We start from the raw sequence: 48097 nt of genomic DNA, 5'->3' as shown, positions 1-48097 counted from the left end.
CCCTTCCGGGCCGCTCCCTTCCGGGCCGCTCCCTTCCGGGCCGCTCCCTTCCGGGCCGCTCCCTTCCGGGCCGCTCCCTTCCGGGCCGCTCCCTTCCGGGCCGCTCCCTTCCGGGCCGCTCCCTTCTAGCCCCGCTTGAGAGGGCCGTGCCCGGCCCGCTGCCTCGGCGGCCGCTCCAGGGGTTGGTATCCGGCGCGGGTGTCGGCGCCTGAATGAGCTTCCTGGGCGACTTTCGTCGGTCCGCTGCACTGTCGGTCCGCTGCCTCTGTCGGGTCGCCCGCTTCCTTCCGCGCAGGCCGCGGCCGGCGACCGGCGCAGACGACGCCCGTCTGGCGCGTGTCTGTCGTGGCTGACCCGGCCGCGCCCGTCTGGGTGGGCCCCCGTCTAGGCGGGCCTCCACCAGGGCGGGCCTCCACCAGGGCGGGCCTCCACCAGGGCGGAGTCGACCTCCATTCGAGCCGACCCCAGTGCCCGCCGAAGCCACGCCCGTCCAGGCCGACTCGACAGTCGGGTCACGACTTGCGGTATGTCGCGCCTATAGCTCTGGTCTGAGGGCCCGACATGCCGCAAGTCGGAAATCCCCGCGTCGAGCCTCGACCTGGACCACAAAGGCGGCGCCGCGCAGTAGTAGCGACAGCGGCAGCAGCAGAGCGGCGGCGAGAGCGGCACGAACTAACGGCTACGGCAGCGCCAGCGGCCACGGCAAGCACCAAGCACCAAGCACCAAGCACCAAGCACCAAGCACCAAGCACCAAGCACCAAGCACCAAGCACCAGATATCTTGAGCCGGGCACGTCGGGCAAGGCGGCCGTTGGGCGCGTGCGGTAAGCCCCGGTCTAGCCGCGGCTACCCGGATGACGACGAGGCCACCTCGTCGCACTGGGACGAGGTGGCCTTGTCGGTGCGGTTGTTCAGTTCTCCGGGTCTTCGGGCTCTACTCCGATGATGCCCACGATCCGCTCTAGGTCGTCGACGGTCGCGAACTCGATCGTGATCTTGCCCTTGCTCCGCCCAATGTCGACCTTCACCCGGGTGTCGAACCGGTCGGAGAGACGGTCGGCGAGGTCGGTCAGCGCCGGTGCGTGTGGCTTCGGCCGACGCTTCGCCGACTCCTTCTTGGCCGGTCCGTCGTTGAGGGCGAGCGCGACGATCTCCTCGGTCGCCCGGACCGACAGTCCTTCGGCGACGATTCGCAGCGCCAGCTGCTCCTGGGTCTCCGAGTCCTCCAGGCTGAGCAGCGCTCGGGCGTGCCCGGCGGAGAGGACACCGGCCGCCACGCGTCGCTGAACCGGTGCCGGCAGGTTCATCAGCCGGATGGTGTTCGAGATCTGCGGCCGGCTGCGACCGATGCGCCGGGCGAGTTCCTCGTGGGTGGCCCCGAACTCCTCCAGCAACTGCTGATAGGCCGCCGCCTCTTCCAGCGGGTTGAGGTTCGCCCGGTGGATGTTCTCCAGCAGCGCGTCCCGCAGCATGGCGTCGTCTCGGGTGTCGCGCACGATCGCCGGGATGTTCTCCCGACCGACCGCCTGGGCGGCACGCCACCGGCGTTCACCCATGACGAGCTCGAACTTCTCGCCATCGAGTTGCCGCACCACGATCGGCTGGAGAAAACCAACCTCCTGGATGGAGGTCTTCAGCTCCTCCAGGGCCTCCTCGTCGAAGACCTGACGAGGCTGCTTCGGGTTGGGCACGATCGAGTCGACCGGGATCTCCGCGAAGCGCGCGCCGGGCACCGGGCTCAGGGTCTCGTCAGGCTCGATGGCCGGAACGGGCACCGGCATCGGGGCCGGAGTCGCCACGGCCGTCGACCCGCTCACTGCCGGCGTCGGCGTGCCGACCCCAGCGCCAGCGTTGGGCGCCGGCCCGGTCGGAATCAGCGCCCCCAGGCCCCGCCCCAGACCGCCCCGTGGACGGTTCTTCATGCCACGCCTCCCAGCGCCTCGTCCGCACTACGCATTCCGGCTCACCGGCTCCTTGACGCCCCGCTCAGCAATCTCCTGCGCGGCCTCGAAGTAGCTCGTCGCGCCCCGCGAACCGGGATCGTAGGTCATCACCGACTGGCCGTAGCTAGGCGCCTCGGAGACCCGCACGTTACGCGGAATCACCGCCTGGAGCACCTTGTCGCCGAAGTGGTTCCGGACGTCCTGCTCGACCGCGTCGGCGAGCCGGGTACGACGGTCGTACATGGTGAGCAGGATCGTCGAGACCTCGAGCCGCGGGTTGAGGTGCTGACGAACCAGGTTGATGTTGTTGATCAGCTGGTTGAGCCCCTCAAGCGCGTAGTACTCACACTGGATGGGAATGAGCACCTCCTGCGCGGCCACCAACGCGTTGACGGTCAACAGGCCGAGCGAGGGCGGGCAGTCGATGAACACGTAGTCGAAGTGCCCCGGGTAGGCGGTGATGGCACGGTCCAAACGCGACTCGCGGGCCACCACTGACACCAGCTCGATCTCGGCTCCGGCGAGATCGATGGTGGCCGGCACACACCAGAGGTTGGGAATGCCCTCCACCGCCTGGGTCACGCCCTCCAGCGGCACACTGTTGATCAGACAGTCGTAGACGTCCGGTACGCCAGTGTGGTGTGGCACGTTGAGGCCGGTCGAGGCGTTGCCCTGCGGGTCGAGGTCGACCACGAGCACCCGGTTGCCGTGCAGGGCCAGCGCCACCGCGAGGTTTACCGTGGTCGTGGTCTTACCCACACCGCCCTTCTGGTTCGCGACGCACATGACCCGGGTCCGGTCGGGCCGAGGCATGGTCACCTCGCCACTGGGATTCAGGATCTGCACGGCGCGCATCGCCTCCATTGCCAACGGTGGGTCATCCTCTTCGCGCGTCGGGGTTTCACGTGAAACGTACGCGGTCTCGGTCGCGGCTGACGCATAGGACTCGTCCGCGGGTGCGGGCGTGTCGGAAGCCGGTCGAGGATCCGGCACCCCTGCGGATGTCGGGTGGTGCGCTGCCGCCGCCTCGAACCGAGCGGAGGCGGAGGTGTTCCGGCGGATCGGGATCACCCTCGCGTCCGGGGTCACGTTGACCGGGCGGCCACTCGCGTCCGTACCGTCGCGTCCGTCGCCGGCCCCCGACCACGGAACACCCGACGTCGGCGCGTTCCGACCGGGTTCCGGTGGGCTCTGCGGCACCTCGGAGGGCCGCCAGTTCGGATATTCGGTTTCACGTGAAACAGGGTCACCCGCTGCCCCGGTCACGCGCGGATCGTCGTACCTGCCGTCGTCATGCACCTGTCATCCCTACCCGCTTCGGATGGTCGGTCCGCACCCGTCAACCGGGCCACTCGCGTGCTCTCCGCAGAGGTACCGCCCGGTGGGAGCGGCCGAACCCCGGAGGGAGATCCATCGCCGCCCGCTCCACACTATCGACGCGCGGCCAGCCTACGGCGCACGGGCGCGGCCGGTCCACGTCGGGTTTGTAACGCGCCGATCGCGGCGCGCGCAGCGGGACGAGCAACCCGGCTGTTCCCGACGTGCGTGCCCAGGTCAGCCCGGTCGACGACCCGGGCGACCCGGATGTGGGGCGCTCCGGCCTACCGGCGACGGGACCGTGCCTTCCTGGACGACGTCCGGGCCGCCGGAGACGTCCGGGCCGCCGGACCGACCGATCTCTCCCGCACGATCTCGACCACCGTGGTCGGCGGATCCACGACGCCTTCACCACACCGGCGCACCACGGGTCGACCGCCGCCGAGACGGTGCACCGCCTCGGCGTGCTCGGAGATCTCCTCCGCCGCCGAGGCGCCCTTCAGCGCGAGTAGTCGGCCGCCGATCCCGGTGAGAGGCAGACACCAGCCCGCGAGCCGGTCCAGCGGTGCCACCGCCCGCGCGGTGACCACGTCCCCCGGCTCAACCTCCGCGACCGCCTCCTCGGCTCGGCCACGGAACACCCGTACGGAATCGGCCAGGCCGAGCGCCGCCACCGCCTCGTTGAGGAAGAGGGTGCGACGGGCCAACGGCTCGATGAGTGTCATCGCCAGGTCGGGCCGGGCGATGGCGAGCACAAGACCGGGAAGGCCGGCACCCGATCCGACGTCCAGCACGGAGGTGCCCGGTGGGATCAGCTCGGCCACCGCCGCGCAGTTCAGCAGGTGACGGTCCCAGATCCGAGGGGCCTCACGTGGCCCGATCAGCCCTCGGAGCACCCCGTCTGTCGCGAGCAGTTCGGCGTAGGCCGCAGCGACGTCGAGGCGTACGCCGAAGAGCCGGCTCGCCGCTTCGGCCAGTTCGGCCGGCAGCACCGCCGTGGTGGGCCGAGGCGGGACAGCCGCCGGCCCGGGCGGCGTACCACCCGGGCCGGACGCGGCAACACCGCTGGCGTCGTCTTGCCTCACCCGTCAGTCCGCGGGACGGACAACGATGCGCCGGCTGGGCTCGACGCCCTCGGACTCGCTCTCCACCCCGTCGATCGCGTTGACCACGTCGTGGACGCACTTACGCTCAAAGGCGGACATCGGCTCCAGCCGCACCGGCTCACCGTGCTCCTTGACCTTCTCGACCGCGTTGCGGGCGACCGCGGCAAGTTCCTTACGCCGGTTGGCCCGGTACCCGCCGACGTCAAGCAGCAGCCGGCTCGGCGAGCCGGTCTGCCGGAACACCGCGAGCCGGGCCAGTTCCTGAAGTGCTTCGAGGGTCGCACCGCGCTGGCCGACGAGGTTCTGCAGGCGACCACCGACGACCTCGACCACCGGACGGCCACCCGACACCAACTCGTCGATGTCACCGTCGTAATCGAGGATGTCGAGCAGCCCCTCCACGTAGTCGGCCGCGATCTCGCTCTGTCGGAACAGGTCGCTCTCGCCGGGAGCCTTGCTCGGCGCCGCTTCTGCGTCGGTCTCCTCCGGCTCGCTCTCGACCGGAGCCGCCGTGGTCGGCTCCTCGTCGTCCAGGGGCTGTTCGGCGCGGGGGATGCTGGTGTCGGTCACGGTGTCATCTCCGTACTCGCTCGGCCGGACCTCGGGTCCGCTGGTTTCCCGCGGCCGGCGGGAGGTCGCCGGTGCCCACGGGCACGTCTGTAGGGCATGTCTCGCCCGTCCACCACTGCACGCGTGGCGCTTCGCGTCCCGGCGCCGACCAGACGGCGGCAGCGCGGCGCGCAACGGGCCGCCGTCGGTCTTCCGGCGTCGGCCCGGACGATTCAGCCCTGCCGCTTGGCGGGGCGGCCCTTCTTCGGGTTGGCCGGCTTGGCACCCGGCTTCGGACCGGCGATCTTCGGCGCGGCCGGGGGCGGAGGCACGGCAGCCGGCTTGCTCCGGCCGAACAGTCCACCGTTCTTCGCGGGCTGCGCCCCGTTCCGCGCCGAGGTGCCCGGCTTGCCGCTGGTCGCGGTCACCGGCGGCGGGAACTTGCGCAGCACCCACTGTTGCTGCCCGAGGGTGAACAGGTTGTTGGTGACCCAGTAGATGATCACACCGATCGGGAAGATGGCACCGGACACCAGCAGGGACAGCGGGATGCCGTAGAGCATCAGGCGCTGGATCATGCGCTGCTGCGGGTCCTCCGCCCAGCCCGTCTTGAGGATCATCTGGCGGCTGGTGAGGTACGTGGTGCCCATCATCACCAGCACCAGGACACCGGCCATGATCTTCACGACGGTGCCGTTGGCACCGAGCTGCGCCAGCTCCTCCGCGGTCGAGCCGAACTTGCTGGCGATCGGAGCGGTGAAGAGGGTCGCGTCCGAGGCGCTGTTGAACTGGTCGACGGTCCAGCCGTAGATGTCCTTGTTGTTCTTCGCCGGGTCCGGATTCAGGCGGCGCAGGACGTGGAAGAGACCGAGGAAGACCGGGATCTGGAGGAACATCGGAAGGCAGCCCATGAGCGGGTTGGCCTTTTCCTTCCGGTAGAGCTCCATCATCTCCTTCTGGAGCGTCTCCCGGTCACCCTTGTGCTTCTCCTGGAGCGCCTTCACCTGCGGTTGGAGCGCCTGCATCGCCCGCTGCGACTTGATCTGCTTGACGAAGACCGGGAAAAGGATCACCCGGACCGTGACCACCAGGAAGATGACGGCGAGGATCCACGCCCAGTTGGTGCCGAGGACCGCAGTGTCCGGAATGCCGATGGCGTCCCAGGCCGAGTGCCAGGCCAGCAGGATCCACGAGATCGCGTAGTAGATCCAGTCGAGACTCAATTCTCAGGCTCCAGTCACGTCGGCAGGTCGGCGGCCGCCCGGCTCCGGAACCGGGTCGTATCCACCAGGATGGAATGGGTGGCAGCGCGACAGTCGCCGGACCGTCAGGCCGGCTCCCCGGAGCGCGCCGTGCCGGGCCACCGCCTCCAGGGCGTAGGCACTGCACGACGGGTAGAACCGACAGCGGGCCGGCAACGCCGGACTTATCCACCGACGGTACGCGATGATGGGCGCGGTCAGCACCCGGGCACCCGGGGTGGCCGGGCGCGACGACGTCTGCTCACTGCTCATCGCCGCCGCCGCCCCCGGCTTGACCGGGCGGCGACGAGCGCCGCATCCAGGTCGGCGCCGAGCCGCTGGTACGTGGCGTCAGCCGCGGCCGGCAGCGCGCGTACCACGAGGGTGCTTCCGGCCGGCAGGTCGACGAGGCGTTCCCGGGTCAGATGCCGCAGCCGGCGACGCACCCGGTTACGGACCACTGCCGGCCCGACCGCCTTGGAAACCACGAAGCCGGCGCGGGACAACGCGGAGGCAGACTCCCCGTCGGTGTCCCGCGCCGGCTTCGGCGCTGCATTGTCGGATCCGGCTGCGCTCGGCACGGTCAGATGAACGACCAGAGCGCCGCGGCCGGCTCGCCGGCCACCGCGAACCGCTGCGGCGAAGTCGCTACTGCGCCGCAGTCGTTGGGCGGCCGCCAGCACGACTGCCACGTCCTCCGGAGCGGACCTGACCGGCCTCAGGCCGACAGGCGGGCGCGACCCTTGGCGCGACGGGTCGAGATGATGGCGCGGCCGGCCCGGGTGCGCATGCGCAGCCGGAAGCCGTGGGTCTTCGCGCGCCGGCGGTTGTTCGGCTGGTAGGTGCGCTTGCTCACGTCAGGCTCTCCGTTGTCGGACGCCCCGAGCGAGTGGATCGCCGGGTCGTGGTGGTCCGGGCCGCCGCTGCGGTGGCCCCGATCGGTGCTGCCCGGCGGTGCGTGACCCGGTTGCGCGGTGAGCGACCGCGGGCAGCGAGCACCCATCACCCTAGCAGAGGGGGTGAGAGCAGCCCCTCCAGCGTAGGTCGGGGGGCAACCGGCGTCAAACCTGGCCACTCCGACGGTGAGCTGCGACGAAAGACGACCGAAGCGGTGGTTTTCACGAATGCCGGAAGGGGTGACCCGCGTCGGCGGTTGAAGAGCCGACGACAACGCTGTTACCGTGCCCGATTGCGGTCAGCGTCGGAGTTGTGCCGATGTCGCCGGCAGGCAAGACCGGACACGGTAGTGAATCGTTCGGCACGGTGAACCCCGCTTCAGTGCCCGGCCACGGCAGGGGGCAGGTCCGACCCGAGCCCGGCGGGCGGCCACAATCGGTCGGTACACAGGCTGTGGATAACTTGTGGAGAACGACCGGGTGCGGCGACCGGGTGGGTGGCGTGATCTCGCCCGTCGGTACGGGCCACCGGTGGACGGCGGCGTCCGGGAGCAGAGGCGAGGGGGTGGCACGACGGTGGCCGGTACGACCGACCTTGCCGCGGTGTGGACGGCGACGACCGACGAACTCGCTGACGAGATCATTTCCGCGCAGCAGCGGGCGTACCTGCGGCTGACCCGGCTGCGGGCGATCGTCGAGGACACCGTCCTGCTGACCGTGCCGGATGCCTTCACCCGGGACGTGATCGAGTCCCGGCTGCGTCCGGCCATCACCGAGGCGCTCACCCGCCGGCTGGGCCGGCCGATCCAGGTCGCCGTCACCGTCCGGGTACCCGAGGACGGGCGGACCTCCGGCACCGTCTACCGCAGCACCCCCGAGTCGGACCAGGTGGACCACGGCCCCGGCGAGGTCGACGACCGGTCGCCCGGTCTCGACGGTGGGCGGCAGCTACCGCTGATTCCCGAGCAGCCGCACCCCGGCCGTTTCGACCGGCCGCCGCTGCCGGATGCACCACGCGTCGAGGACGATTCCCGCACCGCGGCCCCCGACGGTCAGGAGACCCTCTTCGGTGCCGGATTCGGTGAGCCCGCCCGGCCGGTGGATAGCACCGGACGGCGGGCGGCGGAGCGGTTGGGCTTCACCGAACACGGCAGGCACCTGGACCGGACAGGCACCGGCCCGCGCGGCTTCGCGCCCCGCTACGGCGACGAGCCGGGCATCTCGCCCCGCGACCAACATGTGATCCGGGCGATACCGGCCGACGGAGGTACCGACAGCGGGCCCGGCCGCAGCGGCCCGGATCAGCGGCCGGTCGGTCGCGACGATCGGCGGCTGCCCACCGGCGCGGACAGCGGCGGCAACCGGCTCAACCCGAAGTACATGTTCGAGACGTTCGTCATCGGCTCCTCCAACCGCTTCGCACATGCGGCGTCGGTGGCGGTGGCCGAGTCGCCGGCGAAGGCGTACAACCCGCTGTTCATCTACGGCAGCTCCGGACTGGGCAAGACCCACCTGCTGCACGCCATCGGCCACTACGCCACGACGTTGGGCAACGCCCGCTCGGTCCGGTACGTCTCGACCGAGGAGTTCACCAACGACTTCATCAACTCGCTGCGGGACGACAAGACCAGCGCCTTCCAACGCCGCTACCGCGACGTCGACATCCTGTTGATCGACGACATCCAGTTCCTGGAGAACCGCGAGCGGACCCAGGAGGAGTTCTTCCACACCTTCAACACGCTGCACAACGCCAACAAACAGATCGTGATCACCTCCGACCGCTCGCCGCGTCAGCTCGCCACTCTTGAGGACCGGATGCGGACCCGGTTCGAGTGGGGGCTGCTGGCCGACATCCAGCCGCCGGACCTGGAGACGCGGATCGCGATCCTGCAGAAGAAGGCGGCGCAGGAGCGGATGTACGCCCCGCCGGACGTGCTGGAGTTCATCGCCTCCCGGGTGTCGAACTCGATCCGGGAGTTGGAGGGGGCGCTGATCCGCGTGACCGCGTTCGCGAGTCTCACCCGGTCGACCGTCGAGCTGTCCCTGGCCGAGGAGGTGCTCCGGGACTTCATGCCCGACGGTGCTGGTCCGGAGATCAACGCCGACCAGATCATGGCGTCGACCGCTGACTACTTCGGGGTGAGCCTGGAGGACCTGCGTGGTCAGTCCCGCTCCCGGGTGCTGGTCAACGCCCGGCAGGTGGCCATGTACCTGTGCCGGGAGCTGACCGAGCTGTCACTGCCCCGGATCGGCCAGGCGTTCGGCGGGCGGGACCACACCACCGTCATGCACGCCGACCGCAAGATCCGCCAGCAGATGGCCGAGCGGCGCTCGCTCTACAACCAGATCGCCGAGCTGACCAACCGGATCAAGCAGAACACCTGAGGGGTACGCCCGTCGCACGTGCACGGCGAGGGTCCGGCCGATCCCGGCCGGACCTTTTCGCGCTCAGCGGGTTGACCCTCGACGAGGTTCAGGCCACACCATCGAAGGCGTGTCCACACCGCCTGCCACTCGTTGTCCACAGCTCGTTGTCCACGGACGGTGGATGAACACGCGCCGTCAACAGGCAGTTACCCACAGCCTGTGGAGAAACCCTGGGGACAACGTTGTGGATCGCTGTGGACGCCTGTGGACGACCACCGGCGTTGTCCACCGACGGACGACCGCCTGTGGGGAAGCTGTTGAAGGTTCTGGGGATGACGGCGGACGAGACGCCCGCGACGATCCACAGGTCTGGGGAGAAAGTCGGTGGATTACCGGTGGACAACCGGTGGACGACGGTGGACAACCGTGTGCACGGAGACCACCTGTGGATCGCCGACCGGGTTTTTCCCCCGCCCATCCACAGCGAAACCACCTGTGTATAACCATGCTGACCTGCCCATACTCGGGTTCTCCACAGTTTGCACAGGTGCGATGAAGACGATGAGTTATCTCTTCTGAAAGAACAAAAACCAATCATCACCGTTGGACTTCCTGTGGATCGGTCGACAACTGCCGGGACAGACCCGTCAGCAGCGACACGATCCGTGGGGTCGGGCACACAGCCGATACCCTCGCGCCCTAAGGTGCGAGGGGTACCCGCACGCCAGGCGGGACGGTGGGCAGCGTCCGGCATGAGAGAGTTGACGACGTCGACGTCGACGCGGAGGCATTGATGAAGTTCCGAGTGGAGCGCGACGCGCTCGCCGAGGCCGTGGCCTGGACCGCCAAGAGCCTGCCCAACCGGCCATCCGTACCGGTGCTGGCCGGTGTGCTGCTCCGGGTCACCGACGGCAGCCTGCGGGTCTCCGGCTTCGACTACGAGGTCAGCAGCCAGGTCACCGTGGAGGTGCAGGGCGACGCCGACGGCGCCGCCCTGGTCTCCGGGCGGCTGCTCGCCGAAATCACCAAGGCGTTGCCCGCCAAGCCCGTGGACATCGCCGCCGTCGGGGCGCACCTGGAACTGGTCTGTGGCAGCGCCCGGTTCACCCTGCCCACCATGCCGGTGGAGGACTATCCCACCCTGCCGGAAATGCCGGCCAGCGCCGGCACCATCGACGCGGCGGCGTTCGCCGCCGCGGTGGCGCAGGTGGCGGTCGCCGCCAGCCGGGACGAGACGCTGCCCATGATGACCGGTGTACGCATCGAGATCTCCGGCGGAAACCTGGCCATGCTCGCCACCGACCGGTACCGGCTGGCCCTGCGCGAGATGGAGTGGAACCCGGACGACCCGGAGATCAGCATCAACGCGCTGGTTCCCGCCCGGACGCTCAACGACACCGCCAAGACCCTCGGCCCTCTTGGCGGTCAGGTCGTGCTGGCCCTGTCCCAGGGTGCCGCCGGCGAAGGCATGATCGGTTTCTCCGGTGGCACCCGACGCACGACCAGCCGACTGCTCGACGGCGCCAACTACCCGCCGGTCCGATCGCTCTTCCCGGCCAGCCACAACGCCGAAGCCCAGGTGCCGGTCAGCACCCTCATCGAGGTGGTCAAGCGGGTCGCCCTGGTGGCCGAGCGCGCCACCCCCGTACTGCTCAGCTTCAGCGCCGACGGGCTGGTGGTGGAGGCCGGGGGCACCGAGGAGGCCCGGGCCAGCGAGGCCATGGAGGCCAACTTCAGCGGCGAGCCGTTGACCATCGGTTTCAACCCGCAGTACCTCATCGACGGGTTGTCCAACCTCGGCACCCAGCTAGCCGTGCTGCACTTCGTCGACGCCTTCAAGCCCGCGGTGATTTCCCCCGCAGGCGAGGATGGCAAGCTCATCGGTGGGTACCGGTACCTCATCATGCCGATCCGCGTGTCCCGCTGACCGGCAGAGCCAACCGCACCCACGAAAGGGTCACCACAGATGCAGCTCGGCCTGGTAGGACTCGGCCGGATGGGCGGCAACATGCGCGAACGGTTGCGCACCGCCGGTCACGAGGTGGTCGGTCTCGACCACAACCTGGAGCGCAGCGATGTCGCCGGCATGGCCGAACTGGCCGAGAAGCTGGACGCGCCACGGGCGGTGTGGGTGATGGTGCCCGCCGCCGTCACCGACGCCACCATCGACGAGGTCGCCGCCGTGCTCGACGAGGGCGACCTGATCATCGACGGCGGCAACTCGCGGTTCAGTGAGGACGCCCTCCGGGCGGAGCGGTTGCACGAACGCGGCATCGGCTACGTCGATGTGGGCGTCTCCGGCGGGGTGTGGGGTCGGCAGAACGGCTATGGCCTGATGGTCGGCGGCGCGGAGGAACACGTCGACCGGCTCATGCCGATCTTCGACGCGCTCAAGCCCGACGGCGAGTACGGCTTCGTGCACGCCGGGCCGGTCGGCGCCGGCCACTACGCCAAGATGGTGCACAACGGCATCGAGTACGGCCTGATGCACGCCTACGCCGAGGGTTACGAGCTGATGTCCGCCTCCGAACTGGTGACGAACGTCCCCGGCGTGATCAAGTCTTGGCGGGAGGGCACCGTGGTCCGGTCCTGGCTGCTGGACCTGCTCGACCGGGCCCTCGACGAGGACCCCGAGCTGACCCAGCTCAGCGACTACACCGAGGACACCGGCGAGGGGCGCTGGACGGTGGACGAGGCGGTCCGGCTCGCCGTGCCGCTCAACGTCATCACCGCCTCGCTGTTCGCCCGGTTCGCCTCCCGGCAGGAGGAATCGCCGGCACTCAAGGCCGTCTCCGCCCTGCGACAGCAGTTCGGCGGGCACGCCGTACGCAAGCCCTGACCGGCACCGCGACCCCGTGTACGTCCGCCGGCTCGAACTTGTCGACTTCCGCTCGTACGAGCGGATCGGCGTCGACCTCGAACCGGGCCCGAACGTGCTGATCGGTGCCAACGGCGTCGGCAAGACGAACCTGGTCGAGGCGCTCGGCTACGTCGCGACACTCGACTCTCATCGGGTCGCCACCGATGCCCCGCTGGTGCGGATGGGCGCCACCGCCGCGGTGATCCGCTGCGCGGTGGTGCACGACGGCCGCGAACTCCTGGTGGAGCTGGAGATCGTCCCAGGCAAGGCCAACCGGGCCCGCCTCGGCCGCTCCCCAGCCCGCCGGGCGCGCGACGTGCTGGGCGCGCTGCGGCTGGTGCTCTTCGCCCCGGAAGACCTCGAACTGGTTCGGGGTGACCCGGCCGAACGCCGCCGCTACCTCGACGACCTGCTGGTGCTGCGCCAACCCCGCTACGCCGGGGTACGCGCCGACTACGAGCGGGTGGTCAAGCAACGCAACGCGCTGTTGCGCACCGCGTACCTCGCCCGCAAGACCGGCGGAGCGCGGGGCGGTGACCTCTCCACCCTCGCCGTCTGGGACACCCACCTGGCCCGGCACGGCGCCGAGCTGCTCGCCGGACGGCTGGAACTGGTCGCCGCCCTGGCTCCGCACGTCACCAAGGCGTACGACGCGGTGGCCGCCGGCCGCGGCGCGGCGGGGATCAGCTACCGACCCTCGGTGGACCTCACCGAACCCACCACCGACCGGGAGACCCTCGCGGCGCTGCTCACCTCGGCACTGGAAGAGTCCCGCTCCGCCGAGATCGAACGTGGCACCACCCTGGTCGGCCCGCACCGCGACGAACTCGGCCTCACCCTCGGCCCGCTGCCGGCCAAGGGCTACGCCAGTCACGGCGAATCGTGGTCGTACGCGCTCGCACTGCGGCTGGCCGGCTACGACCTGCTGCGTAACGACGGCATCGAACCGGTGCTGGTCCTCGACGACGTCTTCGCCGAACTGGACACCGGCCGGCGGGACCGGCTATCCGAACTGGTCGGTGGGGCCAGTCAACTGCTGGTGACCTGCGCGGTCGCCGACGACGTGCCAGCCGCCCTGCGTGGCGCCCGGTACGAGGTGACGGAGGGGGCGGTGCGTCGTGCCGACTGAGCCAGCGCACACCGGCGACGGTGGCCGGACCGGCCGGCCCACCGACCACCCGACGGAGCCGGCCGCCGGACCGCCGACGGCGGGCTCCGGGGACACCGCGCCCACGACCGACGGCGAAAGTGTCTCCGGCCCGCAGCTGGCCCGCGCCGTGCTGGACGCGGCGAAGGCACGGCGCGAGGCCGCCGGCCGTCCCCGCCGGCGCACCGCGACCGGCGGTGGCGACGGTGAGCGTCGCCTGCGCGGCTACTCCGGCCCCGGCCCGGACCCACGCGACCCGCAACCCCTCGGTGCGGTGCTCAACCGACTGGTGAAGGCCCGTGGTTGGCAACAGCCGGCCGCTGAGGCCACCGTCTTCGGCACCTGGGAACGGGTGGTCGGGGCGGAGGTCGCCCAGCACAGCCGCCCGGTGAAGCTGGAGAACGGGGAACTGACCGTGGAGGCGCGCTCCACGGCCTGGGCGACGCAGCTGCGGCTGCTTGCCGGCTCGCTGTTGCAGCAGATCGCTCGCGAGGTCGGCCACAACGTGGTCCGCAAACTGCACATCCACGGCCCGGCCGCCCCATCCTGGTCACGCGGCCCACGACGGGTACGCGGCCGGGGCCCCCGCGACACCTACGGCTGAGAGACTGTCGGACGATCGGATGGCTACGTCGTGACAAGAGCGAGCGGCAGTAGGTGTCACTTGAGTCGGCGGGTGGTGGGTCGGCGGGGCAGGCACGGGCTCGTCGCGCCGGGCTGGTTCACGTCTTCTCGGCTTGGGAGTCGGAAGTGCCGTCGGGCTCGCGATCGGGAAACAGAAGCAGGATCGAGAGCACCAGGACGCCCCCAAGGACGAGCACATGGCCGATTTTGTCGATCATGGGGAACATCTCCAGGTGCAACATGTGCCACAGGAAGTGCTCGGCACTGAAGATCAGCCAGGCGCCACCGGCCATGCGCATCGCGGCGACGGTGGGGCGGCGCAACGCATAGACGCTGAGCACCAGCAGGGCGAGGTAGAGGCCGCCGACGTCTCGGATGAGATGTTCGGAGTATGGCCCGAGGGTCGATACCCAACGGCGTCCCGGCAGGGGGAAGTCGTTGTAGAAGGACACCGGAAACACCGCCGCCCAGACGCCCACCAACGCGGCGATAATCGCGAGGACCGCGATGATGAGCTGTTTCGCTTTAAGGGTCATATCTTCAAGACGAGCGAGACCGGAATATGTGACGGTCATGCTCACCGGTGGACGTCACAGGCTGCGGCGTGTGGAAGCCGGCTGTTGACGACGGTGTGCAACGGGTGGGATGCCGCAGCCACGTCGACCTCCGGCGACGGGGGCGATTTCGGTCAACTCTTTCGGCAGGTGTCCTGCATCCGCGTACGATTTGCGTCTTACTGGTGGCAGTACGACTCGACCAGTGCGGACAGGGAGTGGTTCGATCATGAAGATCGTCGTCATCGGTGGCAGCGGCCTCATCGGCTCCAAGCTCGTGAAGAACCTCGATGCCCAGGGGCACGAGGCGGTGTCGGCTGCGCTGGAGACCGGCGTGAACACACTGACCGGCGAGGGAGTGGCGGAGGTGCTCGTCGACGCCGACGCCGTCGTCGACGTGTCGAACTCGCCGTCGATCGAGGGCAGCGCCGCACTGAAGTTCTTCGAGACGTCCACCCGGAACCTGATTGCCGCCGCCACGGACGCCGGGGTGGGTCACTACGTGGCGCTCTCCGTCGTGGGCTCCGAACGGCTTCCGGACAGCGGCTACATGCGGGCGAAGGTCGCCCAGGAGAGGCTCATCACCGCGTCCGGGATCCCGTACTCGCTGGTGCACGCCACACAGTTCTTCGAGTTCGTCCAGGGCATCATCGACGCCGCCACGGAGGGCGACACCGTGTACCTCGCGCCGGTGCTCATCCAGCCGATGGCAGCGGACGACGTCGCGGCCGCGGTGGCCGAGGTCGTGGTCGACGCGCCGACGAACGCCGTGGTCGAGGTCGGCGGCCCGGAGCAGTTCCACCTCGACGAACTGGGACGATCCGTCCTCGCGGCCCAGCAGGATCCTCGTTCGGTGGTGGCTAGCTCCGGCGCCCGGTATTTCGGTGCAACGCTGGGTGAACGCTCGCTCGTCCCCGCCGACGGCGCCCGCATCGCCGGTACGCGCCTCGACGACTGGCGAACGCGGACGAACCACCGAAAGTGAGCCGGCGCGCCAACCCGACCATCGCAGCACGTGAGCAACGCGGGGGTCGAACGACAAGCTGGGAGTCGGAAGGTTCCCGAGAACGGGATCGGGCCGTCAGCCGGTCACGTCTGGGCCGCCCGGCGAGGTGCCGCCGACTCGGCGTAGACGGCGAAGCCGTTGTCGGCGCAGCGCCGGTAGAAGGCGGCGAGCACGCTCAGCTCCGCGCAGGTGAAGGTCCACTGCGGCGCGGCGCCGCTGTCGTCACGCAGGGCGTCCAACCGGCTGTCCAGCCACCGTAGTTGCTGCTCGGCCAGGCGGCCGTCGGCCAGCAGCGACCGCAGCACCGTACCCACCGATTCGAAGGTGACCGCCTCACCGTGCGGACGGTGCGCGGCGACGAAGCGCTCGATGCCGCCGGCGATCCAGCCGCACCCGTCCGGGTCGATCACCGGATCCTCGTCCTCGGCGGCGGCGTCTGTGGCGTAGAGCACACCGTCGAGTCCGAGGACCAGATCCACCACTTCGGTGTACGCGGTGGCCCGGACCGTGCCGGTTTTCGCGATCAGCTCAGCGAGCGCGGCGGTCGGCGCCGAGATCCCCGGCACGTCGACGATGTCGCCGAAATCGACGAACTCGGCCGGTGCGACCGGGTCGTAGAAGCGGCCGGTCCGCGGCCACTGAACCGCGACGTTGTCCAGCCCCATCGGGTGTCACCTCTCAAGGCACGGGCGAGTGGATCGGGTCGATCGTCCGGTTCCAACGTTGAAAGATCAAGGCTCCTCCGGCAACCCGAGGGTCACGGATCGCCCGTGCCGGGTCGTACCGCCCGGTACCGCCCACCCCTCATCGTCGTGTCCGGCCGCGCCGTCACGCGACAGATCCGTTGGTCATGCCATCGCGTGTAGGGGGAGTCGCGGACAGCGCGATTCGGCCCGCTACGGAGATCTGAGCCGCTGCGAAGGGGTGCCGAGTGGTGGTTCTATCGCCCGCGCACAGTAAGATTGGCGTGAGACGAAGACCCGGTGCGGAGTGACGGGTCACGGGTCCGGTGCGGGCCCGCGATCATCCGTCCGACTCGGGTCGAGCCGATCGCGATCCGCGGGCAACCGTGGCGACCGGCGCGTTCGACCCGTACCCCGGAATTGTCCCCGGTGCCGGTCCGCGTGCCGGCGTCGCGCCTGTCCGCCGAACCCGCGTACGACGTGCCCCACGGCGCGCCGGGCGCGAGAAAGTGGCCGAGGGTGGCAGCGCAGGAGAATCAGCAGTACGGCGCGGAGTCGATCACCGTTCTCGAAGGGCTGGAGGCGGTCCGCAAGCGGCCCGGCATGTACATCGGGTCCACCGGCGAACGCGGTCTGCACCACCTCGTGTGGGAGGTCGTCGACAACGCGGTGGACGAGGCGCTGGCCGGCCACTGCGACACCATCGACGTGGTGCTGCTCGCCGACGGCGGCGTCCGGGTCACCGACAACGGCCGGGGTTTCCCGGTCGACCTGCACCCCAAGCTCAAGAAGCCGGGCGTCGAGGTGGCCCTGACCGTCCTGCACGCGGGCGGCAAGTTCGACGGTAAGGCGTACGCGGTCTCCGGCGGCCTGCACGGCGTCGGCGTCAGCGTGGTCAACGCCCTCTCCACCAGGATGGCCGTGGAGATCCACAAGGACGGCTTCGTCTGGCGACAGCAGTACCACCACTCCAAGCCGACCGCCCTGGAGAAGGGCGAGCCGACCGACCGCACCGGCTCGGCGGTCTCCTTCTGGCCGGACCCGGACGTCTTCGAGACCGTCGAATTCGACCTCCAGACGATCTACCGCCGGCTCCAGGAGATGGCGTTCCTGACCCGTGGCCTCACCATCCACCTGCTGGACGAGCGGGTCGCGGAGAGTGAGGAGGGCAAGCTCCGCGAGGTCACCTTCAAGTACGACGGTGGTATCGCCGACTTCGTCCGTCACCTCAACGCCTCGAAGACCCCGATCCACAAGACGGTGATCGAGTACGGCGCCGAAGAGGAGGGCATGTCGCTGGAGATCGCCATGCAGTGGAACGAGTCGTACGGCGAGTCGGTCTACACCTTCGCCAACAACATCAACACGCACGAGGGCGGCACCCACGAGGAGGGCTTCCGGGCCGCGTTGACAAGCGTCGTCAACCGGTACGGCACGGACAAGAAGCTACTCAAGGGTGACGAGAAGCTCTCCGGTGAGGACATCCGCGAGGGCCTGGCCGCGATCATCTCGGTCAAGCTGACCAACCCGCAGTTCGAGGGTCAGACCAAGACCAAGCTCGGCAACACGCCGGTGAAGAGCTTCGTCCAGCGGGTCTGCAACGACCGGCTGGTCGACTGGCTGGACCGCAACCCCGCCGAGGCGAAGACCATCATCACCAAGGCTTCCCAGGCCGCCCGCGCCCGGATCGCCGCCCAGCAGGCCCGCAAGCTGGCCCGCCGCAAGTCGCTGCTGGAGTCCGGCTCGATGCCGGGCAAGCTGGCCGACTGCCAGTCCACCGACCCGCGCGAGTCCGAGGTGTTCATCGTCGAGGGTGACTCGGCCGGCGGTTCGGCCAAGCAGGGACGGGATCCGCGTACCCAGGCGATCCTGCCGATTCGCGGCAAGATCCTGAACGTGGAGAAGGCCCGGATCGACCGGGTGCTGAAGAACAACGAGGTGCAGGCGCTGATCACCGCGCTCGGCACCGGCATTCACGACGACTTCGACATCGAGAAGCTGCGGTACCACAAGATCGTGCTGATGGCCGACGCCGACGTCGATGGCCAGCACATCCAGACGCTGCTGCTCACCCTGCTGTTCCGCTTCATGCGGCCGCTCGTGGAACTGGGCCACGTCTACTTGGCCGCCCCGCCGCTCTACAAGATCAAGTGGAACCGGAAGGGCGACGACGCGCAGTACGCGTACTCCGACCGGGAGCGCGACGGGCTGATCGCGCTGCGCCAGCAGAAGAAGCCGAACGCCAAGCCGGACGACATCCAGCGGTTCAAGGGTCTCGGCGAGATGAACTACCCGGAGCTGTGGGAGACCACGATGAACCCGGCCACCCGTACGCTGCGCCAGGTGACCCTGGACGACGCGGCAACCGCCGACGAGTTGTTCAGCGTGCTGATGGGCGAGGACGTGGAGGCGCGCCGCTCGTTCATCCAGCGCAACGCCAAGGACGTTCGCTTCCTGGACATCTGACGGATCGCGGTACCGGGCCGGGTCGCACCGGCCCGGTACGGGTCCACAGAGTTATCCACAGCTTGGCCGGTATCCACAGCCGTTATCCACAGCGCAAAAGCGACACTCAGTCTGATAAGGGTTAACCAGTGACCGATTCCCCCGAGTCCACACCTAACGAGCCCGAGGTCCCCGAGGCGCTGGCCGCCGTCGTCTCGCACGACCGGATCGAGCCGGTCGGGCTCGAGGTGGAGATGCAGCGCTCCTACCTCGACTACGCGATGAGCGTCATCGTCGGGCGGGCGCTGCCGGACGTCCGAGACGGGCTCAAGCCGGTCCACCGCAAGATCCTGTACGCCATGTTCGACTCCGGCTACCGCCCGGACCGCGGCTACGTGAAGTGCTCCCGGGTCGTCGGCGACGTGATGGGCCAGTTCCACCCGCACGGCGACTCGGCCATCTACGACGCCCTGGTCCGGATGGCCCAGCCCTGGTCGCTGCGCTACCCCCTGGTCGACGGCAACGGCAACTTCGGCTCACCCGGAAACGATCCGGCTGCGGCGATGCGCTACACCGAGTGCAAGCTCGACCCCCTCGCCATGGAGATGCTGCGGGACATCGACGAGGACACCGTCGACCTCCAGGACAACTACGACGGCCGGGCCAAGGAGCCCACCATCCTGCCGTCGCGGATCCCGAACCTGCTGATCAACGGCTCCGAGGGCATCGCGGTCGGCATGGCCACCAAGATCCCGCCGCACAACCTGCGCGAGATCGGCGCGGCGGTGCAGTGGTGCCTGGAGCACCCGGAGGCCGACGAGGCCGACACCCTCGAAGCGCTGTTGGAGATCGTCAAGGGCCCGGACTTCCCCACCCACGGTCTGATCGTCGGCCAGTCCGGCATCCAGGACGCGTACCGCACGGGTCGTGGCTCGATCCGGATGCGGGCCGTGGTGGAGGTGGAGGAGGACAAGCGGGGCCGACCGGCGCTTGTCGTCAGCGAGCTGCCGTACCAGGTGAACCCGGACAACCTGGCCGAGCGGATCGCCGAGCTGATCAAGGAGGGCAAGCTCGGCGGGATCGCCGACATCCGCGACGAGTCCTCCGGGCGTACCGGCATGCGGATCGTGCTGGTGCTCAAGCGCGACGCGGTCGCCAAGGTGGTGCTGAACAACCTCTACAAGCACACCCAGCTTCAGGAGACCTTCGGCGCGAACATGCTGGCGCTTGTCGACGGGGTGCCGCGCACGCTGAACCTGGCGCAGTTCATCCGCTACTACGTCGAGCACCAGATCGAGGTGATCCGGCGGCGGACGGCGTTCCGGCTGCGTAAGGCGGAGGAGCGGGCGCACATCCTGCGCGGTCTGTCCAAGGCCCTGGACGCGCTCGACGAGGTGATCGCGCTGATCCGGCGCTCGCCGACGGTGGAGGACGCCCGGCAGGGCCTGATCCGGCTGCTGGAGATCGACGAGATCCAGGCCACCGCGATCCTGGACATGCAGTTGCGCCGGCTCGCCGCACTGGAGCGGCAGCGGATCCTCGACGATCTGGCCAAGCTGGAGGTGGAGATCGCCGACCTCAAGGACATCCTGGCCAAGCCGGAGCGGCAGCGTCGGATCGTCTCGGAGGAGTTGGGGGAGATCATCGCCAAGTGGGGCGACGACCGCCGCACCAAGATCATCCCGTTCGACGGTGAGGTCTCGATGGAGGACCTCATCGCGCGGGAGGACGTGGTCGTCACCATCACCCGGACCGGGTACGCCAAGCGGACCAAGGTCGACCTCTACCGGTCGCAGCGGCGGGGCGGCAAGGGTGTCAGTGGCGCCACGCTGCGGCAGGACGACATCGTCAGCCACTTCTTCGTCTGCTCGACGCACGACTGGATGCTGTTCTTCACGAACAAGGGGCGGGTGTACCGGGCCAAAGCGTACGAGCTTCCGGAGGCCAGTAGGGTGGCCAAGGGCCAGCACGTGGCCAACCTGCTCGCCTTTCAACCGGACGAGCAGATCGCACAGATCATCGAGATCCCGAATTACCAGGTGGCTCCCTACCTGGTCCTTGCGACGAAGAACGGCCTGGTGAAGAAGACGCGGCTTGAGGAGTTCGACTCCAACCGGTCCGGCGGCATCATCGCGATCAACCTGCGCGATGAGGACGAGCTGGTCGGTGCTGCCCTCGTTGCTCCTCACGACGACCTGCTGCTCGTCTCGGAGAATGCCCAGGCGATCCGGTTCAACGCCTCGGACGAGGCCCTGCGCCCGATGGGCCGGGCGACCTCAGGCGTGATCGGCATGCGCTTCAGCGAGGAGGATGAACTGCTGGCCATGGAGGTCGTCCGGGAGGGTCTGGACGTTCTGGTGGCCACGAACGGCGGGTACGCGAAACGTACCCCGATCGAGGAATACCCGGTGCAGGGCCGGGGAGGTAAGGGTGTGCTGACTGCGAAGATCACCGAGCGACGCGGTGGTCTGGTCGGCGCTGTCGTGATCGACCCGGACGATGAGCTGTTCGCTATCACCAGCAACGGTGGCGTCATCCGGACTCCGGTGAAGCCTGTACGCCGTACGCGTGACCGGAACACAATGGGGGTCAAGCTGATGGACCTTCCGGACGGCGTGACTATCGTGGCGATTGCTCGCAATGCCGACGAGCCTGACGAACAGGACTAGTTGAATGACGGAGACACAGGCGAAGTCGGGGAACCCGGGGACCTCGGCCAACCCGGTCGACGAGGAGGCCGCGAAGAGCGGCACGCCAGCGACCGGCCGCGCGGCCGTGGGCCGGGCCACCGTCCCTGCCGACGCGCCTGCCCCGAAATTCACCCGAGCACCCGGTATGGCCCCACCTCCCGACAAGCCGACAGGCACACCGGAGGCCGACGCCGCCGAGGAGAAGTCGACCGAGGGCGGCAGCACCACGGAGGCCACCACGACATCCGTCGGTAAGCCTTTCCCCACCCCGTCGGCGGCTGCCTCGGCGGGCAAGCCCACCGTGGGCGCCACCGGGGTCCTACCGGCGGCCAGCACCAGCACGACCGGCACCCAGCCCCGGGTGACCGGGGTCGGTCCGAAGCCGGAGACCACCCGGCCGTTCGGGTCTGGCCGCCCGGCCAACGGTGGTGGGCTGCCGCCGGGGGTCAGCTCGGCGGTGGGCGCCGCACGGGTCGGTGAGGCGGTACGCGCGGCGCGTACCTCGGTGAGCTCGGCCGCCTCACGCGGGCCGCGCCGGGCCCGGCTGAACCTCAAGCGAATCGACCCGTGGTCGGTGATGAAGTTCGCCTTCGCGGTGTCGGTGGTGCTGTTCATCGTCATCGTCGTGGCGACCTCGGTGCTGTACCTGGCGCTGGACGCGATGGGTGTGTTCAGCAGCGTGAACGACAGCCTCGGTGACCTGGTCAACGCGGGTGGTGGGCAGAGCACCGACGGCTTCCAGATCACCGCACGTGGGGTGATCTTCAGTTCGGCGTTGATCGGCCTGGTCAACGTCGTGCTGTTCACCGCGCTGGCCACCCTCGGGGCGTTCGTCTACAACGTCTGCGCCGACCTGGTCGGCGGCATCGAGCTGACCCTCGCCGAGCGGGACTGACAGTTCTTCGACGCCGGTCCGTGCCGCCCTTCGCGGTGGTGCGGGCCGGCGTTTCCGGGTCCGCGCGGGATGCCGCATCTCGGGGCTTCCGGCGGCTGGGTTGGCCCCGGATGCCGCATGTGGGGGTCCCCGGCGGCCAGGTCCTCGCGGGATGCCGCATGTGGGCGTCTCCGGCGGCTGGGATTGCGCGGGATGTCGCGTCCAGCCGGAGGGTCCGTCAGGGGTGATGGCGGGCGGTTAACCCGGTGTACCGGCCCCTGGTGCTCGGGTAGGTTCAGAAGGCGACGCGGGGTGGCTGGCGGGCCCGCCCCGATTTGGGGGGCGCTGGGCGGATGGGTTAACCTTGCTCGTCGCTACGCGGGGCTATAGCTCAGTCGGTTAGAGCGCAGAGCTGATAACTCTGAGGTCGCTGGTTCGATTCCAGCTAGCCCCACCGCACATGGTCCGACGGCACGTCGAGCGTGAGGGGCAGCCCCGATGTTCAAGAAGCTGTTGATCCTGGTCGGTGTCGTCGGCGTGGCCGCGGTGGTGGCCAAGAGGGTCAAGGAAGCCAACGACGAGCGCGCCCTCTGGCACGAGGCGACCACCTCGCCGGACCTGCGTTGACGCCGTCCGCTCCGACCCGCGGCCGTAGCGCCGTGACGGGGCCCTAGCTCAACTGGCAGAGCACTGCCTTTGCAAGGCAGGGGTTAGGGGTTCGAGTCCCCTGGGCTCCACTTTGTTGATCTTTGATGCGAACCAGGCGATCGCAGCGCGTCGTGACGCTCTGGTCGGCTGCCCGACGCGGCTGGCTGGCCACGGATCCGCCGCCGAATGCGCTAGCGTCAAGGGAATGAAGAATCGCGCCGCGAGGTACGAGCCACTGACGGTGGCACGCCTAGGGGCTCTGCTCGTTGGATCCGACGAGACGCGCCGGTGGCGGCTGGTGGCAGAGTTCCTTGAGGAGTACCGATGGGAACCAGCCGAGATGCGCGCCGGTCTGCTGGACCAGGAACCGGCGTCCACCGGTGACGAGCACTGGGATGTGTTCCTCGCGGCATTGACCGAGCACTTGGCGGCCAAGGACGGGCGGGGTGCGCCGCCGTGGGTCGAGACGCGGTCGCTCCGGCGGTTCTGGTTCCCCTTCAACAGCCGTGCCGCCCGTGTCGATGCGGTGGTACACGCGCCAGCAGCATTCCGTCGTCGGGGCGTGTACGTGTCGGCGCAGGAGTTGAACGTCGCGTGAGCCTTGATGATCCACTGTTGGACCGCGCGGCGATCGAGGATGCCTTCCGCCGGCTCGGGGACCGGCTGTCGAGGCGAGGTGTGGTCGCGGACCTTTACATCTTCGGCGGGGCGGCCATGGCGTTGGCCTACGACGCCCGCCGGGCTACCCGTGACATCGACGCGGTGTTCCAACCCCATGGCATTGTGCTCGATGAGGCTCGTTCGGTAGCGGATGAACTCGGCCTGCCGCACTGGTGGCTCAACGAGCAGGCGAGCGCCTATGTCGCTCCGGGAGGCGACGCGACGGCTCCGCGCGTATTCGACCACCCAGGGCTGCGAGTGGCGGCGGCCTCGCCGGAACATCTGTTGGCCATGAAGGTGCTTGCCGCACGACGGAGGGACGCCGAGGATATCCACTTCCTGGTTAACCACCTCGGGTTGACCAGCGCGGAGCAGGTCCTCGCTCTGTGCGCGGAGATCTTTCCGGAGGAGGAGATCCCAGGCCGGGCGAGACTCGTGCTCGACGATGTCTTCGAGGACTCGTAGCTCCGTCATCGGGCTTCCGACGCCGCGCGGGGACGCCGCAAACGCAGCGGCAACAGCTCACCGGCGATCGTGGCGGTGTGGTTCGCATGGTGGTACCTCCGGCCCACCAGCATTTCCGTGGTTCGGCTGACCATGATCAACCCAACCGCCATCCCGTCCGCCGCTACGACGTCCACATCGCCAGCAGCAGCGCGACCGGGAAAGACGACCTCCTCGGAAGGCAGCCGACAATCCCCGGCCTCGCCGCACAGGTGAAGATCAAGCTAGCGGCGTTGCCGGCGAGCAAGGTCGGCCGCGCGGGTACGCCGGGAGCGGGACAATACGTCCACACCGATGCCCGCGCCTTCGCCGGGCGACGACTCCCATCCGCGGAGCTTGTCACCGATGGCCTTCACCCGCTCGTCGAGGGGACCGGCCGCGATGTAGAACAGCGACTCGTCCACCTCACGGTCGTCGCCGCCCCAGCGCACCAGGCCCTCGCAGTCGGCGAGGATGTCCCGCAGCACCAACTCCTGCAGGGGGAAGAAACCGCCCCTGGCGCGGGCGCCGGGCCGGATCCGCACCGCGGTACCGGAGGCCAGGTTGGACTCGGGGCTCCGCTTGCGGACCTTCTCCGCCGGGGTCCAGCCGACCAGGTCGTTCGGCCGGATCTCCTCGATCTCGTAGTGAAATCGGCGAATCGTGTGGAGCAGGATCGCTTCGACGTTGCCGATCCACACCGACACGCGCAGCCCTGTGCCGGCCACCGTCCGGGTCCACACCTGCGAATCGAGATCCGCGTTGGCTTGGATGGTCCACCCGTTCTGCGAGGTCGCCGGGCGCTTCTGCTTGCGGATCTCCCGGGCCGACGCGGGGGCGGCGGGCAGCACGGAACTGGCGGCTGCGGCGGCGCCCGTGACGGCGGCGGTTCGCAGAACGGTTCGCCGAGTCAACCGATAAATCATGATCTTGCCTTCCGGGTCATCGAAGCAGAATGATGCAGAACGGCACCAGGGACGCAGCCACGCAGGCAGGCCAGTAGCGGGATCCCGAGACGGCCACCCGGCTGCGGGCCCACATGTTGACCAGGCCCCAGATCGAGGCGAACCCGCCGAACGTCACGGCGGCCAGGAGCCACCAGATCAGCAGCCCATCGTTCTCGGTCGGTTCCGGCTGCGTCCATCCGAGGGCGGCCAGAGGCCCGTTGGACAGCGCGTACCAGATCAGGAACAGCGGCACGACGGCCAAGACCCCTAGGAGAAGGTTCACAGTTACCGCTACAAGGAGTCTTCGCATGTGCCCGATTTCGTCATCGATGCCCGCTATGCGCCACGGGAGAGCCTGTTGTAGTTCTCGAGGACGTTGTACAGGCCGGTCAGCTCGCGTCCGTACTGCTCGATCTTGTCTTTGTTGCTCACGGTCTTGTCACCGTTGTAGCGCTCCAGGATGAGCTGGATGTCGGTCATGCTCGTGGTGAGCGACGGGCGGGCGACCCCGACCTGGTGCGCGTTGTAGATCGTCAGGTAGGCCGCCGTCGCGATGTTGTAGTGCGGGTCCTGGAGACGATCCCACACCGCGCGCCGGTCGGTGCTCAGATTCAGTGGCGTGCCGTTGATGATGCCCTGTTCGATGCAGTAGTTGCGGGCCTCGATGGCCACCCAGGCGAAGATCTGCCCGTAGCCGGTGGAGGAGTCGTCCCGCAGCCCGTTGCGCACGAGGTCGTCGGTCATCGGATCGGTCGGATTCAGTTTGCGCAGCTCCCACAGGATCGGCGCCTGAATGAGTGCCTTGCGCAGCTTCAAGGCCCGGGCCAGGTTCGTGAACAGCCAGTCGCCCTCCATGACCCGCTCGAACGCGTTGGTCGTGGAGATCACGTTCCAGGTGACCCAGTCCCCGTCGAGCGTCCAGCCCTCGCCGCCGGTCTCCGGGACGCCGATTGACGTCAGGTAGGTCCGGACGTCCCTGAGCAGCGCCTCCTGGTACCGCCCCTTGTCGAGGTCCACATCCAGATCGTCGGTGTTGGGCCTCGGCGGGTCGAAGTCACCCTGAGCGGTGTCGCGACCCGAGGCGATGTTGTTGTCGATCTCGATCCGGCCGCTGCCGGACCCGATCGTCGTGGTGACGATCTGGTCGTACGCCCAGTTGGTTGGCAGCGGGTACCCGAGATTGCCCGAAAATCCGGACGACATGTCGGACACGAACGAGGTGACCGCGTATCCCGCGTCGGAGACCCGCTGGCAGACGTTACGGGGACCATAGATGCCCACCCGATAGCCGGAGAGTTCGCTGACGGTGCCGTGTACGCCCCGGAAGTACGGCAGGATGAACTCGGTGACCTCGGCATCCATTGCGTCGTAGTCGACCGCGAAGTAGATGGTCGATCCCGCCTTGAAACCGTGGATCCGGGCCCATTCGACGGCGTTGTTCGCGTCGACGCAGCCGCTAGAGTAACGGAAGTTGGTCGCGTCCCGGCCCCAGGTCTGGTAGATCGGGAAACACCGCAACCCGTACTGCTTGATCGTGGCGAGTTCGCCGGGCTGGATCGCCTTTTCTGGCAGGTCCGTCGAGGACGGGTTGTAGAGGTACCTGCCGATGTACTTGTGTCCCGCCGCTTTCAGCGCTGCCGCGCGATCCGGCGTGATCTTCGTCACGCCATCGCAGGCCTCACCCTTGCGAGTCTGGTCGCCGTGGGAGACCAGCAGCGACGCCCACGTCTGGAAGTCCCCGATCCCGGTCACGGGCAGTTTCACGAACGACTGGAAATCACGCACGGCGGCCTGCACCTCGGCGGTGAAGGTGCCGAACGACACGGGCCGTTTGTTGAGCAGCATCGCCGCGGTGAAGATCTCGGCCCAGGTGCCGACCGCGCCGAGCGACACCGGATGGGATCTCAGACCGGCCTGCGTACCCGGCCCGAACACACCGTTGGCCGTGCCGTCGGCCATGCCCAGCTCGTACTGGATCGCCAGCAACATCGACTTCGCTACGTCACGGGAGTGGTGACCGTCGCACGGTATGACGAAGTAGTCGCGGCGGTTGACGTACCGGCCGTTGAGCCACTGCTGGACGGAGCGGATCTGGCCCGATCCGTTGTTGACGGTGACATAGGCGTCCATGTTGAGGAGCGCCTTGACCACCTTCGGTTCGAGGGATCCACCGGGGTAGGCATAGGCGAGTCCCATGTCCTGCTTCAGCCGGATGACCGATTCCTGGACCCGGGCGCTGTAGATGCCGTCGATGCCGCCGCCGTCATAGCCCTTGCAGTACAGGGCCGACTGGAGGATGCAACCGAAGATCCACGACGGAACGGTGGAAGCGTTCAGACTCGGATACTTGCTCTGCAGCGTTGCCAACGTCGTGGGACCGAAGTTGTCCGACAGAGCGGTGATGCCCATCTCGTACTGCAGCGCCCTGGTCAGGGCGTACATCACGGGCCATCCGGTGCGGCCGTTCTCCTCAAGCTTCGATATGCCGAGCGTTGCGCCGTTGCTGTAGGTGCTGTTGATAAAGCGCTGTGCCCGAAGGACCATCTCGTCAACGTCAGCCATCTGCGTCCTTCTTCGAGGGGTGTGCGACAGCGTCCGGCCGCAATGGAGCCTGGCATCGATCGAATGATGTCACTGCCGTGACCGGGATCCTACAACGGGAGGAGATTTCGTGTTGTCCCGTCAGTTGTGCGTGGTCCGCGGAACGGTTCCAGGAAACTGAACCGTGCGCATCGTCGAATTCCGGCGTCTGGTGCCAGTCATCGGGCACCGCGCCGCCGGGGAGCGTGCTCCGGCCGACCAGCGGCAGGCTAGCGTCGAAGCGTGAGCACCGGAACTCCCCGCGTCCTGCCTGTCGACGGTGACCTCGGCGAGGCGGCCGCGGTGCTGCGTACGGGTGGGTTGGTGGCTTTTCCGACGGAGACCGTCTACGGGCTGGGCGCCAACGCGTTGGACGCGCGGGCGGCGGCCCGGATCTTCGAGGCCAAGCAGCGGCCGAGCTTCGATCCGCTGATCACCCATCTCGCCGACGTGGCGGACCTGGAACCGCTTGTCGGGCGGGTGCCGCCGGCCGTGGCGGCGCTGGCCGCCCGGTTCTGGCCGGGGCCGTTGACGCTGATCGTCAACCGACCGGAGCGGATCCCACCGATCGTGACCTCCGGGCTGGACAGCATGGCGGTGCGGGTGCCGGGCCACGAGCACGCTCGACGGTTGATCGCCGCTGCCGGGGTGCCGGTGGCCGCGCCAAGCGCGAACCGGTTCGGCCAGCTCAGTCCCACCCGCGCCGAGCACGTGGTGCACGGGCTGGGTGGAGCAGTGGACGTGGTGCTCGATGGTGGGCCGACCCGCTGCGGAATCGAGTCGACGATCGTGGACGCCCGAGGGGACCACCCGGTGGTGCTGCGGCTCGGTGCGTTGCCCGTGGAGGAGTTGGAGAAGGTGACCGGGACGGTGACGGTGCGGCCGGGTAGCTCGGGGCAGCCGGTCGCGCCGGGCACCTTGGCCGCGCACTACGCACCGCGTACGCCGTTGCGGTTGCTTCCTGGTACGGAGTCGGCGGGTGTCGGCGGTGCGGGGCGGGGGTATCTGGCGTTCCGGGATCGGCCGGCGGGCGGCTGGGCGGCGGTGGAGGTGCTCTCCGCCTCCGGTGACCTGACCGAGGCGGCAGCTCGCCTCTTCGACGCGCTGCATCGCCTGGACGGCGTCGGGGTTACCGAGATCGTCGCGGAGCCGGTGCCGGACGCCGGGGTGGGGCGGGCCGTCAACGACCGGCTGCGCCGCGCCGCCGCCACCTGGGATCCCGCCGCCCACCAGTAACAGCTCTGACGCCGGTCAGCCGTGGTGCGCAGCGGCTTCCCGTCCGCTGTCGGCCGACCGGCCGACGTGGGGCCGGTCGTCCGCTCGCCCGCCGTCGACCCCATCGCCGTCGTCCCGCCGGTTGCCGGCCCGCCCGTCCGTCTGTTCGCTATCGACCTGCGGGAATCGGGCGACGAGCTGGGTGAGAGCGCCGTTGGCGAGGGTGGCGCCGAGCGCCGACCCGGTGGCGATGGTCCAACCGACCGGGCCCAGCGGGGTGCAGCCGAAGAACTGGCTGAGCCCGGGGGTCTGCACAACTGCGGCCAGTACCCCGAAGGATGCGGCGGTGGAGGCGAGCACGGTCGGGCTGGTGCCGCCGGCCAGCACGGTCTGGCCGAGCTGGGTACCGACCAGGGAGACCAGGGCGACGGTGCCGGCGCGTCGCTGCGTGCCGGTGTAGCGGGCAAGTGTCCAGCCGGTGGTCGCACCGAGGGTGGTGGCGGCGGCGCGCAGCCCGATCTCCCGGGTCATGGTCTGGCCGAGTGAGCTGTCCGGGCCTTCCCGGAGCAGTCCGTCGGCGTGGTCGCCGCCGGGTGGCCGCACGGCGATGGCCAGCGCCGGCACCATGTCGGTGAGCAGGTTGACCAGCAGCAGTTGGCGTCCGTTGAGCGCGGCCCGGCCGGTGGCGGCGGCGGTCAGCACGCTGAAGGCGATCTCGCCGAGGTTGCCGCCGACGAGGATGCTCAGCGCGTGGCGGACCGAGGACCACATCGCCCGACCTTCGACCAGGGTGGCGATGATGGTTTCCAGCCGGTCGTCGGTGACCACCAGGTCGGCCGCGGCACGCGCCGCCGGGGTGCCCCGTTGACCGAGGGCGATGCCCACGTCGGCCAGCCGGATGGCGGGGGCGTCGTTGGCGCCGTCACCGGTCATCGCGACGGTACGCCCGCACTTCTGCAGTGCCTGGATGATGCGGACCTTGTGGGCCGGGGTGCAGCGGGCCACCACGTCGGTGACGGCGAGCCGCTCGGCGAGGGCGGTGTCGTCGAGTTGGTCGAGTTCGGTGGCGGTGACCACCTGCTGGGCGTTCCCGGCGCTGATGGTGGCGGCGATCGCCTCGGCGGTCGCCGGATGGTCACCAGTGATCATGATGGTGTGCACGCCCGCCTGGCGGATCCGGCGGACGGCCGGCGCGGCGCTGGCGCGTACCCCGTCGGCGATCGCCAGGAAGCCGGTGAAGACCAGGCCGTGTACGCCCTCGTCGGTGATGTTCGGGTCGGCGGCGGTGCACTCGGCGACGGCGAGGATGCGGTGTCCGGCACCGGCCCGTTCGCCGAGCAGCCGGTGCAGTTCGGCCCGGCCCGCGTCGTCGAGCGGCTCGTCGCGTCCGGCGACCCGGTTCGCGGCGCAGCGCGGCACGACCGCCTCCGGCGCGCCCTTCACACTGAGCAGCAACCCGGTGTCGGTTCCGCCGACGCTGGCGTGGTACCCGCGCGACGGTTCGAACGGCAGACCACCGGCGGCCCGCCAGCCGGGCGCGCCGTCCGGTTCGGTGACACCGGCGGCGCGGGCACCTCGCAGCACCGCCCGGTCGGTCTGCATGGAGAGTTCCTCGGGGTCGTCGGCCGCCGGGGTGGCCCGCAGCGCCGCAGCCAGGGTGCGTCGCAGCCGGTCGTCGAGTTGCTCCACGGGGGCGTACGAGTCGGCGTCACCCACCCCGACCAGCATCAGGTGACCCTCGGTGAGGGTGCCGGTCTTGTCGAAGCAGAGCACGTCGACCCGGCCCAGCGCCTCGATGGTGCGCGGGTTACGGACCAGTGCACCGTGCTCGGCGAGTCGTCGGGCGGCGGCCAGTTGGGCGGCGCTGACCAGGAACGGTAGTCCCTCCGGCACCGAGGCGACGGCCAGGTTCGCGGCGGTCGCGGCGGTCTGGGCCAGCGGTACGCCCCGCAGCAGCCCGGCGCCGGCCACCGCGACCGCCGACCCGGCGGCCATCGGGATCGCGGCGCGGGTCAGCTTGCCCAGCCGGGCCTCGACCCCGCTGACCGGCGGCGTCTGCCCGGCCAGGGCGAGACTGCGTCCGGCCTCGGTGCCGGCGCCGGTGGCCACGACCACGGCGTCGCCACGGCCGGCGGCGATGCTGGTGCCCTCGTAGACCATGGAGGCGCGCTCGGCCACGGCGGCGGCGACCACCGGCTGGTCGGTCTTGCTGACCGGCAGTGACTCGCCGGTCAGGGAGGACTCGTCCGCTTCCAGGCCGACAGAGGTCAGCACCCGGCAGTCGGCGGGTACCGCGTCGCCGGATTCGAGCACGATCACGTCGCCGGGGACGAGGTCGTCGGCGGATACCACCCGTTCGACGCCGTCGCGGCGGACCCGGGCGGTCACCGCCGAACGGGACAGCAGCTGCGCCAGCGACTTCTCGGTGTTGCGCTGGTGTACCGCGCCGACCAGCGCTGAAGCTCCGACGACCCCACCGACCAGGGCGGCGTCGACGAGCGAGCCGAAGCTGGCGGAGAGCACCGCTCCGGCGGCGAGCACCGGAGTGAGCGGGTTGGCCAGTTCGTCGACGAAAGCCCGGAGCAGCCCGCCCGGGCCGGCCGTCTCACCTGGGCGGTCGGCCTGTCGTCGCTGGGCTTCGGTCTCGGTCAACCCGTCGTGGCCCGTGCCGAGCTGGTCGATGACGGTGGGCACCGGCATCAGATGCCAGGCGGTGATCGCGGGTGCGGGCGCGACGGTGGCTTCGGTCAACCGACCGGCCCGCCACACGCCGTGGGCGAAGGCCAGGGCCGCCGCGCCGTTGACCGAGGCGAGCGTACGGCCGGGTAGCAGGGCCGGGTCGGCGGTGAAGGCACCGAGCGCGCCGAGACCGGTGCCGGCCAGGCCGATGCGCAGGTTCTGCGCGGTCATCCGCCGGGCCACCCCGGCCGCTTCGATGATCAGGGCGACGACCCGCAGATCGGTGCCGACCAGCAGATGCGCCCCCCACGGCGGCGGATCGTCGGCGTCGGCGAGGCCCAGCCCGCAGTCCGCTGCGGCGAGAGCGGTGCGGTCGCCGGAGACGAGCATCACCACCGCACCCTCCCGTTGCAGGGCGCGTACCGACTCGGTGAGCTGGTCGTCACCGGGCATCAGCGCGTCGGCGGAGGCGTGCCGCTGCGGGTCCCCGCCGGCGACGACGAGCCGCAGGCCGGCCTGCCGAGCGACGGCCGGCAGGGCTTCGACGCCGGGTGCCGGCTCGGGTGCGACCCGCAGTAGGGCCGCGAGGGTGTCGGCCTGGGCCAGACCGAGCAGAGTTCCGCCGCGTTGGCGTAGCCGCCGGCTTTCCTCGGTGTCGCCGGCCTCCCGCACGCCGAGCCGGTCCAGCGGGCCGAGCCGCCACCCGTCGAGCTGATGTACGTCGTTCGGTGCGGCCGGCTCGAAGAGGGCGAATGCCTGGGCGGCGACCTGGGACGTGTCGACGCCGGGAAGTGGCGCCAGATCGGCCAGGACGCCCCGGTCGGAACCGAGGATCCGGGCGTCCAGCACCAGCGTGTCGATGCGGTCGAGTTCGCGGAGCACGCTGCGGTCCATGGCGATGACGCCGCGTCGGGCGAGGATCCGGCCGAGTTGGGCCGCGTACCCCTCGCGTCCGCTGCCCGGTGCCTTGGGCAGCGCGGAGAGGCCCAGGGCGGCGGCCCGTTTCGGGCCGACCACGGGCGTCGCCGCAGCGAAGGCCGCCGCGCCACCGGCGAGCATCCGGTTCATGTACCGCTCGACGGAGCCGTCGGGTTTCGGACAGGGCCGGTCGAAGGCGGGGGTACGGGCGACGGCGCGATCCGGCTCGCCGGTGAGCCGGGGTTCGGCCTTCTCCCAGGCTCGTAGCTGGGCCAGCCCTTCGCCCCACTGGACGATCCGCTGTGCGCTGTCGAGCACTATCCCCGTCCAGCCGCCGGTGAGGCCCTGCACCACCGCCTCGGCGAGTGGGAAGAGAACCTCGGCGCGTGGATCGCGGCGTAGTCCCAGACCGGCGAGGGCGTGCAGCTTCGGGTGCAGGTCGATGGCGCTGAGCAGTCCGGAGACCTCACCGGGAACCGGGGTGACGGGCAGGATCCGGGTGGCCGCGGAGATGGTCAGGCCGAGCGCGTCGGAGGCGAGGGCGCCGAGGGTACGCGGGGTTCGTGGTCCTTCCTCGGGTGGGTGCGGCGGCGGGATCTCCGGATCCGGCTCGTGTGGGCAGGTGCGTTCGACGCGGGAGATGGTGGCGACCAGCTCGCGTACCTTCGGTCCCGGTGTGTCGACGGCGACGACCACCCGGCCGGAGGGGGCGTTCACCCGCGCCCAGGTGACTCCCGGCATCCGTTCCAGCGCCGCCTCGACCAGGCGGGCGAGGGTGTCGCCGCCGTCCTGGCAGACGCCGTGGACCTCGATGTGGTGCCGGCCGGGGCGGGACCACACCCGCCGGCTGGTCAGCCCGGCCGCCCGGGCGAGCCGGGTCGCGGTGGCACCGACGCGGCGGGAGGCGGCTTCCACCACCGGAGGTACTCCGACGGCGCCAAACCGCATTCTGCCTCCCACCGTTCGTGCCCGGCGGCCTGGCTTCCCGGCCGGACGTCCCTTATGCCCGGCCGAGCTGGGAAAAGTTTCCTGCTCGGCCGGGCATGGACGGCCGCGGCGGAGGAATCCGAGGTGGGCGTCGTCGCAACGGGGAGGCGAGATGAGTGCGTTGACACGACAGCTCAGTGGGACCCGGGAGTCGTTGCAGGTGTTCACCCGCCTGGTGAACGTGCCGTGGCTGGGGGAGGTGGCGGTGCCTCCGCCGGACAAGCTGACCTACTACGCCGGCATCGGTGTGTTGACCGTGCTCCAGGTGATCGAGTGGCCATTGGCGCTGGTGATCACCGCCGGGCACCTGCTGGCCGACCAGCACCTGTCCGGGCTGGCCAAAGGGCTAGGCGAGGCGCTGGAATCCGCCTGAGGTAAGCCGCGTCACTCTTGACCTGAAGGCAGGTTGAGGTCCGAGGCTTGCTCGTGGGGCGGGGGTGAGCGCCGCACTGCTGTACATCGGGGGCCAGCAGCGTGGTGCCGCCGCCGCGTCGCTTCGGGGTAGCTCATCGACGAGATGCCGCGCCTGTCCAGCAAACTCGGCCCGGTCATCGACACGTACGGGCGAACGGCGACGCGATGACACCTGCTCGGGTTCACGTTCGCCCTAACGTCGAGCCATGCTCAAGTTCGTCATCACCAGCCTCCTGTACGTCTGCGGGTTCGTCTTCCTCTACGGAGTGATCCGACTCTCGGTGCGGCACGCGATGGAGGACATTGAGGTGCGCCGCGTTCAGGCCGTGCGGGCGGAGGAGATGGCCGCCTCCCGGGATCGGGCGATGCTGGAGCGGCACGGCTTCCTGACCAACGAGGGCTGACGGTGGGACGCCGGTCCAGGCTCGGGCCCGGTGTCGGTCGGGGCACTGGTCCGGAAGCTGGTCCCGGTCCGCGTCGCGGGCTCCGGATGCGACGATCGAACGCGTGATGGGAACGCTGAAGACCGAGCCCGCTCGCACCCGTACCGACCTGTTGGCCGCGCCGGTCGCCGCCGCACTCGCCCAGTGGCCGGCCGACTCGCCGGTGGACGTCGACGCGGTGCAGGTAGCGCCGATCGACGCCGACCTCGCCGACACCGCGGCGTTCTGTGCGGCGTACGACGTCGGGCTGGACGAGTCGGCCAACTGCGTGGTCGTGGCCGGTAGGCGCGAGGGGGTGACCCGGTACGCGGCCTGCCTGGTGCTCGCCACCACCCGGGCGGACGTCAACGGGGTGGCCCGCCGGGCGCTGGACGTCCGAAAGGCGAGCTTCGCGCCGATGGCCGACGCGGTGGAGTTGACCGGCATGGAGTACGGCGGGATCACGCCGATCGGGTTGCCGTTGCAGTGGCCGATCCTGGTCGACCCGCGGGTGGTGGACACGCCGTACGTGGTGATCGGGTCGGGCGTACGACACAGCAAGATCGCGCTGCCGGGCGCGGTGCTGGCCGGCCTGCCCGGCGCCCGGGTGGTGGAGGACCTGGCCAGGCCGACCTGATCGTCGACATGCATCGATGTCGTTGCACGTGAAACATCGACGACGTCGATGCCGTCAGTGTGCGGCGGCCTCGCGCTGCTCCACCTCGGCGAGGGCCGCGAGCAGGGTGGCTGGTTCCTGCGCCCCGGTGACCCCGTATTTGCCGGCGAGCACGAAGGTGGGCACGCTGGTCACCCCGAGCTGGCGGGCGGCGGCCAGTTCGGCCCGCAACTCGTCGACCCCTTCGTCGGAGTCGAGGAAGCGGCGGACGTCGTCGCCGTCCAGCCCGATGCTCGCGGCCACCCCGGCCAGCGCCTCACGGGAGCCGATGTCGACGCCGTCGGTGAAGTGGGCCCGGTGCAGCGCCTCGACCATCTCCCCGTCGCGGTCCCGCCGACCGGCCCAGGTGGTCAGCCGGTGCGCGTCGAAGGTGTTGGCCGCGATCGCCCGGTCGTAGCGCAACTCCAGACCGACGCTCGCGCCGACCTCGACGACCCGGGCGACCATCTGCCGGGCCTGCTCCTGGCCGCCGAACTTCTCGGCCAGCACGTCCAGCATCGGGCGCGGCGACGGGACCGGTGACGGGTCCAACTGGAAGGGCCGGTGCCTGATGGCCACCTTGCCGTCGTACGACGCGAGCGCCTCGGTGAATCGGCGGCGGCCGATCCAGCACCAGGGGCAGACCACGTCGGCGTAGATGTCGATCTCCATGACCGGAGACAACCCGCTGGCCGGCAGGTCTCTTCCCGACTGCCGCCCAGGTCACACCGTCTGTTCGCGGACCTGCCGCTTGAGCCGGGCGAGGATGGCGGTGCCGCCGCGTACCCGCAGTGGGCTGATCGCCTGCGCCAGGCCCATCCGCTGGTACAGGTCGTCCGGTACGGCGAGGACCTGTTCCGGGGTGGCACCGGCCAGCCCTTCGGCGAGAATGCCGGCGAACGCCCGGGTGGTGGGTGACTCCGGTGGGCAGTCGAACAGGGTGTCGACGGTGCCCTCGGGCCTCACCTCGGCGCGCAGGAAGAACGGAGTCTGGCACTCCACGACCTGCTCCATGCCCTCGTGGCCGGGGTGCCCGGCGGGCAGCGGCGGCACCGCGTCGGAGTACTCCAGCAGCATCTCCAGCACCACGTCGCGTGGCGCATCGGCGAACTCGTCGACGATCTCGGCCAGCTTGCTCGGCATCTCGGGCATCCCGCCAGGCTACCGCCGCCGCCCGGCGGTCCTTCCTCACACCGTGGGCGACTGCTCGCTGATCTCGCTGAGCGCCGAGGTGGGGTCGAGCTGCATGGCGAGGTCGCCGAGGGAGACGATGCCGACCAGCTTCCGCTCGTTGTCGCAGACGAGGACGCGCCGAATGCCACGTTCGCGCATCAGCGACGCGGCCTCACCCGCGGTGCAGTACTGCTCGATCATCACGACCTCGCGGGTGACGATCGAACCGATGGTGGTGGTGCTGGCGTCGGCGTTCTCCGCCACCGCGCGTACCACGATGTCGCGGTCGGTCAGGATGCCGGCGAGATTCGCGCCGTCGGTGACGACGACGTCGCCGATGTCGGCCTCCTTCATCACCCTGGCCGCCTCGTCGAGGGTGGTCTCCGCCGGCAGGTAGATCACCTGCCGGGTCATCACGTCAGCGACCCGGTAACCGGTCATGAGAGCCCTCCAGAGCAAGTCGAGCCGATCAGGATGCGTTACCCCGTCACCTGACGGCTACACCATGTTTCCGCCTACCCGTTCAACAGTTTCTCCAGCAGGTCCGCCACGGGTAGTTCGGTGCGCTCCCCGGTCGCCCGGTCGCGCAACTCGACGTACCCGTCGGCCAGACGGCGTCCGACCACGACGGTGCGCGGAATGCCGATCAGCTCGGCGTCGGTGAACTTCACCCCGGCGGAGACGGCGGTCCGGTCGTCGACAAGCACCCGCAGGCCCGCGTCGGCGAGCCGGGCGCCGAGGTCGAGCGCCGCGTCGAGCTGCGGACCCTTGCCGGCCGCCACCAGGTGTACGTCGCACGGCGCGACAGCCGTCGGCCACACCAGTCCCCGATCGTCGTGGTGCTGTTCGGCGATAGCCGCCACCGCCCGGGACACGCCGATGCCGTAGCAGCCCATGGTGGGCCGGACCGGCTTGCCCTGCGGACCGAGCACGTCCACCGCGAAGGCGTCGGTGTAGCGGCGACCGAGTTGAAAGATGTGCCCGATCTCGATGCCCCGACGCATGGTCAACTGGCCGGTGGCACAGGCCGGACAGGGGTCACCGGGACGCACCTCGGCGGCCTCGACCGTGCCCTCGGGGGTGAAGTCCCGGCCGCACACCACGTTCGTGGCGTGCCGGCCCGGCTCGTTCGCCCCGGTCAGCCAGGCGGTACCCGGCACCACCCGGGGGTCGACCAGGTAGCGGACGCCGAGCTTGTCGAACACCTGTGGCCCGAGGTAGCCCCGCACCAGTTCGGGGTGCTCGTCCCAGCCGTCGAAGACGTCAACGGTGGCCGGCGCCAGCGCGGCGGCCAGCCGTTTCAGGTCGACCTCCCGGTCGCCGGGCAACCCGACCACCAGCAGCTCCGGCGCTTCGGCGCCCGGCCGGCGTACCGTCAGCACCACGTTCTTCAGGGTGTCGGCGGCGGACCAGTCGTCCCGCCCGGCCAGCCGGTGATCGTTGGCGAGCGCGACCAGGCTGGCGATGGTCGGCGTCTCGGGGGTGTCGTGTGCCTCGATCGCCGGCTGCGCCTGCGGGTCGCCGGCGACCGGTGCGGGCGTGGTCACCGCCTCGGTGTTGGCCGCGTAGTGGCAGTCGGTGCAGCCCACGTAGGTGTCCTCGCCGACCGGCGTGGCGGCCAGAAACTCCTCGGACGCGGAGCCGCCCATCGCGCCCGACACCGCGTGCACCACCGTGTGGTCGAGGCCGAGCCGGTCGAAGATCCGCTGGTACGCCGCGCGGTGCCGGCCGTACGCGGCCCGCAGGCCCGCGTCGTCCAGGTCGAAGGAGTACGCGTCCTTCATCAGGAACTCGCGCCCGCGCAGCAGACCAGCACGGGGGCGGGCCTCGTCGCGATACTTGGTCTGGATCTGGAACAGCGTCACCGGAAGATCGCGGTACGAGGTGAACAGCTCCTTGACCAGCAGCGTGGCCAACTCCTCGTGGGTCGGCGCCAGCAGGTGCTCGGCGCCGCGCCGGTCGGCCAGGGTGAAGATGTCGTCGCCGTACTCGGTCCACCGTCCACTTGTGCGGTAGGGCTCGGCGGGCAGCAGCGCCGGAAAGTGGACTTCCTGGTTGCCGATCGCGGTCATCTCGGCCCGCACGATCTCGGTGACCCGCTCCAGCACCAGCCGGCCCAGCGGCAACCAGGTGTAGCCGCCCGGTGCCGCCCGCCGGATGTATCCGGCCCGCAGCAGCAGCCGATGGCTCGGCACCTCCGCATCGGCCGGATCCTCGCGCAGGGTCCGAATCAACGACGTCGACATCCGCAGCATCACCCCCGCACCCTAGAACCCCACCCCCCACCCCACCGATCCATTTATGCGGCGAATCTTGGTGCGGCTGCGCCCTCATAGGGGCGTCCGCGCACCAAGATCTGCGAAAGCGGCTCCGTTGACGGCCTGCGCCGGCCGCTGCCGCACGGCCTGGCTCGGAAGCCCACGCCGACGGTGGAGGTCGGGTGGCTGCGGCGGGCGTACCGGGGCGCCACAACTCCGAGGGTGTCGATGACGTCCGCCACGTTCGGCCGCACGGGGCACCACCACGAGGGTGGCCGATGTAAAACTTCCGGTGGTAGGCAGGAGTTCCTTGCCTACTCGCACGTGCAGAGGAGTGAGCAGTGCGCTGGCGCAGTTACGTCGCGGTCGGGGACAGCTTCACCGAAGGTCTGGACGACGCCTACCCGGATGGCAGCTTCCGGGGCTGGGCGGATCTGGTGGCCACCCGGCTCGCCGCCGATGTCGGCCCCGACTTCGCGTACGCCAACCTGGCCATCCGGGGGCGGACCTTTCCGAGTGTGGTGGCCGAGCAGGTGCCGGCGGCCCTGGCGATGAAGCCCGACCTGGTCAGCTTCGCGGCGGGCGGCAACGACGTGCTGCGGCGTAGCTTCGACCCGGACGCCCTGGTCACCCGCTTCGACGAGGTGGTCGGCCGGCTGCGCAGCCGGGGTGCCGACGTGCTGCTGTTCCGGTTCGCCGGCCTGATGGCGCGGCTGCCCGGCCAACGGCTGATCGCGCCCCGGGTAGCCCTGCTCAACCGTGCTGTCGGGGAGACCGCCGAACGGCACGGCGCCATCCTGGTCGACCTGTACGCCGACGACACGTACCTGCACCCGATGCTCTGGAGCACCGACCGGCTGCACCTGTCCCCGGCCGGGCACCGCCGCGTCGCCGGCCAGGTGTTGGCCGCCCTCGGCGTCGGCTGCGACGAGGAATGGCTGCTGGTCCCGCCGAACCCGGAGCCCACCCCCTGGCTGTTGGCCCGCACCGCCGACCTCCGCTGGGCCGGTCAACATCTGGCCCCCTGGGTCAAGCGCCGCCTTACCGGCCGCTCCTCCGGCGACACCCGCACCGCCAAACGCCCCACCCTCACCCCCCTGACCGACTGACCCCCACTCCGCCCCGATCTCCGCGACGCTGAGCTCGGCCAGGTGGTGCAGGACGATCGCCGGCGTTGGGTGGCGGGCAGGATGGTGAGCGCCGCCAGCAGCATCACCCGGTCCGGGTTCGGGCCGGGCACGTGCTCCTCCCGCTGCCGGGCCAGGTGACGCACGGCGGTACGAATCCGACGGAGCCGGCTGGTGGCCAGGTTCCAGGCCACCCGCTGGAAGTGCGACTGGTAAGACTCGCTGAAGTCCACCGGCGGTGGTTCGGCCCCTGGTGGCGCTGCGGTCATGTCGGTCCTCGTGTTCGGCGGCAGTCAGGAGCGTCACGCCCGGCGGACCACATCCGCTGCACCCGATTCCCGTTGGCCGGCCGAAGCCCGGCGTACTTTGGGGACCATGTCTGTGCCGAACGATCCCGATCCCCGACTCCAGTCGTACGCGGACCCGCAGCGACTGGTCACCACCGACTGGCTGGCCGACCATCTGGGCGACGACGGTCTCGTGGTGGTCGAGTCCGACGAGGATGTGCTGCTCTATGACAGCGGCCACATCCCGGGTGCCGTCAAGGTCGACTGGCATCTGGAGCTGAACGACCAGGTGACCCGGGACTACCTGGACGCCGAACGGTTCGCCGAACTCTGTGCCGCCAAGGGCATCGGCCGTGACGACACGGTCGTCTTCTACGGCGACAACTTCAACTGGTGGGCCGCGTACGCCCTCTGGGTCTTCACCCTCTTCGGTCACCAGGATGTACGGCTGCTCGACGGCGGCCGGCAGAAGTGGATCACCGAGGGGCGTGAGCTGACCCGCGACAAGTCTGGTCGGCCCCGGGCGGACTATCCGGTGCCGCAGCGCAACGACGCGCCGGTACGGGCCTTCCGCGAGGAGGTGTCGGCGCATGTCGACGCCGGCCGGCCGCTGGTCGACGTGCGGTCACCGGGCGAGTACACCGGCGAGATGCTGCACATGCCGGACTACCCGCAGGAGGGTGCGCTGCGCGGCGGTCACATTCCGGGCGCGGTGAGCAAGCCGTGGAAGTCCGCCGCCAACGACGACGGCACCTTCAAGTCGGCCGACGAGCTGCGCGGCATCTACGCCGACCAGCTCGGCCTGACGCCGGACGACGACGTGATCGCGTACTGCCGGATCGGCGAACGCTCCAGCCACACCTGGTTCGTCCTGCGCCACCTGCTCGGTTACCCCAGGGTGCGCAACTACGACGGCTCCTGGACCGAGTGGGGCAACCTCGTACGCGCCCCCGTCGTCAAGGGCCCCGACCCGCGGTGACGCAGTGTTGATCATGAGGTTAGCGGCCGGAATGAAGATCAACTATGCCGCTAACCTCATGATCAACGGGGCGGGGCGATCAGCGCAGGGGAGCGATCAGCGCAGGGGGTCAGTGGGGGGCGGGGTGCGTGAGGTAGTGCTGGATGGTGGGGGTCAGCCAGGCGATCAGCTCGGCGGGGGAGATGTCGACCATCGGGGGTAGGCGCAGGACGTAGCGGGTCAGGGCGACGCCGAGCAGTTGGCTGGCGACCAGTCCGGCCCGCCGTGGGGCCTCGGCGGGGTCGGCGACCACCCGGCCGACCGCCACGCCGAGCTGGGTGGCGAAGATGTCGCGTACCCGCTCCGCCCCGCTCGGGTTGGTGCTCGCCGTGCGCAGCAGCGCCGGCAGGGTGGAATCGCCCTCCCACCGAGTGAAGAAGTAGCTGACCAGCGCCGTGCCAAGGCGATCAACCGGCACGTCGCTCAGGTCGGGCAGCCGCAGATCGAACTCGGCCGCCGTGGCGAACAGGTTCTCCTTGCTGCCGTAGTACCGCATCACCATCGACGGGTCGATCCGCGCGTCCGCGGCGATGGCCCGGATCGTCGCCCGGTCGTACCCGTCGGCGGCGAAGCGGTTCCGGGCGGCCCGCAGGATCGCCGCGCGGGTCGCCTCCGAGCTGCGGCGTCCGCCACCGGCCGTCCGCTCCGCGACCGGTTTCGAAGCCCGTTCGGGTACGCCCTCCGTCATGTGGCCGACGGTATGCCAACGGCTGTTGACTTCTCAATCCGGGGCGGCCTAACGTTGCCAACAGGCGTTGGCCAACACTTGTTGGCATACCCTCGGAGGTGGTCGTCATGCTGCCCGAACGAACTGACGTACTGGTCGTCGGCGCGGGTCCGACCGGGCTCACCGCCGCACTCACCCTGGCCCGTCGAGGGGTTGAGGTGACCGTCGTCGACCAGCGGGAGAAGCCGGCGGTGACCTCGCGGGCGGCGGTGGTGCACGCGTACACCCTGGAGGTGCTCGACCGGATCGGAGCCGGCGAGACGCTGGTGACCCGAGGGCTGCGGTCGGCGCGGTTCAGCGTCCGCGATCGGGACCGGGTGCTGGTCACCGTGCCGTTCGGCGGGTTGCCCAGCCGGCACCGGTACGCGCTGATGGTGTCCCAGTCGGTGACCGAAGAGGTGCTCGCCGACCGGCTGGCCGAGGCCGGCGTGCGGGTGCTGCGTCCGTACCGGCTCACCGGCCTGCGGCGCGACGGCGAGGGCGCGGTGGCCGACCTCGACGGCACCATCGTGCACGCCCGATGGGTGGTCGGCGCCGACGGCATCAACAGCAGCGTCCGCCAGTTGGCCGGCATCGCGTTCACCGGGCCGGCCGACTCCGAGGAGTCGTTCGTGCTGGCTGACGTACGGGTCGACAGCGGCCTGCCCCGCGACGGCGCGTCGATCTTCCTCGCCCGGGGCGGGCCACTGGTCTGGGCGCCGCTGCCCGACGGGCGGGTACGCCTGGTCGCCACCGTCACCGATCCGCCCGCCGAGCCGGACGTGAGCTACCTGCAACGCCTGCTCGACGAGCGCGGCCCCCGGCAACGGCCGGACCGGGTGCGCGAGGTGCTCTGGTCCTCGCGTTTCCGCCTGCACCGACGGGTCGCCGGGGCGTTCCGCTCCGGGCCGGTGCTGCTGGCCGGCGATGCCGGGCACGTGCACAGTCCGGCCGGCGGGCAGGGCATGAACCTCGGCATCAGCGACGCGGTCGACCTCGGCGAGACCCTGGCCGACGTGCTCGCCGGAGCGGCCGAGACCCGGCTGGACGAGTACGCGGCCAGACGTCGGCCGCTGGCACACGAGGTGGCCGGATTCGCTGACCGACTGACCCGCCTCGCCACCGTGCCGCCCGCCGCCCGGCCGGCCCGGGACCTGCTGCTAGGCCTGATTTCGATGCTGCCGCCGGTGCGGCACCGGATCGCGCTCCGGCTCTCCGGCATCAGCCAACGCCCGACGTGAGTCGACGTTCCCGGTAGTCGGACTGGCGGGTAACCACGGCCCCACGCTGTCGACAGTCGGGTCTACGCTGGCCCGGTGACGGTGGAGCAGCAGGCCCGGGGCGCGAATGGCGGGGCCACGGGGGCGGGACGACGCCGATCCCGCAAGGACGAGATTCTTGAGATCGCGGTGGGTCTGTTCGCCTCGCGGGGCTACCACGGTGTGTCGATGGACGACATCGGCGCGGCTGCCGGTGTGACCGGCCCGGCGCTCTACCACCACTTCGCCGGCAAGGAGGCGATGCTGGTCGCCGCGCTGACGCCGGTGAGTGAGGGGCTGCTCGACGGCGGACGGCAGCGCTCCGCCGCCCACTCCGGCGACCCGCGCGCTTCGCTGGAGTCGCTGATCGACTTCCACGTGGACTTCGCGCTCGCCAACCCGGCCGTCATCGCGCTGCACCTGCACGAGCTGGATCGGCTGCCGGAGGAGCCCCGGCGGCGCATCCGCCGACTTCAGCGGCTCTACGTCGAGGAGTGGGTGACGGTGCTGACCGCCCTGCATCCGGGGCTGCCCGACGGTGAGGCGCGGGTGTTGGCACACGCCGCGTTCGGTCTGATGAACTCCACTCCGTTCCTCGGTGGCGAGGTCGATCACCGGCGTCGGGCCGAGTTGCTGCGCGCCGCCACACTGGCCGCGCTGCTCGCCCCCACCGAGCCCGCCTGACCCGTCGCCGTCCGGCCGTCCTGGGCTGACCCGGCCAGGACCGGTGTGCTTCATCACCTCGCTGCTCGCCGCCACCGGCCGAGGAGCCGACCCGGCGCGTCCGCGCTCGCCGCCGCTCGGACACCGCGCTCAGGCCCATCTCTGCCGCAGGCGTTGAGCGGGGGCACTTCCTCGCACCCGGGGCGGCGTGGTTCCCTAGCACGCGATCCCACCATCTGGACGCGGAGGAACCATGATCGAGTCGCTGCTGGTCGCCAACCGGGGCGAGATCGCCCGCCGGATCGTCCGTACCGCCCGGCGGCTCGGGGTACGGGCGATCGCGGTGCACTCGGAGGCCGACGCCGACCTGCCGTTCGTCGCCGAGGCCGACGAGGCCGTCTGCGTCGGGCCGGCCAACCCGGCACAGAGCTACCGCAACACCGAGGCGATCCTCGCCGCCGCCCGGTCGACCGGCGCGCAGGCGATCCACCCCGGTTACGGCTTCCTGTCGGAGAACGCCGACTTCGCCCGTACCGTCGAGGCCAGCGGGCTGATCTGGGTCGGACCCGGCGCGGACGCGATCAGCGCGATGGGCGACAAGATCAATGCGCGGAACCTGATGGCGGCGGCCGGCGTGCCGGTGGCGGCCGGGACCACCGAGCCGGCGGCCGACCTGACGGCGGCGGTCGCGGCGGCGGCGGAGATCGGCTACCCGGTGATGGTGAAGGCCGCTGCCGGTGGCGGCGGCATGGGCATGGGCGTGGCGCTCGACGAGGCCGCGCTGCGCACCGAGTACGACAAGGTGCGGGCCTTCGCGGAGCGGATGTTCGGTGACGGCTCGGTGCTGCTGGAGCGGTACTTTTCCCGGGTGCGCCACGTCGAGGTGCAGATCCTCGGCCTGGCAGACGGTCGGGTGCTGGCGCTGGGCGAGCGGGAGTGCTCGGTGCAGCGGCGTAACCAGAAGCTGGTGGAGGAGTCGCCCTCCCCGGCGGTCTCGCCGGAACTACGCTCTCGCCTGCTGGCTGCGGCCGTGCGAGCGGGTGAGGCGGTCGACTACCGCAACGCCGGCACTGTCGAGTGCCTGTTGGTTCCGCGTCAGCGGGACTTCGAGGGGGATGGCTCCGGCGCTGACGAATTCTTCTTCCTGGAGATGAACACCCGGCTCCAGGTGGAGCACCCGGTGACCGAGCTGGTGCACGGCATCGACCTGGTGGAGGAGCAGCTGCGGGTGGCCGCCGGCCTGCCGCCCACCTTCGACCCGGCCGCGCTGACCTCGCGCGGCCACGCCATCGAGCTGCGGGTCAACGCCGAGGACCCGAAGCGGTTCCTGCCCGGCCCGGGAACGATCAAGACCTGGGTGGAGCCGACCGGCGAGGGGGTACGCGTCGACTCCGGCTACGCCGAGGGGAACACCGTCACCCCGTTCTACGACAGCCTGATGGCGAAGCTGATCGTGCACGGCTCGGACCGGACCGAGGCCATCGCCCGCGCCCGCGCCGCAGTGGCCGCCTTCGACCTCGCCGGCCCCAAGCACAACCTTCCCTTCTTCGCCGAGCTGCTGGAGAACGAGGAGTTTCTCTCCGGCAACTACGACACCACAATCGTCTCCCGCCTCCGCTGACCCCTGCCCCGCGGTCAATTGATCATGAAGTAGTTGTGCCTCGCCCGGCGTGTCGTGGGCAACAACATCATCATGATCACCGGAGGGCAAGTGGGTGAGGTGAGGTGCGGTGGGGCGTGACATGCTGGGGGTGTCAGGGGCAGGACGTGTCACAGCGAGGTGGCCGGGTGGCGGAGATGCCGGAGTACGTGTCCATTCGTGAGGTCGGGCCGCGCGACGGGTTGCAGAACGAGGCGCCGATCCCGGCCGACGCAAAGGTGCGGCTGCTCGACGCGCTCTCGCGTACGGGGGTGCGACGGATCGAGGCGGTGTCGTTCGTGCACCCTCGGGCGATCCCGCAGATGGCCGACGCCGACGAGGTGTGGCGACGGGCGCAGCGGGTGGACGGGGTGCGTTACTCGGCGCTGGTGCCGAACACTCGCGGCGCGCAGCGCGCCCTGGCGGTCGGCTTCACCGAGATCGAGGTGGTCGTCTCGGCCAGCGACACGCACAACCGGCGCAACGTCAACCGCTCCACGGACGAGTCGCTGGACGACATCGCCGAGCTGATCGACCTGCTGCACGATGCCGGTGCCCGCGCCGAGGTGATCGTCGCGACCAGTTTCGGCTGCCCCTACGAGGGCGACATCGACCCGGCACGGGTGGTCGCCATCGTGGACCGGGTGGTCCGCGACGGCGCCGACCGCGTCGCATTCGGCGACACCACCGGCATGGGTACGCCCCGAAGGGTTCGTGACCTGCTCACCGCCGTCCGCGACCGCAACGCCGACATCCCGGTGCTGCTGCACTTCCACAACACCCGGGGCACCGCGTTGGCCAATCTGCTGACCGCCCTGGAACTCGGCGTCACCGAGTTCGACGCCAGCGTCGGCGGGCTGGGCGGCTGCCCGTACGCGCCCGGAGCCAGCGGCAACCTGGCCACCGAGGAGGCGGTGCACATGCTGCACGACATGGGCATCGACACCGGCATCGACCTGGCCGCCCTGATCGAGGTAGCCGAGCTGGCCGAGCACCTGACCGCCCGCACCCTCCCCTCGGGCGTCCTCCGCGCCGGCCCCCGCACCCGCCTAACCCCTCACTAACCCCCCACCCCCACCTGGGTTGATCATGAGGTTAGCGGCAATTTCGATCTTGAAATCTGCCGCTAACCTCATGATCAACAATGGGGTTTCCGGGGTGGGTGGGGGTGGGGTAGCCTAACGATCGTTCAGGTGCTTGGGGTGGGGGGCGTGGTGACGGTTGACGGTGAGGCGCTGGAGCAGCTGCGCAAGCGGGTTCAGGCCGGTGGCGCGGAGAAGTACCACGCGGCGAATGCGGCCAAGGGCAAACTGTTCGCCCGGGAGCGGGTCGCGCTCCTGGTCGACGAGGGCTCCTTCGTCGAGGACGGTCTCTACGCCAACGCGCTGGCCGAGGGCCTGCCGGCCGACGGCGTGGTCACCGGCACCGCCACCGTCGACGGTCGTCAGGTCTGCCTGATGGCCAACGACTCCACCGTCAAGGCCGGTAGCTGGGGTGCCCGCACCGTCGAGAAGATCATCCGGATCATCGAGCGGGCCTACGACACCGGCGTCCCGATGGTCTACCTGGTCGACTCGGCGGGTGCCCGGATCACCGACCAGGTCGACCTGTTCCCCGGGCGACGTGGCGCCGGAAAGATCTTCTGGAACCAGGTCCGCGCCTCCGGCTCCATCCCCCAGGTCTGCGCGCTGTTCGGGCCCAGCGCGGCCGGCGGGGCGTACATTCCGGCGTTCTGCGACGTGGTGGCCATGGTCGAGGGCAACGCCAGCATGTACCTGGGGTCGGACCGGATGGTCGAGATGGTCACCGGCGAGAAGACCACCCTCGAAGCGATGGGCGGGGCGCGGGTGCACTGTGCCGAGTCCGGGGTCGGGCACTTCCTCTGCAAGTCCGAGGCCGAGGCGCTCGACGTGGTGAAGCGCTACCTGTCGTACCTGCCGGCGAACTGGACGCAGCAGCCGCCCGCCGCCCCGGCCGTCGAGGCACCGGCAAAGACCGACCTCGCCGCGCTGGTGCCGGCGAGCGAGCGGCAGGCGTTCGACATGCGGCGGTACGTCAAGGGCCTGCTCGACGAGGACTCCTTCTTCGAGATCCAGGCCCTCTGGGCCAAGGAGTTGACCATCGGCTTAGGCCGACTCAACGGCGAGGTCGTCGGCGTGGTCGGCAACAACTCGATGTTCAAGGGCGGGGTGCTCTTCGTCGACTCGGCGGACAAGGCGACCCGGTTCGTGCAGCTCTGCGACGCGTTCAACGTGCCCCTGCTGTTCCTGAGCGACGTGCCCGGCTTCATGGTCGGCAGCGCGGTGGAGAAGCAGGGCATCATCCGGCACGGCGCAAAGATGATCACCGCGATCTCCGAGGCGACCGTACCCAAGATCTGTGTGGTGGTGCGCAAGGCGTACGGTGCCGGCCTCTACGCCATGGCCGGGCCGGGCTTCGAGCCGGACGCCACCATCGCGCTGCCCACCGCCAAGATCGCCGTGATGGGTGCGGAGGCCGCGGTGAACGCCGTGTACGCCAACAAGATCGCGGCCATCGAGGACGAGGCCGAGCGGGCGGCGTTCGTCGTCGCCCGACGCGAGGAGTACGAGCGGGACATCGACATCGTCCGGCTCGCCAGCGAGCTGGTGGTCGACGCGATCGTGGAGCCGCAGCAGCTACGCGCCGAGCTGGTGCGCCGGTTCGCCGCAGCCCGGGGCAAGCAGCGGCATTTCTCCCGGCGACGGCACGGCGTCACTCCCGTCTGAGCCGTCCGGCAGCAGCACGATCCCGCTCCGGCGTCACGAGCGCCCGGCGGGCCCGTCCACACAGGAGGAAACCCGATGGACTTCCGGCTCACCGAGGAGCACGAGGCGCTGCGCGACAGCGTGCGGGACTTCGCCCGCGAGGTGGTCGCGCCGGTCATCGCCGAGCACTACGAGCAGCACACGTTCCCGTACGAGATCATCCGTCAGATGGGCAAGACGGGCCTGTTCGGCCTGCCCTTCGCCGAGGAGCACGGCGGCATGGGCGGTGACTACTTCGCTCTCTGCCTGGCCCTGGAGGAGCTGGCCCGGG

At 70.0% G+C, this 48097-nt stretch carries 43 protein-coding genes and 2 tRNA genes (1 of these 45 running past the window's edge); 26 read left to right on the top strand and 19 right to left on the bottom strand.

What is annotated here, in order from left to right; all coding sequences use genetic code 11:
- Positions 1-911 precede the first annotated feature (911 nt).
- From AC2CHE_RS06950 to rpmH, 8 genes are all read right to left on the bottom strand, one after another.
- Positions 912-1922, bottom strand: a complete 1011-nt coding sequence (locus AC2CHE_RS06950) for a ParB/RepB/Spo0J family partition protein (protein WP_484504055.1) — start codon at positions 1920-1922, stop codon at positions 912-914.
- Positions 1923-1949: 27 nt separating this feature from the next.
- On the bottom strand, positions 1950-3242 hold the full coding sequence (locus tag AC2CHE_RS06945) for a ParA family protein (protein WP_484504054.1): 1293 nt from the start codon (positions 3240-3242) through the stop codon (positions 1950-1952).
- Between the two features lie 302 nt (positions 3243-3544).
- The gene (gene rsmG, locus AC2CHE_RS06940) at positions 3545-4345 is read right to left on the bottom strand and encodes a 16S rRNA (guanine(527)-N(7))-methyltransferase RsmG (RefSeq protein WP_484504053.1); all 801 of its coding nucleotides are present in this window, start codon (positions 4343-4345) and stop codon (positions 3545-3547) included.
- A 3-nt stretch (positions 4346-4348) separates the two neighbouring features.
- The gene (locus AC2CHE_RS06935; protein WP_484504052.1) at positions 4349-4936 is read right to left on the bottom strand and encodes a Jag family protein; all 588 of its coding nucleotides are present in this window, start codon (positions 4934-4936) and stop codon (positions 4349-4351) included.
- A 212-nt stretch (positions 4937-5148) separates the two neighbouring features.
- A complete protein-coding gene (yidC, locus tag AC2CHE_RS06930; RefSeq protein ID WP_484504051.1) occupies positions 5149-6138 on the bottom strand; it encodes a membrane protein insertase YidC in 990 nt (329 codons plus the stop codon).
- 3 nt (positions 6139-6141) lie between these two features.
- Positions 6142-6429 carry a membrane protein insertion efficiency factor YidD gene (gene yidD, locus AC2CHE_RS06925; protein ID WP_484504050.1) on the bottom strand — a complete coding sequence of 96 codons (288 nt, stop codon included), beginning with the start codon at positions 6427-6429 and terminating at the stop codon, positions 6142-6144.
- A complete protein-coding gene (gene rnpA, locus AC2CHE_RS06920; protein ID WP_484504063.1) occupies positions 6426-6839 on the bottom strand; it encodes a ribonuclease P protein component in 414 nt (137 codons plus the stop codon). Before rnpA ends, yidD begins: the two co-directional genes overlap by 4 nt.
- Before the next feature lie 35 nt (positions 6840-6874).
- On the bottom strand, positions 6875-7012 hold the full coding sequence (gene rpmH / locus AC2CHE_RS06915) for a 50S ribosomal protein L34 (protein ID WP_013736606.1): 138 nt from the start codon (positions 7010-7012) through the stop codon (positions 6875-6877).
- A gap of 505 nt (positions 7013-7517) precedes the next feature.
- Here rpmH and dnaA point away from each other — a divergent pair.
- The 5 genes from dnaA (at position 7518) to AC2CHE_RS06890 (ending at position 14030) form a co-directional block, all read left to right on the top strand.
- On the top strand, positions 7518-9437 hold the full coding sequence (gene dnaA / locus AC2CHE_RS06910) for a chromosomal replication initiator protein DnaA (RefSeq protein ID WP_484504049.1): 1920 nt from the start codon (positions 7518-7520) through the stop codon (positions 9435-9437).
- 775 nt (positions 9438-10212) lie between these two features.
- Positions 10213-11346, top strand: coding sequence for a DNA polymerase III subunit beta (gene dnaN / locus AC2CHE_RS06905; protein WP_484504048.1), 1134 nt, complete (start codon positions 10213-10215; stop codon positions 11344-11346).
- Positions 11347-11385: 39 nt separating this feature from the next.
- The gene (gene gnd, locus AC2CHE_RS06900) at positions 11386-12258 is read left to right on the top strand and encodes a phosphogluconate dehydrogenase (NAD(+)-dependent, decarboxylating) (RefSeq protein ID WP_484504047.1); all 873 of its coding nucleotides are present in this window, start codon (positions 11386-11388) and stop codon (positions 12256-12258) included.
- A 16-nt stretch (positions 12259-12274) separates the two neighbouring features.
- Positions 12275-13408 (top strand): DNA replication/repair protein RecF, encoded by a 1134-nt coding sequence (gene recF / locus AC2CHE_RS06895; RefSeq protein ID WP_484504046.1) that lies wholly within the window; start codon positions 12275-12277, stop codon positions 13406-13408.
- Positions 13398-14030, top strand: a complete 633-nt coding sequence (locus AC2CHE_RS06890) for a DciA family protein (protein WP_484504045.1) — start codon at positions 13398-13400, stop codon at positions 14028-14030. Before recF ends, AC2CHE_RS06890 begins: the two co-directional genes overlap by 11 nt.
- Positions 14031-14148: 118 nt before the next feature.
- Here the strand turns inward: AC2CHE_RS06890 and AC2CHE_RS06885 are convergent, their stop codons facing one another.
- The gene (locus tag AC2CHE_RS06885) at positions 14149-14625 is read right to left on the bottom strand and encodes a DUF4345 family protein (RefSeq protein WP_484504062.1); all 477 of its coding nucleotides are present in this window, start codon (positions 14623-14625) and stop codon (positions 14149-14151) included.
- A 208-nt stretch (positions 14626-14833) separates the two neighbouring features.
- On the opposite strand from AC2CHE_RS06885, the gene AC2CHE_RS06880 reads away from it, so the two are divergent.
- A complete protein-coding gene (locus tag AC2CHE_RS06880) occupies positions 14834-15589 on the top strand; it encodes an SDR family oxidoreductase (RefSeq protein WP_484504044.1) in 756 nt (251 codons plus the stop codon).
- A 104-nt stretch (positions 15590-15693) separates the two neighbouring features.
- Here the strand turns inward: AC2CHE_RS06880 and AC2CHE_RS06875 are convergent, their stop codons facing one another.
- Complete coding sequence (locus tag AC2CHE_RS06875) at positions 15694-16275, bottom strand: hypothetical protein (protein ID WP_484504043.1); 582 nt, start codon at positions 16273-16275, stop codon at positions 15694-15696.
- 537 nt (positions 16276-16812) lie between these two features.
- Here AC2CHE_RS06875 and gyrB point away from each other — a divergent pair.
- The 8 genes from gyrB to AC2CHE_RS06835 all read left to right on the top strand — a co-directional run bounded on the left by gyrB (position 16813) and on the right by AC2CHE_RS06835 (position 24075).
- A complete protein-coding gene (gene gyrB, locus AC2CHE_RS06870) occupies positions 16813-18759 on the top strand; it encodes a DNA topoisomerase (ATP-hydrolyzing) subunit B (protein WP_484504042.1) in 1947 nt (648 codons plus the stop codon).
- 128 nt (positions 18760-18887) lie between these two features.
- Positions 18888-21407 carry a DNA gyrase subunit A gene (gyrA, locus tag AC2CHE_RS06865; RefSeq protein ID WP_484504041.1) on the top strand — a complete coding sequence of 840 codons (2520 nt, stop codon included), beginning with the start codon at positions 18888-18890 and terminating at the stop codon, positions 21405-21407.
- Positions 21408-21411: 4 nt separating this feature from the next.
- Positions 21412-22323: a DUF3566 domain-containing protein gene (locus tag AC2CHE_RS06860; RefSeq protein WP_484504040.1), complete on the top strand. Its 912-nt coding sequence runs from the start codon at positions 21412-21414 to the stop codon at positions 22321-22323.
- 359 nt (positions 22324-22682) lie between these two features.
- Positions 22683-22756: transfer RNA gene (locus AC2CHE_RS06855), tRNA-Ile, on the top strand.
- 44 nt (positions 22757-22800) lie between these two features.
- Complete coding sequence (locus AC2CHE_RS06850; protein WP_484504039.1) at positions 22801-22929, top strand: DLW-39 family protein; 129 nt, start codon at positions 22801-22803, stop codon at positions 22927-22929.
- A 37-nt stretch (positions 22930-22966) separates the two neighbouring features.
- Positions 22967-23039 (top strand) — tRNA-Ala (locus tag AC2CHE_RS06845).
- Positions 23040-23248: 209 nt separating this feature from the next.
- Complete coding sequence (locus AC2CHE_RS06840; RefSeq protein ID WP_484504038.1) at positions 23249-23548, top strand: hypothetical protein; 300 nt, start codon at positions 23249-23251, stop codon at positions 23546-23548.
- Complete coding sequence (locus AC2CHE_RS06835; protein ID WP_036345383.1) at positions 23545-24075, top strand: DUF6036 family nucleotidyltransferase; 531 nt, start codon at positions 23545-23547, stop codon at positions 24073-24075. Before AC2CHE_RS06840 ends, AC2CHE_RS06835 begins: the two co-directional genes overlap by 4 nt.
- Positions 24076-24338: 263 nt before the next feature.
- Here the strand turns inward: AC2CHE_RS06835 and AC2CHE_RS06830 are convergent, their stop codons facing one another.
- From AC2CHE_RS06830 to AC2CHE_RS06820, 3 genes are all read right to left on the bottom strand, one after another.
- Positions 24339-25007, bottom strand: coding sequence for a hypothetical protein (locus AC2CHE_RS06830; protein ID WP_484504037.1), 669 nt, complete (start codon positions 25005-25007; stop codon positions 24339-24341).
- 28 nt (positions 25008-25035) lie between these two features.
- Positions 25036-25293 (bottom strand): hypothetical protein, encoded by a 258-nt coding sequence (locus AC2CHE_RS06825; protein WP_484504061.1) that lies wholly within the window; start codon positions 25291-25293, stop codon positions 25036-25038.
- A gap of 83 nt (positions 25294-25376) precedes the next feature.
- Positions 25377-27602, bottom strand: coding sequence for a glycoside hydrolase domain-containing protein (locus AC2CHE_RS06820; protein ID WP_484504036.1), 2226 nt, complete (start codon positions 27600-27602; stop codon positions 25377-25379).
- A 261-nt stretch (positions 27603-27863) separates the two neighbouring features.
- On the opposite strand from AC2CHE_RS06820, the gene AC2CHE_RS06815 reads away from it, so the two are divergent.
- Positions 27864-28856, top strand: coding sequence for an L-threonylcarbamoyladenylate synthase (locus tag AC2CHE_RS06815; RefSeq protein ID WP_484504035.1), 993 nt, complete (start codon positions 27864-27866; stop codon positions 28854-28856).
- 15 nt (positions 28857-28871) lie between these two features.
- Here AC2CHE_RS06815 and AC2CHE_RS06810 read toward each other — a convergent pair whose 3' ends face one another.
- Entirely contained in the window at positions 28872-33380 is a 4509-nt protein-coding gene (locus AC2CHE_RS06810) for an HAD-IC family P-type ATPase (protein WP_484504034.1), read from the bottom strand.
- Between the two features lie 151 nt (positions 33381-33531).
- Here AC2CHE_RS06810 and AC2CHE_RS06805 point away from each other — a divergent pair, with 151 nt between their 5' ends.
- The 3 genes from AC2CHE_RS06805 to AC2CHE_RS06795 all read left to right on the top strand — a co-directional run bounded on the left by AC2CHE_RS06805 (position 33532) and on the right by AC2CHE_RS06795 (position 34892).
- Positions 33532-33792: a hypothetical protein gene (locus AC2CHE_RS06805; RefSeq protein WP_484504033.1), complete on the top strand. Its 261-nt coding sequence runs from the start codon at positions 33532-33534 to the stop codon at positions 33790-33792.
- 247 nt (positions 33793-34039) lie between these two features.
- Positions 34040-34237 carry a hypothetical protein gene (locus AC2CHE_RS06800; RefSeq protein ID WP_484504032.1) on the top strand — a complete coding sequence of 66 codons (198 nt, stop codon included), beginning with the start codon at positions 34040-34042 and terminating at the stop codon, positions 34235-34237.
- 106 nt (positions 34238-34343) lie between these two features.
- A complete protein-coding gene (locus AC2CHE_RS06795; RefSeq protein WP_484504060.1) occupies positions 34344-34892 on the top strand; it encodes a YbaK/EbsC family protein in 549 nt (182 codons plus the stop codon).
- Between the two features lie 54 nt (positions 34893-34946).
- On the opposite strand, the gene AC2CHE_RS06790 is transcribed toward AC2CHE_RS06795, so the two are convergent.
- The 4 genes from AC2CHE_RS06790 to AC2CHE_RS06775 all read right to left on the bottom strand — a co-directional run bounded on the left by AC2CHE_RS06790 (position 34947) and on the right by AC2CHE_RS06775 (position 38341).
- Entirely contained in the window at positions 34947-35582 is a 636-nt protein-coding gene (locus AC2CHE_RS06790; protein WP_484504031.1) for a DsbA family oxidoreductase, read from the bottom strand.
- A 51-nt stretch (positions 35583-35633) separates the two neighbouring features.
- A complete protein-coding gene (locus AC2CHE_RS06785; RefSeq protein ID WP_484504030.1) occupies positions 35634-36062 on the bottom strand; it encodes a SufE family protein in 429 nt (142 codons plus the stop codon).
- Between the two features lie 36 nt (positions 36063-36098).
- A complete protein-coding gene (locus AC2CHE_RS06780) occupies positions 36099-36524 on the bottom strand; it encodes a CBS domain-containing protein (RefSeq protein ID WP_484504029.1) in 426 nt (141 codons plus the stop codon).
- Positions 36525-36598: 74 nt separating this feature from the next.
- Positions 36599-38341 (bottom strand): proline--tRNA ligase, encoded by a 1743-nt coding sequence (locus AC2CHE_RS06775; protein WP_484504028.1) that lies wholly within the window; start codon positions 38339-38341, stop codon positions 36599-36601.
- Positions 38342-38682: 341 nt separating this feature from the next.
- Here AC2CHE_RS06775 and AC2CHE_RS06770 point away from each other — a divergent pair, with 341 nt between their 5' ends.
- Positions 38683-39450, top strand: coding sequence for an SGNH/GDSL hydrolase family protein (locus AC2CHE_RS06770; RefSeq protein WP_484504027.1), 768 nt, complete (start codon positions 38683-38685; stop codon positions 39448-39450).
- A 393-nt stretch (positions 39451-39843) separates the two neighbouring features.
- Positions 39844-40734 (top strand): sulfurtransferase, encoded by an 891-nt coding sequence (locus AC2CHE_RS06765; protein WP_484504026.1) that lies wholly within the window; start codon positions 39844-39846, stop codon positions 40732-40734.
- Between the two features lie 109 nt (positions 40735-40843).
- On the opposite strand, the gene AC2CHE_RS06760 is transcribed toward AC2CHE_RS06765, so the two are convergent.
- Positions 40844-41461, bottom strand: coding sequence for a TetR/AcrR family transcriptional regulator (locus tag AC2CHE_RS06760; RefSeq protein ID WP_484504025.1), 618 nt, complete (start codon positions 41459-41461; stop codon positions 40844-40846).
- A 107-nt stretch (positions 41462-41568) separates the two neighbouring features.
- Here AC2CHE_RS06760 and AC2CHE_RS06755 point away from each other — a divergent pair, with 107 nt between their 5' ends.
- From AC2CHE_RS06755 to AC2CHE_RS06730, 6 genes are all read left to right on the top strand, one after another.
- On the top strand, positions 41569-42720 hold the full coding sequence (locus AC2CHE_RS06755; RefSeq protein ID WP_484504024.1) for an FAD-dependent oxidoreductase: 1152 nt from the start codon (positions 41569-41571) through the stop codon (positions 42718-42720).
- A 75-nt stretch (positions 42721-42795) separates the two neighbouring features.
- A complete protein-coding gene (locus AC2CHE_RS06750) occupies positions 42796-43422 on the top strand; it encodes a TetR/AcrR family transcriptional regulator (RefSeq protein WP_484504023.1) in 627 nt (208 codons plus the stop codon).
- Between the two features lie 232 nt (positions 43423-43654).
- Positions 43655-45022, top strand: a complete 1368-nt coding sequence (locus AC2CHE_RS06745; RefSeq protein WP_484504022.1) for an acetyl-CoA carboxylase biotin carboxylase subunit — start codon at positions 43655-43657, stop codon at positions 45020-45022.
- A 176-nt stretch (positions 45023-45198) separates the two neighbouring features.
- Positions 45199-46104, top strand: a complete 906-nt coding sequence (locus AC2CHE_RS06740; protein WP_484504059.1) for a hydroxymethylglutaryl-CoA lyase — start codon at positions 45199-45201, stop codon at positions 46102-46104.
- A 150-nt stretch (positions 46105-46254) separates the two neighbouring features.
- Positions 46255-47787 carry an acyl-CoA carboxylase subunit beta gene (locus AC2CHE_RS06735; RefSeq protein ID WP_484504058.1) on the top strand — a complete coding sequence of 511 codons (1533 nt, stop codon included), beginning with the start codon at positions 46255-46257 and terminating at the stop codon, positions 47785-47787.
- Positions 47788-47862: 75 nt separating this feature from the next.
- Positions 47863-48097: the beginning of an acyl-CoA dehydrogenase family protein gene (locus tag AC2CHE_RS06730; protein WP_484504021.1), read on the top strand. Its footprint extends 920 nt past the window's final position; the window shows 235 of its 1155 coding nt (coding positions 1-235); the start codon lies at positions 47863-47865; its stop codon lies off the right edge, out of view.

It is taken from the genome of Micromonospora sp. ATLC16 (genome assembly GCF_057196645.1).
This window is presented reverse-complemented; position numbering and strand designations above follow the sequence as displayed.

Excerpts from the sequence above, each read along its gene's own strand:
- AC2CHE_RS06800 (WP_484504032.1), top strand. The coding sequence starts at position 34,040 with ATGCTCAAGTTCGTCATCACCAGCCTCCTGTACGTCTGCGGGTTCGTC.
- AC2CHE_RS06885 (WP_484504062.1), bottom strand. The coding sequence starts at position 14,625 with ATGACCGTCACATATTCCGGTCTCGCTCGTCTTGAAGATATGACCCTT.
- AC2CHE_RS06790 (WP_484504031.1), bottom strand. The coding sequence starts at position 35,582 with ATGGAGATCGACATCTACGCCGACGTGGTCTGCCCCTGGTGCTGGATC.
- dnaN (WP_484504048.1), top strand. The coding sequence starts at position 10,213 with ATGAAGTTCCGAGTGGAGCGCGACGCGCTCGCCGAGGCCGTGGCCTGG.
- AC2CHE_RS06745 (WP_484504022.1), top strand. The coding sequence starts at position 43,655 with ATGATCGAGTCGCTGCTGGTCGCCAACCGGGGCGAGATCGCCCGCCGG.
- AC2CHE_RS06810 (WP_484504034.1), bottom strand. The coding sequence starts at position 33,380 with ATGCGGTTTGGCGCCGTCGGAGTACCTCCGGTGGTGGAAGCCGCCTCC.
- AC2CHE_RS06850 (WP_484504039.1), top strand. The coding sequence starts at position 22,801 with ATGTTCAAGAAGCTGTTGATCCTGGTCGGTGTCGTCGGCGTGGCCGCG.
- AC2CHE_RS06880 (WP_484504044.1), top strand. The coding sequence starts at position 14,834 with ATGAAGATCGTCGTCATCGGTGGCAGCGGCCTCATCGGCTCCAAGCTC.
- AC2CHE_RS06860 (WP_484504040.1), top strand. The coding sequence starts at position 21,412 with ATGACGGAGACACAGGCGAAGTCGGGGAACCCGGGGACCTCGGCCAAC.
- AC2CHE_RS06805 (WP_484504033.1), top strand. The coding sequence starts at position 33,532 with ATGAGTGCGTTGACACGACAGCTCAGTGGGACCCGGGAGTCGTTGCAG.
- AC2CHE_RS06780 (WP_484504029.1), bottom strand. The coding sequence starts at position 36,524 with ATGACCGGTTACCGGGTCGCTGACGTGATGACCCGGCAGGTGATCTAC.
- AC2CHE_RS06760 (WP_484504025.1), bottom strand. The coding sequence starts at position 41,461 with ATGACGGAGGGCGTACCCGAACGGGCTTCGAAACCGGTCGCGGAGCGG.
- gnd (WP_484504047.1), top strand. The coding sequence starts at position 11,386 with ATGCAGCTCGGCCTGGTAGGACTCGGCCGGATGGGCGGCAACATGCGC.
- AC2CHE_RS06950 (WP_484504055.1), bottom strand. The coding sequence starts at position 1,922 with ATGAAGAACCGTCCACGGGGCGGTCTGGGGCGGGGCCTGGGGGCGCTG.
- AC2CHE_RS06765 (WP_484504026.1), top strand. The coding sequence starts at position 39,844 with ATGTCTGTGCCGAACGATCCCGATCCCCGACTCCAGTCGTACGCGGAC.
- AC2CHE_RS06820 (WP_484504036.1), bottom strand. The coding sequence starts at position 27,602 with ATGGCTGACGTTGACGAGATGGTCCTTCGGGCACAGCGCTTTATCAAC.
- yidD (WP_484504050.1), bottom strand. The coding sequence starts at position 6,429 with ATGAGCAGTGAGCAGACGTCGTCGCGCCCGGCCACCCCGGGTGCCCGG.
- AC2CHE_RS06785 (WP_484504030.1), bottom strand. The coding sequence starts at position 36,062 with ATGCCCGAGATGCCGAGCAAGCTGGCCGAGATCGTCGACGAGTTCGCC.
- AC2CHE_RS06795 (WP_484504060.1), top strand. The coding sequence starts at position 34,344 with ATGGGAACGCTGAAGACCGAGCCCGCTCGCACCCGTACCGACCTGTTG.
- AC2CHE_RS06740 (WP_484504059.1), top strand. The coding sequence starts at position 45,199 with ATGCCGGAGTACGTGTCCATTCGTGAGGTCGGGCCGCGCGACGGGTTG.
- AC2CHE_RS06755 (WP_484504024.1), top strand. The coding sequence starts at position 41,569 with ATGCTGCCCGAACGAACTGACGTACTGGTCGTCGGCGCGGGTCCGACC.
- AC2CHE_RS06875 (WP_484504043.1), bottom strand. The coding sequence starts at position 16,275 with ATGGGGCTGGACAACGTCGCGGTTCAGTGGCCGCGGACCGGCCGCTTC.